This window comes from Bradyrhizobium lablabi, assembly GCF_001440475.1.
In the GTDB taxonomy this organism is placed as follows: Bacteria; Pseudomonadota; Alphaproteobacteria; order Rhizobiales; family Xanthobacteraceae; genus Bradyrhizobium; species Bradyrhizobium lablabi.
Genome location: NZ_LLYB01000090.1, coordinates 334 through 57,451 on the forward strand (window position 1 = coordinate 334; position 57,118 = coordinate 57,451).

Annotated in this window: 51 protein-coding genes and 1 pseudogene (1 of these 52 cut by a window edge); 33 read left to right on the forward strand and 19 right to left on the reverse strand. The window is 63.4% G+C overall.

What is annotated here, in order from left to right:
- Both CQ14_RS25920 and CQ14_RS25925 read right to left on the reverse strand, forming a co-directional pair.
- The coding region (locus CQ14_RS25920) for an ABC transporter transmembrane domain-containing protein (RefSeq protein ID WP_245320517.1) at positions 1–1,135 on the reverse strand (1,135 nt) is incomplete at its 3' end.
- Positions 1,136–1,263: 128 nt separating this feature from the next.
- The gene (locus tag CQ14_RS25925; protein WP_057860671.1) at positions 1,264–1,554 is read right to left on the reverse strand and encodes a hypothetical protein; all 291 of its coding nucleotides are present in this window, start codon (positions 1,552–1,554) and stop codon (positions 1,264–1,266) included.
- A gap of 250 nt (positions 1,555–1,804) precedes the next feature.
- On the opposite strand from CQ14_RS25925, the gene CQ14_RS25930 reads away from it, so the two are divergent.
- Positions 1,805–3,049, forward strand: a complete 1,245-nt coding sequence (locus CQ14_RS25930; protein WP_057860672.1) for an NAD(P)/FAD-dependent oxidoreductase — start codon at positions 1,805–1,807, stop codon at positions 3,047–3,049.
- A 15-nt stretch (positions 3,050–3,064) separates the two neighbouring features.
- On the opposite strand, the pseudogene CQ14_RS48350 reads toward CQ14_RS25930, so the two are convergent.
- Both CQ14_RS48350 and CQ14_RS25940 read right to left on the reverse strand, forming a co-directional pair.
- A pseudogene (locus CQ14_RS48350) lies at positions 3,065–3,169 on the reverse strand (PEPxxWA-CTERM sorting domain-containing protein); the annotation flags it as partial.
- Between the two features lie 445 nt (positions 3,170–3,614).
- Positions 3,615–4,454 carry a hypothetical protein gene (locus CQ14_RS25940; RefSeq protein ID WP_057860674.1) on the reverse strand — a complete coding sequence of 280 codons (840 nt, stop codon included), beginning with the start codon at positions 4,452–4,454 and terminating at the stop codon, positions 3,615–3,617.
- A 525-nt stretch (positions 4,455–4,979) separates the two neighbouring features.
- Here CQ14_RS25940 and CQ14_RS25945 point away from each other — a divergent pair.
- The 6 genes from CQ14_RS25945 (at position 4,980) to CQ14_RS25970 (ending at position 10,675) form a co-directional block, all read left to right on the forward strand.
- Positions 4,980–5,897 carry an ABC transporter permease gene (locus tag CQ14_RS25945; protein WP_057860772.1) on the forward strand — a complete coding sequence of 306 codons (918 nt, stop codon included), beginning with the start codon at positions 4,980–4,982 and terminating at the stop codon, positions 5,895–5,897.
- A complete protein-coding gene (locus CQ14_RS25950) occupies positions 5,894–6,775 on the forward strand; it encodes an ABC transporter permease (RefSeq protein WP_057860675.1) in 882 nt (293 codons plus the stop codon). The genes CQ14_RS25945 and CQ14_RS25950 overlap by 4 nt, the downstream gene beginning before the upstream one ends.
- Positions 6,772–7,749, forward strand: a complete 978-nt coding sequence (locus CQ14_RS25955) for an ABC transporter ATP-binding protein (protein ID WP_057860676.1) — start codon at positions 6,772–6,774, stop codon at positions 7,747–7,749. The genes CQ14_RS25950 and CQ14_RS25955 overlap by 4 nt, the downstream gene beginning before the upstream one ends.
- Positions 7,746–8,696, forward strand: coding sequence for an ABC transporter ATP-binding protein (locus CQ14_RS25960; protein WP_057860677.1), 951 nt, complete (start codon positions 7,746–7,748; stop codon positions 8,694–8,696). The genes CQ14_RS25955 and CQ14_RS25960 overlap by 4 nt, the downstream gene beginning before the upstream one ends.
- 46 nt (positions 8,697–8,742) lie before the next feature.
- On the forward strand, positions 8,743–10,272 hold the full coding sequence (locus CQ14_RS25965; RefSeq protein WP_063800424.1) for an ABC transporter substrate-binding protein: 1,530 nt from the start codon (positions 8,743–8,745) through the stop codon (positions 10,270–10,272).
- Between the two features lie 163 nt (positions 10,273–10,435).
- Positions 10,436–10,675: a PilZ domain-containing protein gene (locus tag CQ14_RS25970; RefSeq protein WP_057860773.1), complete on the forward strand. Its 240-nt coding sequence runs from the start codon at positions 10,436–10,438 to the stop codon at positions 10,673–10,675.
- Positions 10,676–10,691: 16 nt separating this feature from the next.
- Here CQ14_RS25970 and CQ14_RS25975 read toward each other — a convergent pair whose 3' ends face one another.
- Entirely contained in the window at positions 10,692–11,396 is a 705-nt protein-coding gene (locus CQ14_RS25975; RefSeq protein WP_057860679.1) for a glutathione S-transferase family protein, read from the reverse strand.
- 109 nt (positions 11,397–11,505) lie between these two features.
- On the opposite strand from CQ14_RS25975, the gene CQ14_RS25980 reads away from it, so the two are divergent.
- Entirely contained in the window at positions 11,506–11,859 is a 354-nt protein-coding gene (locus CQ14_RS25980; RefSeq protein WP_057860680.1) for a winged helix-turn-helix transcriptional regulator, read from the forward strand.
- Positions 11,860–11,892: 33 nt separating this feature from the next.
- Here the strand turns inward: CQ14_RS25980 and CQ14_RS25985 are convergent, their stop codons facing one another.
- Entirely contained in the window at positions 11,893–12,474 is a 582-nt protein-coding gene (locus CQ14_RS25985; RefSeq protein WP_057860681.1) for a CGNR zinc finger domain-containing protein, read from the reverse strand.
- Between the two features lie 111 nt (positions 12,475–12,585).
- On the opposite strand from CQ14_RS25985, the gene CQ14_RS25990 reads away from it, so the two are divergent.
- Positions 12,586–13,479, forward strand: a complete 894-nt coding sequence (locus tag CQ14_RS25990) for a haloalkane dehalogenase (protein WP_057860682.1) — start codon at positions 12,586–12,588, stop codon at positions 13,477–13,479.
- A 5-nt stretch (positions 13,480–13,484) separates the two neighbouring features.
- Complete coding sequence (locus tag CQ14_RS25995; protein ID WP_057860683.1) at positions 13,485–14,879, forward strand: amidase; 1,395 nt, start codon at positions 13,485–13,487, stop codon at positions 14,877–14,879.
- A 15-nt stretch (positions 14,880–14,894) separates the two neighbouring features.
- Here the strand turns inward: CQ14_RS25995 and CQ14_RS26000 are convergent, their stop codons facing one another.
- The gene (locus CQ14_RS26000; RefSeq protein ID WP_057860684.1) at positions 14,895–16,613 is read right to left on the reverse strand and encodes a winged helix-turn-helix domain-containing tetratricopeptide repeat protein; all 1,719 of its coding nucleotides are present in this window, start codon (positions 16,611–16,613) and stop codon (positions 14,895–14,897) included.
- Positions 16,614–16,846: 233 nt separating this feature from the next.
- Between CQ14_RS26000 and CQ14_RS26005 the strand changes: the two genes are divergently transcribed.
- A complete protein-coding gene (locus CQ14_RS26005) occupies positions 16,847–22,972 on the forward strand; it encodes an autotransporter-associated beta strand repeat-containing protein (RefSeq protein WP_156435416.1) in 6,126 nt (2,041 codons plus the stop codon).
- Positions 22,973–22,997: 25 nt separating this feature from the next.
- The gene (locus CQ14_RS26010) at positions 22,998–23,249 is read left to right on the forward strand and encodes a hypothetical protein (protein ID WP_057860686.1); all 252 of its coding nucleotides are present in this window, start codon (positions 22,998–23,000) and stop codon (positions 23,247–23,249) included.
- Positions 23,250–23,432: 183 nt separating this feature from the next.
- Here the strand turns inward: CQ14_RS26010 and CQ14_RS26015 are convergent, their stop codons facing one another.
- Together CQ14_RS26015 and CQ14_RS26020 are read right to left on the reverse strand one after the other, a co-directional pair.
- Positions 23,433–24,908 carry an amidase gene (locus CQ14_RS26015; RefSeq protein ID WP_057860687.1) on the reverse strand — a complete coding sequence of 492 codons (1,476 nt, stop codon included), beginning with the start codon at positions 24,906–24,908 and terminating at the stop codon, positions 23,433–23,435.
- Between the two features lie 70 nt (positions 24,909–24,978).
- The gene (locus CQ14_RS26020; RefSeq protein WP_057860688.1) at positions 24,979–25,947 is read right to left on the reverse strand and encodes a VOC family protein; all 969 of its coding nucleotides are present in this window, start codon (positions 25,945–25,947) and stop codon (positions 24,979–24,981) included.
- On the opposite strand from CQ14_RS26020, the gene CQ14_RS43880 reads away from it, so the two are divergent.
- Complete coding sequence (locus tag CQ14_RS43880; RefSeq protein WP_156435418.1) at positions 25,946–26,092, forward strand: hypothetical protein; 147 nt, start codon at positions 25,946–25,948, stop codon at positions 26,090–26,092. The two genes, CQ14_RS26020 and CQ14_RS43880, sit on opposite strands and share 2 nt — an antisense overlap.
- A gap of 2 nt (positions 26,093–26,094) precedes the next feature.
- Positions 26,095–26,379: a hypothetical protein gene (locus CQ14_RS26025; protein ID WP_057860774.1), complete on the forward strand. Its 285-nt coding sequence runs from the start codon at positions 26,095–26,097 to the stop codon at positions 26,377–26,379.
- A 60-nt stretch (positions 26,380–26,439) separates the two neighbouring features.
- Here CQ14_RS26025 and CQ14_RS26030 read toward each other — a convergent pair whose 3' ends face one another.
- Entirely contained in the window at positions 26,440–28,386 is a 1,947-nt protein-coding gene (locus tag CQ14_RS26030; protein ID WP_063800423.1) for an acyltransferase family protein, read from the reverse strand.
- 506 nt (positions 28,387–28,892) lie between these two features.
- Between CQ14_RS26030 and CQ14_RS26035 the strand changes: the two genes are divergently transcribed.
- Together CQ14_RS26035 and CQ14_RS26040 are read left to right on the forward strand one after the other, a co-directional pair.
- Positions 28,893–29,459, forward strand: a complete 567-nt coding sequence (locus tag CQ14_RS26035; RefSeq protein WP_057860690.1) for a thiamine pyrophosphate-binding protein — start codon at positions 28,893–28,895, stop codon at positions 29,457–29,459.
- Positions 29,456–30,055 (forward strand): thiamine pyrophosphate-dependent enzyme, encoded by a 600-nt coding sequence (locus CQ14_RS26040; RefSeq protein WP_057860691.1) that lies wholly within the window; start codon positions 29,456–29,458, stop codon positions 30,053–30,055. Before CQ14_RS26035 ends, CQ14_RS26040 begins: the two co-directional genes overlap by 4 nt.
- Positions 30,056–30,168: 113 nt before the next feature.
- On the opposite strand, the gene CQ14_RS26045 is transcribed toward CQ14_RS26040, so the two are convergent.
- On the reverse strand, positions 30,169–31,092 hold the full coding sequence (locus CQ14_RS26045) for a LysR family transcriptional regulator (RefSeq protein ID WP_057860692.1): 924 nt from the start codon (positions 31,090–31,092) through the stop codon (positions 30,169–30,171).
- 59 nt (positions 31,093–31,151) lie between these two features.
- Here CQ14_RS26045 and CQ14_RS26050 point away from each other — a divergent pair, with 59 nt between their 5' ends.
- Positions 31,152–32,384: a rhodanese-like domain-containing protein gene (locus tag CQ14_RS26050; RefSeq protein ID WP_057860775.1), complete on the forward strand. Its 1,233-nt coding sequence runs from the start codon at positions 31,152–31,154 to the stop codon at positions 32,382–32,384.
- A gap of 39 nt (positions 32,385–32,423) precedes the next feature.
- Here CQ14_RS26050 and CQ14_RS26055 read toward each other — a convergent pair whose 3' ends face one another.
- Positions 32,424–33,143, reverse strand: coding sequence for a DNA-3-methyladenine glycosylase I (locus CQ14_RS26055; protein ID WP_057860693.1), 720 nt, complete (start codon positions 33,141–33,143; stop codon positions 32,424–32,426).
- Positions 33,144–33,374: 231 nt separating this feature from the next.
- On the opposite strand from CQ14_RS26055, the gene CQ14_RS26060 reads away from it, so the two are divergent.
- Both CQ14_RS26060 and CQ14_RS26065 read left to right on the forward strand, forming a co-directional pair.
- A complete protein-coding gene (locus CQ14_RS26060; RefSeq protein WP_082650043.1) occupies positions 33,375–35,246 on the forward strand; it encodes a DEAD/DEAH box helicase in 1,872 nt (623 codons plus the stop codon).
- Positions 35,247–35,305: 59 nt separating this feature from the next.
- Positions 35,306–35,593, forward strand: coding sequence for a DUF1330 domain-containing protein (locus tag CQ14_RS26065; RefSeq protein WP_057860694.1), 288 nt, complete (start codon positions 35,306–35,308; stop codon positions 35,591–35,593).
- A gap of 151 nt (positions 35,594–35,744) precedes the next feature.
- Here the strand turns inward: CQ14_RS26065 and CQ14_RS43885 are convergent, their stop codons facing one another.
- Positions 35,745–36,053: a hypothetical protein gene (locus tag CQ14_RS43885; protein WP_156435421.1), complete on the reverse strand. Its 309-nt coding sequence runs from the start codon at positions 36,051–36,053 to the stop codon at positions 35,745–35,747.
- A gap of 434 nt (positions 36,054–36,487) precedes the next feature.
- Here CQ14_RS43885 and CQ14_RS26080 point away from each other — a divergent pair, with 434 nt between their 5' ends.
- The gene (locus CQ14_RS26080) at positions 36,488–37,744 is read left to right on the forward strand and encodes an aminopeptidase (RefSeq protein ID WP_057860697.1); all 1,257 of its coding nucleotides are present in this window, start codon (positions 36,488–36,490) and stop codon (positions 37,742–37,744) included.
- Here CQ14_RS26080 and CQ14_RS26085 read toward each other — a convergent pair whose 3' ends face one another.
- From CQ14_RS26085 to CQ14_RS26095, 3 genes are all read right to left on the reverse strand, one after another.
- Positions 37,745–38,797: an amidohydrolase family protein gene (locus CQ14_RS26085; RefSeq protein WP_057860698.1), complete on the reverse strand. Its 1,053-nt coding sequence runs from the start codon at positions 38,795–38,797 to the stop codon at positions 37,745–37,747.
- Positions 38,798–38,849: 52 nt separating this feature from the next.
- Positions 38,850–39,851, reverse strand: a complete 1,002-nt coding sequence (locus tag CQ14_RS26090; RefSeq protein WP_156435423.1) for an alpha/beta fold hydrolase — start codon at positions 39,849–39,851, stop codon at positions 38,850–38,852.
- A 129-nt stretch (positions 39,852–39,980) separates the two neighbouring features.
- Positions 39,981–40,796, reverse strand: coding sequence for an MBL fold metallo-hydrolase (locus tag CQ14_RS26095; protein WP_057860699.1), 816 nt, complete (start codon positions 40,794–40,796; stop codon positions 39,981–39,983).
- A 148-nt stretch (positions 40,797–40,944) separates the two neighbouring features.
- On the opposite strand from CQ14_RS26095, the gene CQ14_RS26100 reads away from it, so the two are divergent.
- The 3 genes from CQ14_RS26100 to CQ14_RS26110 all read left to right on the forward strand — a co-directional run bounded on the left by CQ14_RS26100 (position 40,945) and on the right by CQ14_RS26110 (position 43,774).
- Positions 40,945–41,883 carry an alpha/beta fold hydrolase gene (locus tag CQ14_RS26100; RefSeq protein ID WP_057860700.1) on the forward strand — a complete coding sequence of 313 codons (939 nt, stop codon included), beginning with the start codon at positions 40,945–40,947 and terminating at the stop codon, positions 41,881–41,883.
- Positions 41,884–42,021: 138 nt separating this feature from the next.
- Positions 42,022–42,696, forward strand: coding sequence for a hypothetical protein (locus CQ14_RS26105; RefSeq protein WP_156435425.1), 675 nt, complete (start codon positions 42,022–42,024; stop codon positions 42,694–42,696).
- 106 nt (positions 42,697–42,802) lie between these two features.
- The gene (locus CQ14_RS26110; RefSeq protein ID WP_057860702.1) at positions 42,803–43,774 is read left to right on the forward strand and encodes a Bug family tripartite tricarboxylate transporter substrate binding protein; all 972 of its coding nucleotides are present in this window, start codon (positions 42,803–42,805) and stop codon (positions 43,772–43,774) included.
- Positions 43,775–43,809: 35 nt separating this feature from the next.
- Here the strand turns inward: CQ14_RS26110 and CQ14_RS26115 are convergent, their stop codons facing one another.
- Entirely contained in the window at positions 43,810–44,721 is a 912-nt protein-coding gene (locus CQ14_RS26115) for a LysR family transcriptional regulator (RefSeq protein WP_057860703.1), read from the reverse strand.
- A gap of 70 nt (positions 44,722–44,791) precedes the next feature.
- Between CQ14_RS26115 and CQ14_RS26120 the strand changes: the two genes are divergently transcribed.
- From CQ14_RS26120 to CQ14_RS26135, 4 genes are all read left to right on the forward strand, one after another.
- Positions 44,792–45,421 (forward strand): HAD-IA family hydrolase, encoded by a 630-nt coding sequence (locus CQ14_RS26120; RefSeq protein WP_057860704.1) that lies wholly within the window; start codon positions 44,792–44,794, stop codon positions 45,419–45,421.
- An 80-nt stretch (positions 45,422–45,501) separates the two neighbouring features.
- A complete protein-coding gene (locus tag CQ14_RS26125; protein ID WP_199805618.1) occupies positions 45,502–46,392 on the forward strand; it encodes a tripartite tricarboxylate transporter substrate-binding protein in 891 nt (296 codons plus the stop codon).
- Positions 46,393–46,394: 2 nt separating this feature from the next.
- A complete protein-coding gene (locus CQ14_RS26130) occupies positions 46,395–47,525 on the forward strand; it encodes a DSD1 family PLP-dependent enzyme (RefSeq protein ID WP_057860706.1) in 1,131 nt (376 codons plus the stop codon).
- Positions 47,515–47,907 carry a RidA family protein gene (locus tag CQ14_RS26135; protein WP_057860707.1) on the forward strand — a complete coding sequence of 131 codons (393 nt, stop codon included), beginning with the start codon at positions 47,515–47,517 and terminating at the stop codon, positions 47,905–47,907. Before CQ14_RS26130 ends, CQ14_RS26135 begins: the two co-directional genes overlap by 11 nt.
- Positions 47,908–48,023: 116 nt before the next feature.
- Here the strand turns inward: CQ14_RS26135 and CQ14_RS26140 are convergent, their stop codons facing one another.
- Together CQ14_RS26140 and CQ14_RS26145 are read right to left on the reverse strand one after the other, a co-directional pair.
- Positions 48,024–49,547, reverse strand: coding sequence for a hypothetical protein (locus CQ14_RS26140; protein ID WP_057860708.1), 1,524 nt, complete (start codon positions 49,545–49,547; stop codon positions 48,024–48,026).
- Complete coding sequence (locus CQ14_RS26145; protein ID WP_057860777.1) at positions 49,544–50,296, reverse strand: ABC transporter ATP-binding protein; 753 nt, start codon at positions 50,294–50,296, stop codon at positions 49,544–49,546. The genes CQ14_RS26140 and CQ14_RS26145 overlap by 4 nt, the downstream gene beginning before the upstream one ends.
- Positions 50,297–50,582: 286 nt before the next feature.
- Here CQ14_RS26145 and CQ14_RS26150 point away from each other — a divergent pair, with 286 nt between their 5' ends.
- The 6 genes from CQ14_RS26150 to CQ14_RS26175 all read left to right on the forward strand — a co-directional run.
- Positions 50,583–51,458, forward strand: coding sequence for a branched-chain amino acid ABC transporter permease (locus CQ14_RS26150; protein WP_057860778.1), 876 nt, complete (start codon positions 50,583–50,585; stop codon positions 51,456–51,458).
- Positions 51,458–52,609 (forward strand): branched-chain amino acid ABC transporter permease, encoded by a 1,152-nt coding sequence (locus CQ14_RS26155; RefSeq protein WP_057860709.1) that lies wholly within the window; start codon positions 51,458–51,460, stop codon positions 52,607–52,609. The genes CQ14_RS26150 and CQ14_RS26155 overlap by 1 nt, the downstream gene beginning before the upstream one ends.
- Positions 52,606–53,364 carry an ABC transporter ATP-binding protein gene (locus CQ14_RS26160; protein WP_057860710.1) on the forward strand — a complete coding sequence of 253 codons (759 nt, stop codon included), beginning with the start codon at positions 52,606–52,608 and terminating at the stop codon, positions 53,362–53,364. The genes CQ14_RS26155 and CQ14_RS26160 overlap by 4 nt, the downstream gene beginning before the upstream one ends.
- Positions 53,365–53,374: 10 nt before the next feature.
- Complete coding sequence (locus CQ14_RS26165) at positions 53,375–54,154, forward strand: ABC transporter ATP-binding protein (protein WP_057860711.1); 780 nt, start codon at positions 53,375–53,377, stop codon at positions 54,152–54,154.
- Positions 54,155–54,331: 177 nt separating this feature from the next.
- Entirely contained in the window at positions 54,332–56,170 is a 1,839-nt protein-coding gene (locus tag CQ14_RS26170) for an AMP-dependent synthetase/ligase (protein ID WP_057860712.1), read from the forward strand.
- Positions 56,171–56,259: 89 nt separating this feature from the next.
- Positions 56,260–57,118 carry the 5' portion of an ABC transporter substrate-binding protein gene (locus CQ14_RS26175; protein WP_057860713.1) on the forward strand. The gene runs 341 nt beyond the window's last position, so only the first 859 of its 1,200 coding nucleotides appear in the window; the start codon lies at positions 56,260–56,262; its stop codon lies off the right edge, out of view.

Below are 57,118 nucleotides of genomic sequence, written 5' to 3' on the forward strand. Positions count from 1 at the left end.
CGCTCGGGCCGACGATGCCGAGCGCCTGGCCGCCGCCGAGCTCGAATGTCAGGTCCCTGATGACAGGCTCCTTGCGCGTCGGCAGCAGGCAGCGCAGTTCGCGCACCTCGATCGTGTTGCGCGCCCGCGGCACGATGGTGTGCGGCGGCGTCAGATCGATGTCCCCGAGCAGCTCGCGCACTTCCGCATAGGCCTCGCGCGCGCCGATGAACTGCTTCCAGGTGCCGACCGCCTGTTCCACCGGAACCAGCGCCCGGCCCATCACAATGCTGGCCGCGAAGATCGTTGCCGGCGTGATGGCGTGGTCGATGGCAAGCCAGGCGCCGGTGCCGAGCATCAGCGATTGCAAGAGCAGGCGGAAGAAGCGGATCGAGGAGGTCATCACCGCGTTCTTGTCGCTGGCCTGCGCCTGTTGCAGCAGCATCGACGAGCGCTGGCTCTGCCAGTTGCGCTCCACCGCCGGCTGCATGCCCATCGCGCGGATGACGTCGGCATGGCGCAGGATGTTTTCGGTGAACACGTAGGACTGGTTGCCGGCGGCTTCCGCTTCCTTCATCGGCTCGCGGGTCATCACCTCGTTGAGGCCCGCAAGCCCGAGCAGCAGGATGGCGCCGATGGTCGCGACGACGCCGAGCAGGGGATGGATGAAGAACAGCAGCATCAGGTAGATCGGGATCCACGGCAGGTCGAACGCGAAATAGATGCCGGGGCCGGTCACAAAGGTGCGGAACTGATCGAGATTGCGCAATTGCTGCGCGCCACGCGATGCGCCGCGCTGCGCCGAGCGGACCACCAGCGCCTCGAACACGCGCGCCGACAATTCCATGTCGAGGCGGATGCCGCAGCGGATCAGGATGCAGGAGCGCACCGCGTCCAGCGCCGCCATGGTGAGCAGCGCGATGGCAAGGATCAGGGTTAGAAGGACGAGCGTGGAGACATTCTCGTTCAGCAGCACCCGGTTATAGACCTGCATCAGATAGAGCGGCGAACTCAGATAGAGCAGGTTGATGCCGCTGGAGAACAGCCCGGCCCACAGAAAGTGCGGCCACAGCGCGACCAGCGCCTGGCGAACGTCATCGATCCGGCGCCGTGGGGCTATGGATTCGTCGAGGGCGGTCAGCGTGCCCGTAGGCATCAGGCGATCACCTTAAGCGAGTTGATACAATGCTGCGCGATCGGCTCGTGCAGCGCAGGCCGTAAAGACGTGACGTGGGGATGCGCTCCCCACGCCGCGCGTTTTTTGAATGTCTGGCTTAGCCGGAGTTAGGCGAGGCCGTGGAGCAGGCCACCGACATCGAGATGGCCGACATCGCCGCTGGCACCGATCAGGGTCGGTGCGGAAACCGAAGTGTCGACACCGTCGAGCCCGGCAGAGAGATCGATGCTCGGGTTCGTCTCGATGACGGCGCCGAGATCGAGCGTGTGCGAGAGGTCCGCCGTGGCGCCGGCGCTGGCCGAAGCACTGCCGCCGGCAGTTGCGCCGCCAAGGACGCCGGTGGCGGTTCCGAGCAGGCCATCGACGGTACCAAGCAGGTTTCCGAGTAGTGCAGCCATGTAGTCAACTCCTATGAAGGTTGGCTGGAATGCGACGAACGTCGCGCTGCACAAAGCTTCGGGAGTCGAGAAAGGTTGCGGACTCACATGCGGCCATTTGGTGATCATTTGTTGGGAGGGGGAACTGGCGGGGTCGCGAACACGCGCGTCGTATGCCGCCATGCGCTGTGGCATCGTCACTGCATCGAAGCCGGGCATTGGCGTGCGGGCGATGATATGAAATGTTCCCGTGACAGTAATTGGAAAGTCGATGTCGGAACGAAATGCAGATGTCGTGGTGCTCGGCGCGGGCATCGTCGGCGTGTCAACAGCCTATGCCGCGCGGCAGCGCGGGATGTCGGTCGTCCTGATCGACCGGCGCGAGCCGGGCAGCGAAACCTCCTACGGCAATGCGGGCATCATCAGCAGCGGCTCGGTATCGCCGCTCAACAATCCGTCGCTGTGGAAGTCGCTGCCGAAATATCTGGGCAACCGCCATGCGGCATTGCGCTGGAATCCGCTCTGGGCGGTACGAAACGCGGGATGGGTCGCGCGTTTCCTGGCGAATTCGGCGACCTCACGGTTTGAGCCACGGGCGACCGCGCTGCATGGGCTGATCGGTGCATCGGCCAGGCTGCACCGGGAATGGATCGTGAAGGCGGGGGTGGGGCATCGGCTTCGCGAAACCGGCTGGCTCCGCGCGTGGCGCAGCGATGCGGTCGCGTCGGCGAAGCAGGAGCAGGCGATGCTGGCCGACTACGGCATCGCCAGCGAATTGCTCGACCGCCAGGCCATCTCCGCGCTCGAGCCTGACATCGTGCCCGTTTACAAAGTTGGTTTGCTGCATACAGAGACCGCCTCGGTCGATTCGCCGGGCGCCGTGGTCAAGGCCTATGCGCGGATGCTTGAGGGCGCCGGCGGCGAGGTCAGGCGGGCAGAGATCAAGGCGATTACTCCGGACGGCAATCGCTGGCGCGTGGTGCTGGCCAGTGGCGAGATTTCGGCGCGGCATGTGGTGGTTGCGCTCGGACCCTGGTCCGCGGACATCTTGCGGCCGCTTGGCTATCGCGTCCCGCTCGCCTTTGAACGCGGCTATCATCGCGAATTCAAGCCGAACCCGGCGCGTTCGTTGCGCCGTCCGGTCTACGACATCGACGGCGGCTTCATCATGACCCCGATGGAGCAGGGCATCCGCGTCACCTCGGGCGTCGAATTGACCGATCGCGATGCGCCGTCGTCCTTCGCCCAGCTTGACCAGGTCGTTCCGCTCGCACGCGGCGTCGCCGAATTCGGCGACGCCGTCGGCGAAGCATGGCGCGGCTCGCGGCCGACGCTGCCCGACAGTCTGCCGATGATCGGGCCAGCCCCGCGACATGCCGGGCTGTGGCTCGCGTTCGGCAACCAGCATATCGGTTTTACGACAGGTCCCGCGACCGGCGCCGCCATTGCGGCCATGATCAGCGGTGCGCCTTCGTCTTACGATGTCGCCCCGTTCGCGCCGGGGCGCTACATCTGAGCCGATGACGACCGATCACGCTGCGATCGAAGTCGCCTTCGGTTTCCGGCGGTAGGCGATGAAGCCAACGCCGGCGAAGCCGAGGATCATCATTGCCCAGGTGGAAGGCTCGGGAACGGCGCCCGTCACAAAATTCGAGCTGAAACTGTCGGCGTTCAGGCGGAGGTCTTTGAAGGTAATCGTGTTGAAGCTGCTGCCGGCATATTCCTCGAGCAGAAACACGTCGAGCGTGAGCTGCTGGTTGGTGAAGCCCGAAATCGTAAACGTGCCGCCGTTGGCGCCGGGAGCGTAGGTCAATGAGTTGATGCTGAGAAAATTATTGACGTGAACGTCGGCAGAACTGGCGAAATGAAACACATCGGAAAAACTGTTGCTCGCATTGTGCAGTTCCAACCCGGCTTCTCCGTCCGGGCGCGCGCCCATCTTGCCGCTGCGCTGATCGGCTTTCGAAGGGCACGGACGCCACGGCGGATTGCGGAACCACGCAGCATCCATTCGAGTCAGTTCGAACGGTCTTGATCTCGCCTACCGCGGGGACGCGCCAGGCTTTCCTGGTCCCGCCACTCTATCCTTGCGACAAACGCCGCTGGCGCAGCGTCGCAGCGCCAGCGGCGATCAGCATGAGGAAGCCGACAGCTCCGCTCACCCCGGCGATGACGAAGAACGGCCGCACCTCTGCGTCGGAGCTGAGGTCGAGCACGATCGGTGGCGACGCGATCGCGATGTTGTTCTTGCGGTAGTGCTCCCTGACGGCCCCCGGGAGACCATCACGCACCAGAACGCCCGATTGCGTTATCTGGAAGGCTGGCGTCCGCTGCGGAAGCGTCGGCATGCTGCTGCCACCGGGCGGTATATCGGCCGGCATGTTGGCCTTCATGAAATAGACGAGAGGCTGGCCCGGGCGCCAGGTCGGTGGCGTCAAAGGAGTGTAGCGGTCGAGCGTCGTCGTGCCGGCGGATTTACTTCCGAACTCGACGACGTATTCGGTTCGCGCGATGCCGGTGATTGTCACATGGGTTGATCGCGGCGTGTCCCCTTTCGACAGATCGAGGCTCTCGACCTCGAACGTCTCCGTCGACTTCGCATAGCCGTACCAGCCGGCCCCAACCGCGACCGCCAGGGCCACGACACCCAGAAGCGCGAAAATCGCGGGTGATCCGGCGCCCGAGCCGGCACTGCGCAATTGATCCTGCATGCCGGTAAGACTGATGAGCACGGCCGCGGGACTGAGCAGGACCAGAAGCGAAACGATCAGGGTGAGCTTCAATCCGTAGGAGCCGAAGTGCTCCAATTGCCACTCGGCGGCCAGCCGAAAGAGCCCGGAGTAAGAGTACCACTCGTAGAAAATATAAGCGCAGGCTGCCGCGAAGTAGAGCCAAATGACCCATTTCAGACCGGACTTCATCATTCCTCCAGTGCCAGCATCGGCCGCAAATACGCAACGCGACGCTCGGTCGGGATTGCGTCAATCCTGCGGTGCGGACTGAGACATATTTGGGACGTCACGGAATAAGACGGATGGCTTGCGTTTTTTCCTTGGAGGAGCCCGCGAAAATGTTCGGCTGCACCCGCCCGGCAGCATGAGGCTGAGCGTCCCAAGCAAGGCGCCAACACCAACTCGCATCGCTCGAAAAATGGGCGTCGGCCTTTCGAAAAGTCACGCCGGGGAGGGCGCCGAAGCCCTGCGACATCTTGGGCCAGCGGATACTGATGCCGAATTGGTCCGGGAATGGCCAAGTTCCTCAATCAAGAAGGGACGAGAGATTGCATTGCCCGTTGGCACACACATTGCAATCATCGCAAAGGTCTGTCGTCGGGCGGGAATTCGTTGCAATCGTCTCTTGCATGGGGCGACAGTTTGGTGACACTTGCGCGTGCTTCGCCGACCTGAGAATGCGCCTGCGCGCCGGTCGGCGCTGGAGTTTTGGGGATGTTGCGTTTGATTGCCCGCCGCCTTGCTCTCGGTGTGCTGGTCGCACTGACCGTGATGACGCTTGCATTCCTGTTGACGCGGCTGTCGGGCGATCTTGCGGTTTCGATCGCCGGCCCTTCGGCGACGCAGGCCGACGTCGAGATCGTGCGCAAGGCCTATGGCCTCGATCGCCCGCTCTATGTCCAGTTCTTCGCCTGGGTCGGCCGCGCCATGGTCGGCGATTTCGGCCAGAGCTATTTCTTCAAGGACAGCGTCGCCAACCTGATCCAGAAGCGCCTGCCGATCACGCTGACGCTTGGCCTCGTCGGCCTGAGCCTTGCCTTGATGATCTCGCTGCCGCTCGGCATTTTGGCGGCGCTGCGCGAAAACACCTGGATCGACCGCAGCGTCACCATGTTCACGATGGTCGGGCAGGCGATTCCTAGCTTCTGGCTGGCATTGATCCTGATGATCGTGCTCGGCCTGCAGCTCGGCGTGCTGCCGATCTCGGGCACCGGCACCTGGCAGCATTTCGTGATGCCGGGCATCGTGCTCGCCTTCACCGCTATCCCGGCACTGACGCGGCTGACCCGTTCCGGCATGATCGAGGCGATGGCCTCGGACTACATCCGCACTGCGCGCGCCAAAGGCCTGTCGCGGGCGCGCATCATCTTCAAGCACGCGCTGCGCAACGCCGCCATTCCCGTGGTGTCGATTGCGGCCGTGCAGCTCGGCTTCATGCTGGGCGGCTCGATCGTCATCGAAACCGTGTTCGCACTGCATGGCGTCGGTTATCTCGGGTGGGAGAGCATCGCCAAGAACGATTTCCCCGTGGTGCAGGCGGTGGTGCTGGTGCTGGCCGTATTCTATATCGGCCTCACGCTGCTGGCCGATATCCTCAATGCGCTGCTCGATCCGAGGCTCAGGACGGGATGAGCGAACCGATTGCCATTCAGGCGCCGCAGCCGTCCAGCATCGCCACCTCCCGCATCGGCACGGCGGGCTTTGCGATCGGCATCGCCATCGTCGCGATCGTCCTGTTCGCCGCGCTGTTCGGCAATGCGCTGGTGCCGGCGGATCCGTTCACCCAGGATCTCGGCAATCGTCTCAAGCCGCCGTTCTGGATGGAAGGCACCCAGGCGGGTCACCTGCTCGGCACCGACCAGCTCGGGCGGGACTATCTGGCGCGGCTGGTCTATGGCGCTCGCATTTCGCTGCTGATCGGCATCATGACGGTTATCACCTCGGGCCTGATCGGCATCACGCTCGGCGTGCTCGGCGGCTTCTTCGGCGGCCGCGTCGATGATTTCGTTTTGTTCGCGATCACCACGCGGTTGTCTATCCCGGTCGTGCTGGTCGCGCTTGCGGTGGTCGGGCTGATGGGGTCGGGCCTCGGGCTCGTCGTCGCCACCCTTGGCCTTCTGTTATGGGACCGCTTTGCCGTGGTCGCGCGCGCCACCACCATGCAGGTCCGCAACAACGACTATGTCAGCGCCGCCTGGTGCGCCGGCGCCTCGATGCCGCATATCCTGATCAAGGAGATTTTGCCGAACATCGCCAGCCATCTCGCCGTGGTGGCGACGCTGGAGATGGCGCTGGCGATTTTGCTGGAGGCTGCGCTGTCGTTCCTTGGGTTGGGTGTACCGCCGCCGCTGCCGTCCTGGGGCCTGATGATCGCCGAGGGCAAGGACTACATGTTTTTTTCGCCCTGGGTGATCATGATTCCCGGCGTCGCGCTGTTCATCCTGGTGCTCGGCATCAATCTGGTCGGTGATGGCCTGCGCAACCTGCTCGGCGCGGAGCGGCTCAGATGAGCACGCTTCTGGAAATCGAAGGGCTCGAGGTGACATTCGGTCGCACCGCCGCAGTGCGCGGCGCCTCGTTCCGGGTCGAGCGGGGCGAGACCCATTGCCTGGTCGGCGAATCCGGCTGCGGCAAATCGGTGAGCGCACTCGCGGTGATGAGCCTGCTCGCCCGCGGTGGCCAGCGTTCAGCGAAGAAGATGAGCTTTGCCGGCACCGATCTCACCTCGCTGTCGGACCGCGAGATGGCGCGCATCCGCGGCAACCGCATGGCGATGATCTTCCAGGAGCCAATGACCAGCCTCAATCCGGCCTTCACCATCGGCTCGCAGATGGCGGAGGTGATGACGCGCCACAAGGGCGGCTCGCGTGCGGCCGCGCTCGATCGCGCCGCCGAATTGATGGCCCGCGTCGGCATCACCGCGCCCGGCATGCGGCTCGGCCAGTTTCCGCACCAGCTCTCGGGCGGCCTGCGCCAGCGCGTGATGATCGCGATGGCGCTGATGTGCGATCCGGAACTCTTGATCGCCGACGAGCCGACCACCGCGCTCGATGTCACCGTGCAGGCGCAGATCCTGCGGCTGCTGGCCGGCCTCAAGCGCGAGCTTGGCCTCTCGATCCTGCTGATCACCCATGACCTCGGCATCGTCGCCCGCGTCGCCGATCATGTGTCCGTCATGTATGCCGGCGAGGTGGTCGAGCGCGCGCCGACCGCGGAATTGTTCCGCGCGCCGCAACACCCTTACACGCGCGGCCTGCTGTCGTGCGTGCCGGTGCCGGGCCGGGTGCAGCGCGATCGACCGCTCGGCTCGATCCCGGGCGTAGTGCCAGCGATCGGGGCGGGCTTTGCCGGCTGCGCATTCCGCTCGCGCTGCGGACATGCCGACGAGACATGCACGCGCGCGATACCGCGGCGGCAGGCGGGCGACGCGCATGATTATCTTTGCCGGCTCGAGCCGGACTGGGCGGAGCCGCAACCCGCATGACCGCCGCGATCGAGGTTCAGAATTTACGGTGCGAGTTTCGCGTGCGCACCGGCGTGATGTCGCAGGAAAAGCGCGTGATCGCGGTCGACAATGTCACATTCAGCGTGCCGGCCGGCAGCGTGCTCGGCGTCGTCGGCGAGTCCGGCTGCGGCAAATCAACGCTGGCGCGCCTGATCCTCGGGCTGCTCAAGCCGACGGCGGGCACCGTGCTGGTCGATGGCAGGAGCCTGTTCGATCTCGACCGCAAGGCGCGGGCGCGGCTGATCCAGCCGGTGTTCCAGGATCCGTTCGCGTCGCTCAATCCGCGCCGGCGCATCAAGGACATCGTGGCGCTGCCGCTGGCGGCGCAGGGCACGTTCTCTCGCGGCGAGATCGAGCGCCGCGTCGGCGGCATTCTGGAGCGTGTCGGTCTCTCGGCCGCGATGGGCGAACGCATGCCGGCGCAACTCTCCGGCGGACAGCGCCAGCGCGCGGCGATTGCCCGGGCGCTGGTGCTGGAGCCCCGGATCGTGATCTGCGACGAGCCGACCAGCGCGCTCGACGTATCGGTGCAGGCGCAGATCCTCAATCTGCTGGCCGATCTGCGCCGCGATCTCGGGCTGACCTACCTCTTCATCAGCCACAATCTCGCGGTCGTCGAGCATGTCGCGAGCGAGGTCGCGGTGATGTATCTCGGCCGCTTCGTCGAGCGCAACGAAACCGACGCGCTGTTTCGCACGCCGCGGCACCCCTACACCAAGGCGCTCTTGGAAAGCGTGCTGACGCCGGAGCCGGGCAAGGGCGTGCCGGATATCGGCCTCGGCGACACCATGCCCGATCCGTCCAATATTCCGCCGGGCTGCCGGTTCAACCCGCGCTGTCGCATCGCGGTCGAGCGCTGCCGGCATGAGACACCAACGCCCATGGTCCGGCCGCCCGCGGGGATGGTAGAATGTCATCTGGCATGAGGGGCGTGCTCACGCCGCCTGTAAACGGAAAATAATGGAGAGCGATATGCGCATGCAAAACAAGCTCCGTGCTGCAATTCTGGCGGCGGTTCTGTCGGGTGTCGGGGCGTTGCCGGCAGTGGCGCAGAAATCCGCCGATACGCTGCGCATCGTGATGCGCGACGCGCTGCCCAACATCGATCCCTTCTACAACAATCTGCGCACCGGCGTGGTGATGCACCATCAGGGCTGGGACGCGCTGGTCTATCGCAATCCGGACACCTTCAAGCTCGAGCCATTGCTCGCCACCGAGTGGAAGCTGCCGGACCCGACCACGATCGAGTTCACGTTGCGGCCCGGCGTCAAGTTTCACGACGGCAGCCCGCTCACCGCCGACGACGTCGTCTACACCATCAACCTCGTCGCCGATCCGGCGAGCCGCGTCTCGACGCCGTCGAACTACAACTGGATCGACAAGGCGGAGAAGACCGGCGACCTGTCGGTGCGCGTCACGCTGAAGCGGCCGAATCCCGCGGTGCTGGAATATTTCGCGCTGGTGCTGCCGATCTACCCCAAGGCCTACCGCGAGAAGGTCGGCGCGGAAGGCTACGCCAAGGCGCCGGTCGGCGCGGGTCCCTACAAGATCACCAAGGTCGAGCCGGGCGTCTCCATCGACTTCGAGCGGTTCGAGGATTACTGGGCCGGCAGCCCAAAGGGCAAGCCGGCGATCAAGAAGATGAGCGTGCGCTTCGTGCCTGACGCCGCGACCGAGATGACGGAATTGCTCGCCGGCCGCGCCGACTGGATCTGGAACATGAATCCGGACCAGCTCGAATCCGTGAACCGGATGCCGCACCTGCAGGCGGTGCGCAAGGAATCGATGCGGATCGGCTATCTCTCGCTCGACGCAGCCGGCCGCACCGGCGCCGACAATCCCTTGACCAAGCAGAAGGTGCGTCAGGCGATCTGGCACGCGATCGATCGCAAGGCGATCGCCGAGAAGCTCGTCACCGGTGGCAGCCGCGTCCCGGGCGCGCCGTGCTTCCCGTCGCAGTTCGGCTGCGATGCCGAAGCCGCGGTGGCCTACGACTACGATCCCGCCAAGGCAAAGAAGCTTCTCGCCGAGGCCGGCTATCCCGACGGCTTCGAGGTCGAGCTTGCAAGCTACGTGCTGCCGCAATGGGGATCATCGGTCCAGAACTATCTGCACGCGGTCGGCGTCCGCGCCAAGCTCAACCAGCTCCAGACCGCGGCGCTGATCCAGCGCGCCAAGGCCGGCGAACTCAGGATGTATCTCGGTAGCTGGGGCAGCTATTCGATCAACGACGTCTCGGCCATCATGCCCAACTTCTTCGACGGCGGCGCCGACGACTATGCCAGGGATCCCGAGGTGCAGAAGTCGCTGATCCAGGGCGGATCATCCATCAACCCGGAGATCCGCAAGGAGGCCTATTCGGCGGCGATCAAGAAGATCACCGAGCAGGCCTACTGGGCGCCGCTGCACACCTATGTGACGACTTACGGTCATTCCAAGCAGCTCGACTTCACGCCGTATCCGGACGAACTGCCGCGCTTCTATCTGGCGAAGTGGAAGTAGGACGGGCCGTCACTTGTGCGTTCGTCATATGCACTGCGCGGGGCATTAGCCCCGCGCCCGCGACCCGGCGCCCCGACATTCCGGAATATTTAATTTTTCGGCCGCATAGTCCGGTTTTTAATTGCTGTCTCCTTTGATGTTGATGTCCCGCGGAGTTTTCGCGATGGTCGAAACCCGGATTGCGCCACGTGTCCGTGTCATGAAGGCCGCCAAGATCGAGTATGGCGGCGACAAGTATGTCTGTACCGTTCGCGATATATCCACCACAGGCGCGGCGCTGGATTTTCCGGACCTGATCCGTATTCCCAATGAATTCACGTTGATCCTCCCTGAGGACGGATTGAAGCTGCCTTGCCATGTCGTTTGGCGCAGGGAGTACAGGGTTGGCGTCGCGTTCGACTAGCCTTGGCTTTGTGAGTTCAGTCGCCGAACCGCTCGATGACATCCGCGAGCGGAATATGCCCGGCACAGGCGCCTGTCCCCGAACCAATGTCTCCGCTCTCCAGCGCCGTTGCATAAATGACGGCAGGGTCGGCCTCGATGCGCCGGCGTAGGGCGGCGAGTTTTGGCCAGCGCGAGGGATCGGCGACCTGATGGAAGTCGAGCCATCGCGCGACGCCGATCAGAATGCCGTCGGCCAGCGTCGGGCGCTCGCCCATGAGAAAAGGGTGATCCCCGATCACGGCTTCGAGCTTGTCATGCCGCTCGATCACCCGGGCGGCGCCGAACTCACGCAGCGATGCCTGCAGTTGCGGGTTCGGTTTCGTCATCTCCATCGCGACCCAGAGCGGTGAGAAGGCTCCAGTGAAGCCGGTGTTAACAAAGGCCATCAGCTGGTGCATCCGGTCTGCTTCCGGCGAAAGCGGTTCGAAGCTGATGCGTCGCTCGCTGTCTCTTGCCTCGATCCAACCGGCGATCGCCATCGTCTCGGTCAGCGCGCGCCCTGCATCCGTAATCAAGACCGGCGTTTCATGCCGGGCATTGATCCGGGCATAGGAAGGATCGCGCATCTCGCCGAGCATATCGACCCGGCAGAGACGATAGGGTTTGCCGAGCCATTCGAGAGCGGCGACAAGCCCCATCGAGCTTCCGGCCGGGAAGCCATAAGTGAGAATCGGTTCCACTGGTTTGTTCTCCGTGATTTCTGTCGATCACGCTGCGCAGCGTGACTGGAAACTACCGATCGCGCCGCCCAAGTAAATGACGCACCTTTTTGTAACCACGAGTCATCGGATGAAAGATCTCGTCTCCCGCTGCCCGATCGAGGAAGTGATGCAGGTCATCAGCGGTCGCTGGCCCGGCCTCCTGATCTACTATCTGAAGCAGGGCACCAAACGCTTCAGCGACCTGCGCAGGGACAACCCCACCATCTCGCACAGGATGCTCACGCTGGAGCTTCGCAAGCTGGAGGACGCCGGCATTGTCGTGCGTACTGAATTCGAGGGATATCCGTTGCGCGTGGAATATGACCTGACGCCGGCGGGCCTCAAACTGGTGCCGCTGCTAGACGCCCTCGGTGACTGGTGGGATGCGACTGAAGCCGGTCGCAGTCAGGCCGGCACGTTGCCGGTGCAGGCCACCGAATAATCTGCGAGCAGTTGCCCCAGGCCGACAAAGCCATCAATCGCCGCGGCGCTGGCGGTCGCGATAGGCTCGGGTCTTCTCCCGGTTTCCGCATCGGTCCGATGAACACCAGCGGCGATTGCCCGGCTTGGAGCGGTCGTAGAAGACCCAGTGGCACTCGTCGGAACTGCATATCTTCATGCGTTCAAGCCTGCCGCTGTCGGACAGGCGCACGAGCTCGGCCAGCACGCCGCCAAGCCCGCTGCTCGCGCGCCGCACGACCGGCCGCAGATCGAGCGAACGCTTCCGGGAAGCCGTGACCGACAAGGGAAAGCGGGCGGCGGCGCGTTCAAGCTCGATGGCCGCCGCGCCCTGCTGCGCCGGCGATGAGCCCAGGAATTGTCTGAGGGCTGTGCGCAGCTCCAGCGCTTCGCGGTGCTCGGCGTGCGAAATCCTTGTGCCGGATTTTAGCAGGCCGCGCGTCTGCAGCCATTTTTCGAGCCGCGCCGGCGTCTCCAGCTCGTCACCGGGCTCATGCGCGACGCCCTGCTCGACATATCGGCGCTGGTCGACCGAGTTCACGAAATCGTACAGCAGCGCGATATCGCCCGGAACCGGGAATTTTTCCGAAAGTCTCATAACACCAGCATAATCTTTTTACTGGTTTCTGCAACCAGCACCTGTTAATTACGTTAGCCGGTGTCGAAGGCGGCAGGGGTTCCGCAAGCCTGAGCAGAGGAGAATTCCCAGATGACCCATTCCGCGATCTCGACCGAGGAGGTGTCCTACCGGAAGCGTGTGGCGGTGCTGGATACCAACATGGCTTACGTCGATGCCGGCGAAGGCGATCCGATCGTCTTCCTGCACGGCAATCCGACGCCGTCCTATCTGTGGCGCAACATCATCCCGTACCTGCTGCCCTATGGGCGCTGCCTGGCGCCGGACTATGTGGGCATGGGCAATTCCGGTCCTGCGCCTGATGGAAATTACCGGTTCGTCGATCATCGCCGCTATCTCGACGCCTGGTTCGAGGCGATGGGCTTGACGAAGAACGTGATCCTGGTCGTCCACGACTGGGGTTCGGCGCTGGGCTTCGATTGGGCCCGTCGCAATCCCGGGCGCGTGAAGGCGATCGCCTACATGGAGGGAATTGTGCGCCCCTTCGCGTCCTGGGATGAATGGCCCGCGGCGACGCGCGCCTTCTTCCAGGGGCAACGGACCGATCGCGGCGAGGATCTGATCCTCCGGCAGAATCTGTTCATCGAGTATCTGCTCCCGCTGCGGCGTATCCCCGAGGAGGCGATTGAGGTCTACCGGCGCCATTATCGCAATCCCGGTCTTTCGCGCATGCCGATGCTGGCCTGGACGCGCGATCTGCCGATCGCCGGCGAACCGGCAGATGTGGTAGCGATCGTCGACGACTACGCGCGATGGCTTGCCGCAAGCCCGATACCAAAACTTTTCATCGACGCCGAACCGGCCGGTTTTCTGATTGGCGCGCAGCGCGAGTTTTGCCGTGCCTGGCCCAACCAGCAGACGGTCATGATTCCGGGCGCGCACTTCCTGCAGGAGGAGGCGCCTGACGAGGTCGGCAGGGCGCTGGCTCGCTTTGTCGCGAATGTCCGCGCGGGAGCGATGGGCTGAGCGTCATGGAGCAGTTGCATTTCCTGGAGCTGACTGACCTGGCGGAGCTGATCCGGAGGCGCGAGATATCGCCTGTCGAGGCGACCCGTCAGCAACTCGACCGGATCGCAGCGCTGGACGGCACGCTCGCCAGTTACGCTGTCGTCACGGCCGAGCGCGCGATGGCGGAGGCGCAGGCGGCGGAAGCCGACATCGTCGCCGGTCGTTATCGCGGCCCGCTGCACGGCGTGCCGCTCGCCGTGAAGGACCTGTTCTGGACCAGCGATGCGCCGACCGCGGCGGGAACGACGATCCACAAGCGCTTCAGGCCAACCGAGGACGCCACCGCCGTGCGACGCCTTCGCGAGGCCGGCGTCGTGTTGCTCGGCAAGCTGCAGATGACGGAAGGCGCCTATTCCGATCATCACCCCGAGATCGTGCCGCCCCGCAATCCCTGGAACGCCGACTATTGGCCGGGCATCTCTTCAAGCGGACCGGGCGTGGCGGTGGCGGCCGGGCTTTGCTTCGGCGCACTCGCTTCCGACACCGGCGGCTCGATCCGCTGGCCGTCGGCGGCCAACGGCCTGACCGGCATCAAGCCGACATGGGGGCGGGTGAGCCGCCACGGCGTGTTCGATCTCGCACCGAGTCTCGATCATGTCGGACCGATGGCGCGCAGTGTCGCCGACGCCGCCGCGCTCCTGACCGCCGTCGCCGGTGCTGACCCGGCCGATCCCACCGCTTTGCAGGCGCCGGTGACGAATGTCGCGGCGATGGCGAAGCCGAGTGTCGATGGTCTCAGGATCGGCGTCGATCGGGAGTGGGGCCGCAGAGACGTCGATCCGCAGGTGCTTGCGGTTCTCGATGACGCGGAGCGCGTGATGTCCGCGCTGGGCGCCGAATTCGTCGAAGTCCAGGTGCCGGATGTTACCCAGGCCGTGGCCGATTGGGCTCCCAATTGCGCGGTGGAAGCCGCGGTCGCGCACAGGGCGACTTATCCCTCGCGCCGGGCGGAGTACGGCCCGGTGATGCGGATGGTTCTCGATACCGGACGCGCTCTGTCCGGCTTCGACTATCAGGACCTGCTGTTGCGGCGCATGACCTTCCGCGGCCGCATGCGCGCTCTGTTTGGAAAGATCGACCTGCTGCAGGTGCCGGCGCATCCGTTCGCACCGCTGTCGCTGAAGACCATGGGGACGATGGGCCTGCAGCCGGAACTGATCGCGAGGCTCCAGGCCTACACCGCGCCCTTCAACATGACGGGCCAGCCGACGCTGACCCTGCCGGGCGGGTTCAGCACCGATGGCTTGCCGATTGCCTTCCAGATGGTGGCCGCCGATCTCGGCGAGGCGACGCTGATCCGCGCTGGCATTGCGTTCCAGCGCGCGACGGACTGGCACCGTCGGCATCCGGCGCTGTAGTAGCGCCGGTCGGGCTCAGCTCGCCGGCAGGCCGGCCGCGACCATCAATTGCATGATGCGTTCGGTAGCTTCGATGTAGACCGGGCTGGAATTCTTCCTGGGCGTGGGGACGTTGTGATAGGTCGAGCCGGGCCGCAATTCGCGGCCCTTTTCCATCGCCGCTCTGGCTTCGTCAGTCTTCCCCAGTTGCTGATAGGCCGCCGCCAGCAGCATATGCGTGCGTCCGCTGGCGGATGTGATCGCGATCGACTTCAGCAGCCACGGCACCGCTTCCTCGGCGCGGCCCATCAGCATGTTGGCCCAGCCCGCGCCGATCTTCCAGGTCCAGCGCGACACCTGCGGCGTATCGAATCGGTCCGCCTGCATGAACGTCGCCAGCGCGTCTTCGAAGCGACCGGTTTGAACCTGCGCAAGGCCGACATGGTACAGCGCGATCCCGTTCCAGGGATCGAAGCTCAAGGCTTTCGCACAAGCCACGAGACTCGCGCGGAACTGGTTGGTGGCGTTGAGGAAGCGGCAATAGGCCTCGTTTGCCGGAATATAATTCGGCCTTGCGCGCAGCGTCTGCTGCAGCATCGCGTCGGTCCTGGTTTCCGCCGCCTCGCGTTCGGGTCCACTCAGCCACGCCATCTGCACGCCGCGCATCAGCAGTGCCGCGAGCGCGACCTGAACGTCGACATTGTCAGGATCTTCGGCCAGCGCTTTCTCCAGCATGGCCTGCGCCGCCTGAAAACGTTCCGGCGAGGTCTGGTTGATATGGGCAGTGGCCTGTTCGATCACGACATTGCTCTTCGAAGCCGATCGCGGGTCGGCATTCAGCAGTTCGTTGATGCGCAGCGCCAGGGCGTGACCGACACCCGCCGCGAGCCGGGACTGCTGCGTCTGCAGGTCCGTATCCGCAGGGCTGACCTGATATGACGCGGTCCACTTGACCTCGCCGGTTGCCGTCTCCGTCATGCGCGTCCGTATCGTCCAGGCCTGCTCGCTCTTCTGCAGTTCGCCCTTCACCACGAAGTCGGCCTTCGTTGTGGCCTGCTCCGGAATCAGGACGCGGATGTTTTCGATCTTCGCCAGCCCGTCGGTGAGGCGGCCGCTCACGTCGGCCGCCATCTGGGCGACGAGGGGATCGTTGCTCTCGTCCACAATCGGCATCACGGCGATGCTTGTCGGCCCGCGCGCAAAGATCAGACCGGGACGCAACATCCACACAGCGACTGCCGTGCACAGGATGGCGAGCGCCGCGACAGAAGCGAACGCGATGCGACGCCGGCTGAGGTCGAAAACCCGTTTCGCGGGTTCGCTGTTCATTACGACCGCCACCGTCGTGTCTGATGCGGCCGGCTCGGGCCGGCTGACGGGCGGAATTTCCGGCGCGGCCGGAGCGGCGACCTCGGTCACGCCGGCCTCGGTCACTTTGGCCCCTGTCACCTCGGGCCCCGTCACCTCGGCCTGGAACAGATAGCCGCGTCCCGAGATCACCCGGACCACCTGGCGCTTGTCGTCGCCGAGCGCGGTGCGGATTTCGCGGATGCACTGGAACAGGCTGTCCTCGCCGACATGGACGTTCGGCCAGGCGGCTTCCATCAACTGTTGCTTGCTCAGGACGTGGCCGGCATTCCCGGCGAGCAGCCGCAGTATCTCCAGCGTCTTGGGTCGGAGCTTGACCGTCTCGCCATCGGGCCGGCGCAACTCGGCGCGCTCAGAATCGAGCTCGAAACCAGAAAAGCGCAGCACGTCCCCTCCCACCGGCAACTGTCCCCATTTAGTCCCCGGATCGACCGAAAAAATGTGCCCAGACGCACAGGGACGCCGAATATCAGAAAAATTTCAGAATGTCTCAACAGCCGTTTCAGGACGTTCCCGGCGCGAAATGAGAGGAAAGGGGGAGTTGATGTGGGGGAGTCGTGCCGAACGGGGACTGCGATGCCGGACAGGCGCGCGCGGACCTCTGTCGGCCGGGGCAGAACATGTTCGGTACACGGTATTATTACGCCGCCACGCGCGGCACCGGCAGCAGGCGGCTGCGGGCCGCGCTATTGGCCACGACAGCGCTGGCGGCCGTGGGCACCCCGGCGGCGGCGCAAAACGCCACCTGGCTCGCCGCTCCCGGCAGCGGCGATTTCCTCACCGGCTCCAACTGGAGCACGGGAACGGTGCCATCAGGCACCGCTTCCTTCGGCGCGTCGAACACCACCAGCCTGTCGATTGCACCGACGGCCACCCCCACGACGACCATCGGCGGCCTGACCTTCAATGCGGGGGCGCCGGCCTACGACCTGACGATCAGCCAGTGGCTCGTGCTCAACGGCGCCGGGATCGTGGTCAACGGCGCAGGTGCCACCCTCACCACCGCCGGCACCAACGGCGTGCTCCAGTTCAGCAATTCGAGCAGCGCCGGCACCGCCACCATCAGCAACGGCGTGACCACGTACTTCCGCGACAGCAGCACGGCCGGCAGCGCGGCGATCACCAACATCGGCAGCATCGGCTTCGAAGGCACCAGTACGGCTGCCAACGCCACCATCGACAACGCTGGCCGTATCGATCTCTACCACAGCAGCACGACCGCCGATGCGACCATCACCAACCGCAATCTTCTGTTCTACTTCAGCAGCAGCTCAGCCGGCAGCTCGACCATCACCAATACCGGGAGCCTCGATTTTCGCGCAGACAGCACAGCCAGCAGCGCCACCATCGCCAATGCCAATTACATGTCCTTCGCTGGCAACAGCACGGCTGGCAATGCGACCATTACCAATCCCGGCGGCATCACCTTCACTGACAGCAGTACGGGGGGCGACGCGACCATTGCCAACACTGGCGGCATAACCATCACCAGCCTGGCCAGCGCCGGTAACGCCAACGTCACCAACACAGGCACTCTCGTCTTCGACTTCAACGGCTCGGCCGGTAACGCGACCATCGCCAACCAGTCTGTCATGGTCTTCTATCGCGACAGCACCGCCGGCGGCGCCGCCATCACCAATAGCTCGCAGCTCCGCTTTACCGACTCCAGCAGCGCCGGCGGCGCCGCCATCACCAACACCGCGACCCTCAGCTTTCAGTCCATCAGCTCAGCCGGCACCGCGGTCATCACCAACGCCGGCGGCGGCAGCATCACCTTCGATGACTTCAGTTGGGCCGACAGCGCGACCATCACCAACAACGGCAGCCTGAACTTTCGCGCCAGCAGCTCAGCCAGCAGCGCGACCATCGCCAACAACGGCAGCCTGCTCTTTCACGGCAACAGCAACGCCGGCAGTGCCGTCATCACCAACAATGCCGGCGGTGTCGTCGACTTCTCCGGTACGGTCGGAGCCGCCGGCAATAACAAGCTCACGGCCGGCTCGATCGCAGGCGCCGGCAACTACCTGCTGGGCGCCAACGAGCTCACGGTCGGCTCCAACAATCAAACGACCGAGGTGGGCGGCGCGATCTCCGGGAACGGTGGCTCACTGGTCAAGCTAGGCACCGGCACGCTGACGCTGTCGGGCGCGAACACGTATACGGGCGGCACCACGGTCAACGGCGGCACCCTCCAGCTTGGCACGGCGGGCAGCGCCGGCACGATTCTCGGTGCGGTCAACGTCGGTGCCGGAGGCGCACTCGAGCTCTTCAACACCAGCCTCAGCGGCATCACCAGCATCACGAATGCCGGCGTCACCACCTTCTACGGCAACCTGAATGCCAGCAGCACCAGCGTCACCAGCACCGGGACCCTGAACTTCAGAAACACGAGCAGCGCCGGCTGGCTCAACATCAATGCCGGCTCCGCCAATTTCTTCGACGGGAGCACGGCCGGCAACGCCACCATCACCAACAACCAGGCCGTCACTTTCCAGAACAGCAGTTCGGCCGCCAGCGCGACCATCACCAACAACAGCCTCCTCGAGTTCAAGGACACCGCAACCGGCGCCAGCGCGCAAATCACCAACAGCGACACCGTGAACTTCCGCGACGCCAGCACGGCCGGCGGCGCCACCATCACCAACTACCGCAGCCTGAACTTTCTTACCACCAGCTCCGCCGGTAGCGCCACCATCGGCAACTACGACCGCATCGATTTCTATGCCAACAGCACGGCCGGCAGCGCGACCTTCACCAATCCCGGCTATGTCCAGTTCAACGCCAACAGCACGGCCGGCAGTGCGACCTTCACCAACAGCGGCTTCGGCAGGACTGATTTCTACGACGCGTCCACCGCAGGCAATGCTCAAATCACTATCAACGACTCGGCGGCGGCGAACTTCAGGAATACCAGCACGGCGGGCAACGCAAGCATCACCGCCAATGCCGGATTCGTCCAGTTCTTCGGTGCCAGCTCCGCCGGCAGCGCAAACATCGCCGTCAATGGCCTGGTCTCCCTCAATTTCAACGATACGAGCTCCGCCGGCAGCGCCACGATCAACCTCAACGACCCTGGCGGCGGCATCAATTTCGGCAGCGCGAGTTCGGCCGGCACCGCCACGATCACCGTCAACGCGGGCAATCTCAACTTCTTCCAGACCAGCTCCCTTGGAAGCGCAACCCTCACGAACAACAATTATACCAAATTTCTGGACAGCAGCTCGGCCGGCAGCGCCAGCATCACGAACAACCGCTACATGGAGTTCACTGGCAACAGCACGGCCGGAAGCGCCGCGATCGTCAACAACAGCAACAACAGCTTCCTGTATTTCAACGGCAACGCCAGTGCCGGCAGCGCGACGATCACCAACAAGATCACGAACCAGATCTGGTTTGCCGACTACAGCACGGCCGGGACCGCCACGATCATCAACGGCGAATATTTGAAGTTCGACGGCCACTCCACAGCCGGCAGCGCGGCCATCATCACCGAGGGCAACGTCACTTTCGCGGGCACGGTCGGCCTCAACGGCGACAACAAGGTCAGTGCGGGCTCGATTGCGGGCACCGGAGGCATCTTCCTCGGGCTTAACGAACTCACGGTCGGCTCCAACAATCAGTCGACCGAGATGAGCGGCGTCATTGGAGACTACGGGAACTTCGGCGCAGGGTCGCTGGTCAAGATCGGCACCGGTACGCTCACGCTGTCAGGGTTCAACACCTATATCGGCGGCACGACCATCAACGGCGGCACGTTGCAGCTCGGCAGCGCCACCGGAACCGGCTCCGTTCTGGGCGCGGTCACGGTCGGAAGCGGTGCCACCTTCGACGTCGTCAATGCCGACACCAGCGGCCTCACCAGCATCAGCAACAGCGGAACGACAATCTTCCGCAACAATACCAGCGCAAGCAGCGCCGCGATCACCAATCCCAGCAATCTCTATTTCAGGGATAACGCTTCGGCCGGCAGCGCGATCGTCAGCAACACCGGCTTTCTCGAATTCAACAACGCCTCCACAGCCGGAAGCGCATCGATCACCACCACCGGCACGACGAACTTCAGAAACACCAGCACGGCCGGCAGCGCAACGCTCACCGTCAACGGCAATTTCGTCAACTTCTACAATACGAGCACGGCCGGCAGCGCCACGATCAACGTCGGGACTGCTAACCTCTGGTTCCGGGATACGAGCACGGCCGGCAACGCCACCATTGTCAATAACGGCGGTCTTCTCACCTTGAACAGCGCCACGCTGGGCAACGCCACCATCACCAATAACATGGGCCTCTTCCTGCAAGACAGCAGCACGGCCGGAAACGCGACGATCACCAATAACAACCGGATCTATTTTTATAACAGCTCGACGGCTGCAACCGCCACCATCGTCAACAATCACAGCCTGAATTTCTGGAGTGACTCCAGCGCCGGCACCGCGCGCATCACCAACGCCGCCGCAGGCACGCTCGAGATCGTCAACAGCGGCACGCTGGCCAACGCGACGGTCATCAACAGCGGTCAGATGAGTTTCTGGGGCGGCAACTTCGGCGACGTCCCCACAGCCGGTAACGCGACCATCACCAACAATGCCAGCGGCACGATCGAATTCCGCAACAGCGGCACCGCCGGCAGTGCAGCCATCATGAATAACGGTTGGATGCGGTTTACCAGCGCCTCCACGGCCGGAAGCGCCACCATCTTCAACAACAGCGGGCTGACCTTCGATACCAGCACCACGGCTGGTAGTGCCGCCATCGTCAACAGCGGCAACGTGCTGTTCGACGGCAACTCGACGCCCGGCAATGCGCAGCTCATCAACGCCGCGCCCGGCGCGGTCTTTGATCTCTCGATGACAACAGGCCCGAACGGCGACAACAGGCTCACCGCCGGCTCGCTCGCCGGCAGCGGGACCTTCCAGCTCGGCGGCAAGGAGCTGACGGTCGGCAGCAACAATCTGTCGACCAACGTCACCGGCGTGCTCGCCGACGGTGGATCCGGCGGCTACACCGGTGCCTCGCTCGTGAAGGTCGGCACCGGCAAGCTGACCCTGTCGGGCGTCAATACCTACACCGGCACGACGACGGTCGATGGCGGCACGCTGGCGGTGAACGGCTCGATCCTGTCGTCGAGCGGCGTCACCGTGAATGCGGGCGGCGCGCTCGGCGGCACCGGCATCGTTGGCAATACGACGATTGCAAGCGGCGGAGCGCTCGCGCCCGGCAATTCGATCGGCACTCTCACCGTCAGCGGCAATCTGGCCTTCACGACCGGCAGCTTCTACACGGTGGAGGTCTCTCCAACCTCCGCCGACCGCACCAACGTCACGGGCACCGCGACGCTCACCGGCGCCACCGTGCAGGCGGTTGCGCTGGTGCCTGCTCGCTTCAGGGCCGAGACCTATACCCTCCTGAACGCCAGTGGCGGATTTGGCGGCACGCAGTTCGCCGGCCTCGACGTCATCAACAGCTTCAGTCCGGGCGCGCGCAATCCGCACCTGACCTATGACGCCAACAACGTCTATCTCGTGCTCGATCCCGGCGAGATCATTTTGCCGTCGGGTACGAACGCCAACCAGGCCAGCGTTGCCGGCGGCATCAACCGCGCGGTGCTCGGCGGCACGACGCCGCCGGCGGCCTTTGACGTGCTGCTCAATCTCGATGGCACGCCGCTGAAGAATGCGCTGACGCAGATCTCGGGCGAGACGGCGACCGGTGCCCAGCAGAGCACGTTCAATGCGATGACCATGTTCATAGGGCAGATGACCGACCCGTTTATCGACGGGCGCGGCGACATGGGCGCTTCTGTTCAGGGCGCATCCTCGTATGCGGCCGACGGCGCGGCACGGCGCGCTGCCGTGGCGCGCGAGGCGTTTGCCGGGATCCCGCCTTCTGTGCCGACAAGCTTCGAGCAGCGCTGGAACGTCTGGGCCGCAGGTTTCGGTGGATCGCAGACATCATCCGGCAACACCGCACTTGGATCGAACGGCGTGACGAGCCGTCTGTTTGGGACCGCCGCCGGGGCCGATTACCGGTTCTCGGCACATACGCTCGCCGGCTTTGCGCTGGCCGGCGGCGGTACCAATTTTTCCGTCGCCAATGGTGGCACCGGACGATCGGACCTGTTCCAGGCCGGCGCGTTCGTGCGCCACCACAATGGCCCCGCCTATCTCTCCGCCGCTCTGGCCTATGGCTGGCAGGACGTCACCACCGACCGCACGGTGACAGTCGCGGGCATCGACAAGCTGCAGGCGCGCTTCAACGGCAGTACGTTTGCGGGCCGTGTCGAGGGTGGCTACCGCTTCGCAACGCCCTGGATGGGTGTCACGCCCTACGCCGCCGCGCAGGTCACGACATTCCAGCTTCCGGCCTATGCGGAAAGCGTGCTGTCCGGGGCTAATACGTTTGCGTTGAGCTATGGCGCGAAAACCGTCACCGCCACGCGCAGTGAACTGGGATTGCGTACCGACCGGTCATGGGCCGTCAACGACGCCATCCTGACACTGCGCGGCCGCGCCGCATGGGCGCACGATTTCAATCCCGACCGCGCCGTCGCGGCGACCTTCCAGACGCTGCCGGGGGCAAGCTTCGTGGTCGACGGCGCCGCGCAGGCCCGCGATGCGGCGCTCACCAGTGCGTCAGCCGAAGTGAAATGGCGCAACGGATTCGCGGTCGGCGCCACTTTCGAAGGCGAATTTTCCAACGTTACCCGCAGCTACTCCGGCAAAGGCGTCGTGCGCTATGTGTGGTAAATTTCACAAATGGACTGGAACTTTGATGCTAAAGTCAGTTTGCCCCGCCTACGACCCCGCCCTTGAAGAAGCCGATCAGCCCGCAGAGCAAGGTCCGAACAGCATGGACGATGTCCTGAACCTCGCCCAGGTCATGGCCGAATTGTCCTATCTCGCTCGTCTGGAGGAAAGACGCGAGACCAACGTGGCGAGCTTGAAGCGCCTGAAGGAAGCCCGCGACGCTCTCCTTGATAGAGGAGGGGAAGCCGCGGAGGGCCCGATCTCACGAAGTTCCTAGTGCAGGATCAGATTAGGTCGGACCGTGACGACGGATCATCTCGTGCCTCGGGCGCAGGCGGTGTGAGCGCTGCGAGCCGGGGGCCATTCTACTTTGCATGGGGTTGTTTTCGCGATTTTATGTCCGGGCCTATCATCGGGCGGCGCTTCGCGCCGACCCGTTGGCTCGCAATGACGGTTGAGATCAACCCTTCGTCACATGCACGCCGGGCTTCTCGCCCGCATTCCACTTGCCGTCGATCGCCCGCTCGATCTGCGCCGCGAGTTGCAACAGCAACCCGTCATTGGCCTGCTTGGCGATCGCCTGAATGCCGAGCGGCAGGCCGTGCTCGTGGGTGGCGAGCGGCAGCGAGATCGCGGGGATGCCGCAGAGATTGGCGAGCGGCGTAAAGGCAAAATTGCGCCAGAGATTGCCGAACCAGTCGAGCACATCTGGGTTGTCGCTGATGGTCAGATACTCCTTGGTGCCGACCTTCGGCGTCGGCAGCGCGGTGATCGGCGTCAGGATGATGTCCCAGTCCTCGAAGAACGCGCCGAAGCCGCGCGACGTCGTATTGAACACCGCCTGCATCCGCGCGCGGTCGGCATAGCTCGTGTGCCGGCCGTGCTCCCAGATCCGGATGTTGATCGGCTCGATCAGGTCTTCCGGCGGCCGCTCCAGCCCGCGCGCCGCCAGCATGTTGGAGATGACCACGGCAAAATTGCTGATGTAGCAGGTGGTCTGCGCCGCAAAGGCTTCACTGTAGTTCAGCTCAGGCAGGGCGTAGTCGACGTGATGGCCGAGGCCTTCGAGAAAGCGCCCGGCCTTTTGCAACTCGGCCGCGATATGCGGCGTCGCCTGGTAGTCACCCCATTTGTATGACAGTGCGATCTTCAGCCGGCCCGGATCGCGCGCGATCATCCGCGTATAGGGCTCGGGCGGAGACCAGAACGGCATGAACTCGCCCGGCGCCGGCCCGCGGCAGGCATCGACGTAGGCCGCGGTGTCGCGCACCGAGCGCGACTGGCAGCCCTGAATCGAAACCAGCCCGCTGAGATCGGACAACAGCGGCGACAGCGAGAACACGCCGCGCGAGACCTTCAGCCCGATATTGCCGTTGACGCCGGCTGGGATTCGAATAGAGCCGCCGCCGTCGGTCGCGTGCGCGATCGGCACCGCGCCAGCCGCGACCATCGCCGCACTACCGGCTGACGATCCGCAGGTGGTGTAGTCGGTATTCCAGGGATTGCGCGTGACATAGACGGCGGGATTCTCAGCCGAACTGCAGACGCCGAACTCCGGCGTGGTCGTGCGCCCGATCAGGTTAAGCCCGGCTCCGCGCATCTTCTTGGTCATGAACGTATCGGCCGTGGCGCGATTGCCGCGCATATAAAGCGAGCCCATTTCCTGCAGCCGGCCCTTCAGCGTCGGCCCCAGGTCCTTCATCAGGAACGGCAGCCCGGCGAAGGGACCATCGAGCGCGGTGCCGTCGGTTGCGGGATCGGCAATCGCGTCGTCGAACAATTCGACGACGCCGGACAGCGCGGGGTCGACCTTGGCAATGCCGGCGGTCGCCTGAGCCGCCAGTTCGGCTGCCGTCAGCTCGCCCTTCGCAACGCGCGTCGCCAGCGCAACGCCGTCATGTGCGGCCCATTCGTCCCAGCTCATCGGCAAGTTCATTTGGATTCATCCTTTCGGCGCAGCTTTGGCCCCAGCGCATGGGACGCCACGCTCTTTCGTTGTCGTGCTGTTAAACCTTGATCAGCCGCACCCTGGTGCCCCAGGGATCTGATGTCTCGATGCCATTGGTGATGGTCTCGACTGCTGCACCCGCCTGCCGCAGGCGCTGCTGCTGGGCTTCGAGAATTTGCTGTGCCTCGATCTCCAGCGAGAACCAGGCGAGGCCGGTAGCCGCGTCGTCTCGCGCTCCAGCCCCCGAACTTTGCCAGACGTTGATCGCGAGGTGATGATGATAGCGCCCCGAGGACAGGAACGCCGCGCCGGTCCGCTTGCGGGTCGGGGCGAAGCCGATGGTGCCGGCATAGAAACGGTCCGCCTGTTCGAGATCGCCGACGCGCAGATGCATGTGGCCGATGCGCAGGCCGTCGGGCGCCTTGGCATAGTTGGTCGTCTGCGTACCCGCGAGCCCCAGCAGGCCATCGATGTCGAGCTGGTCGGTTGCCATCGCTACCGTCCCGGCTTCCCACTTCCAGAGTTCGGGCGCGCGGTCGGCATAGACCTCGATGCCGTTGCCTTCGGGATCGTCGAGATAGACGGATTCGCTGACGAGGTGGTCGGCGAAGCCGGAGAGCGGGATCCGGTTTTTCGCTGCATGCACCAGCCAGCGCCCGAGGTCCTTGCGCGTCGGCATCAGGAACGCGGTGTGATAGAGGCCGGCCGCGTTGCGCTCCTCGCGTGCCGCGTTCTCGCGCCGCTGCAGATTGAGCAGCGGCACGCCGCCCGAGCCGAGTTGCGCGCCCGTCTCGGTGCGCGCCATGACGGTGAGCCCGATCGCATCGCGATAATAGTCGGCGACCTTGTCGAGGTCGCGCACGCGCAGCGTCACCATGCCGATCCGCATCGGCGTGCGGTTGGCGAAGGTCGGCCCGCCCGAGCCAGCCGTATTCCCCTCGGCCCGCGCCGCGGCCATGGCGGCCGCGCTCAGCGACGACGCGCCGGCAAGGTGAAGCAGCGTGCGGCGGGTCAGGTCGATGGTCATGAAATTTTCCTTCTCCGGCCAGTTCGCCGAAGCAAATTCTGCGCCGGTTTTTAATCCCGGCGCCGCCGCATCAGGGCTAACCGGAACCTTCGTTGCAGCAGAACGTTTTGCTCCGAGCAAGCTATTTTTCAGCCATTGGAGATGAAAATGAAGCGCGTCGCGGCAGCGATTCTCGCAGCGGTAATCGGAGTGAGTGCGGCGTCCGCCCAAACCACGGCGGCCTCGGGCACGAAGGAGGAGACAGCCTGTACGACCTCACCGTCCGCGGCGTCGGGACAGGGCGAGGAGAAGACATCGAACTCGCAGACCGTCGGCAAGAGCGCGGTGCTGCCCGACGCGGGCGGCGCGAACTCGGCTGCACCGACCGTGCAGAGCGGCGACAAGCCGCTGAAGGTATCGCCGGATTGCCCGCCGGATTCCAAGCCGAAGTAATGTGTTTCGGTTCGCCCGACGCGTTCGGCAGAGCCATCAGTATCACCGACAACGAACCAGCTATTCGCGCAAGATTTGTTCTTGGCAAAATTCAGGGCAGGGAAAGAGTTTTCTCCTTATGCCCTCGATCAGGAAGTTTGAACCGGTGTCCGATAGATGCACGTTATCGGTAATTATTACGTCGCTTGCCGATGGGCCAACGCGCGTCATGCACCCTTCCAAGTTGCACAGCATGTGCCAGGCCGAGATGTACTCCGTCCCGGCAGACTTGCTGAATGCTTCCATTCGTGCATCGCCCTCGGGGCCGGACACACCTGCGGCTATTCTGTCCGCGATTGTGTGCCGCAATCGGTAGAAATTCACCAGCGTATGGGGAAGCGTGCGCTTCCAAACCGGTACGGGTCCCAAAATGATGATTCGCTTGACGCTGAGGGCCTTTAGCTGATCGATTGTTTCCCGGAGTTTCCCGAGATCCTTAAGGCCGTCCCACCATGCGTGCAGCAGCACGATCTCGGGATGCGATGATTTTATCAAATCGAAAACAATTTGATTGGCTGCGTCACATCTGGCATCGGAGCCGGCCGCCAGGATGGGAGGGCATGCTGACGCCGTGAAGCGAGCCAGGCGAAACGGAACTGTTGCCTGAGCATTCTTCAATCCCGGGTAAAGCGCTGCAGCGGTGGAATCTCCCCATAGGTGAACGAGGGGCTTGTTGCCTTGCTCGATGCAACTCGAATTGAATTCAGAGCCGGGTACGTCCAGGAAGCACTTGTCACGGAACCCGGCGTTGCCGTGCGGCGCCAACTGCGCGATATCGCGAATTTCTGGCGGAAAGCGAAATCCAAAACCAGATGCCGTGGCTGTCACGATCCCCACCATGCCGACCGTGAGCAATCCGAACGCCAGTTTCGGTGTTGTATTTTTCTGCTGGCGAAGTGGAATTTCGACAAAACGAAACGTGAGCCATGAGAGGGCGATCGCAACGAGAACGGCAGCCCAAATCTCCACCGCGTTTGGATTTCCGTTCCGCACAATCCCGAGATAGGACAATAGCGGCCAGTGCCAGAGATACAGCGGATAGCTGATCAGTCCGATCAGGACCATCTGCGGGTTCGATAGAAAAGTCCTGTTCAACAGGGAATTTGGCGAGAGAATAATCAGCACGGCGCCAAGCACCGGTAACAACGCATAAACGCCCGGAAACAGGCTTTCCTTGCTGAGCGTTATCGCAGCAAAGATAATTGCTGCAGTGCCAATCGCTGCCAGCAGGTTCTCGAGTTGCGGAAAGCGCTGCTTTCCGTGCTCCAGGGCGTCGGTGTAGTTGGTGGCGAGAATGGCGCCGGCCAATAGCTCCCATGCTCTCGATATTGGCGAGTAAAAAGACCAATCCTTGTAGCCGAAGAAAATCAAGAGGCCGACGCCAAACGATGCTGTGGCGATGGCTCCCATCAAGGTTCGGTGCCACTTCAATCCGATAAGCAAGAGAGCCGGTGGCCAGAAGATGTAGAACTGTTCCTCGATGCCCAACGACCAAAGGTGCAGGAGGGGATTTTCGGTCGCGTCCGGAGCAAAATATCCGAGCTGCGTGAGCTGAAACAGATTGGATACGAACGCAACGCCGGCCGCAATGTTCTTCCCGAGCAGGGAAAAGCCCTCCGGCAGAAGAACAAACCAGCCGAACAGATAGGTGGCTGCCAAGACGACGATGAGCGCCGGAAATATCCGCCGAATTCGACGAGAGTAGAAATCCAGGAACGAAAAGGAATTGGTTTTGCTCTGCGAGAGAATGATGCGAGTGATCAGGAAGCCTGAGATAACGAAAAAAATGTCAACCCCGATAAATCCGCCGGGGACCAGCGAAGGCTCGGCGTGATATCCAACAACCAGCAGAATGGAGATAGCTCGCAGACCATCGATGTCGGGACGATAGGCGCCCATCTCGTTTGGATGTCCCGATCGCGCGATTGGCAATGTTGCTTCCTCCGTTTTCCCTGCGATGGCGAACATAGATGCCCTGCGCGAGTGTCGCGACTGTGTCTGTAAGGCGCCAAGAACGCGCAGGACAAGCTGTGGAGATGTTGCGCGGTCGAGGATGCCTCACGAACTTCACACAGTTACATGGAACTTCATATGGCTTTTTTCATCCGCTCGCGGCAAAGGCCGGGATGCTCCCAGAGGGAGCCAACGAAGATACAAACCTCGATCAAACATGTCGCGAGAGCGCTAAGCTCTGTCCACCCGTCATTGCGAGCGCAGCGAAGCAACCATCTATCCCGCACCGAGACGAGGATTGCTTCGCTACGCTCGCTATAACGTGGAAAGAGCAAACCGCGCTCTATATCCTCACGCTGAGGAGGCCGCGTCTCGAAGGACGAGGCCCGAGGGAGCAGCCCCACACCAGCCTTTCAATTTTGCGATAGAAGCCATGTCCACATTCAAATTCCTCAGATAGCCGCCGCGATCTATTGTCGGTTCAACCCAGGTCAGGAATCGCAGGAGGAAGCGGAACCCCGATGGCAGAAGCAGCGAAATCACGGAGCGAGGCCGCGCCGGCGCTCCCGACCTGGCCGGACGAGATCTACCGCGTGCTGAAGGACGCCGGCATTCGCCAAGTCGCCATGGTGCCGGACGCCGGCCATAGCCGTCTGATCCGCTCATTCGAGGCCGATCCGGAAACCCGTGTCGTCACGCTGACGACGGAGGAAGAGGGCGTGGCGATGCTGGCGGGCGCGTGGCTGGGCGGCGAACGCGGCGTTCTCTTGCTGCAGTCGAGCGGCGTCGGCAATTGCATCAACATGTTGTCGCTGCCGGTGATCTGCCACATGCCGCTGCTGATGATCGTCACCATGCGCGGCGACTGGGGCGAGTTCAACCCGTGGCAGATCCCGATGGGGCAGGGCACGCGGCCTTCGCTGGAGGCCATGGGCGTGATCGTGAACAAGGTGGATGAGCCGCATCTCGTCGCCTCCGCCGTGCAGGGCGCGGCGAACCTCGCCTTCAACACCTGGAAGCCGGTCGCGGTCCTGATTGGACAGCGCGTGCTCGGCGCTAAGAATTTCAAGGAGCTGGCCCGCAAATGAGCAATCCGAACGCACTTTTGCACCGTCGCGATGTCGTCAACGAATTGTTGCGCGACCGCGCCGATCTCCTCGTCATCGCCGGCCTCGGCGCGCCGAACTGGGACGTCTCGGCTGCCGGCGATCATCCGAACAATTTCCCGCTCTGGGGCGCGATGGGCGGCGCCTCCATGATCGGGCTCGGGCTGGCGTTGGCGCAGCCGAGACGCAAGGTGCTCGTCATCACCGGGGACGGCGAGATGCTGATGAATGTCGGCTCGCTCGCGTCAATCGCGGTGGAAGCGCCGAAGAACCTTACAATCGCCGTCCTCGACAATGAGCGGTTCGGCGAGACCGGTATGCAGAAGACCCCGACGGCTTCCGGCGTCGACCTCGCCGCCATCGCCACCGCCTGCGGCATTCGCACCTCGCGCATCGTCCGCACGATGGCGGAAGTTAGCGAGCTTCGCGATCTCGCGCATGAGGGCAGGGGAATGGCCTTCGCGCAGATCAAGATCAATCCCGAGGCGCTGGTGTTCGTGATGCCGCCGGCCGACGGCGTGATCCTGACGACGCGCTTCCGGCAATCGGTATTGGGAGACGAGGCGTTGTTTAATTGAGGGGCGTGCTGCCTGCACGAAGCCGTCATGCCCGGGAGCGCAGACAAGTGTACGTAGTCTGCGCAAGGCAGGCTACTATGACCGGCATGACGGAGAGAGTGTGCGGTGTGGCGCTACGCCGTCATATTGATCTTCCAGAACCCTTCCTTCGAAAGCTGCTGAATCTCTGATACGATCAGCGTCGCGATGGTCGTCGTCGCAATCGACGGTGGATGCGCGATCGGCGAAGCCAGGATCAGCTCGCGCGACACCGAAGGATTGACGGCGGCCATCTCCAGGCGCTTCGCCGCCACCTCCGTGCGTATGGCGGACGGCGGCAGCAGCGTGTAGCCGAGCCCTTCCTCCATCAGGCTGATCTGCGCGCGGTAGGAGTCCACCTCGATCATGGCATCGAGCTTCAGTTTTTCGCGCGCCAATGCCTTCTCCAGCAGCGCCCGCAGACCATGCGAGATGCTCGGCAAGATCAGCTTCTGCTTCGCCAGCCATTTGAGATCGACCTGCTTGCGCTTGTTCAAGCCGGATCCAGGCGGCCCGACGGCGACGATGTCTTCGCGGCCGATCGACTGGACTTGCAGATGGAGGTCGACGGCGGGGCCATAGATGATCGCGAGATCCATTTCGCCGCGGTGCAGCCATTCGACCAGATGCCCGCCGTAGCTCTCGACGATGCGCAGCGAGACGTCGGGAAACTCGTTGAGGACGCGGCGGGCAAATCGTCCGGACAACACCGCGCTGACCGTCGGCACCATGCCGAGGATGACTCGGCCCGACGGGTTGCCGTTGGCCGATTTGAGGTCATCGCTGACTTGCTCGATCTGGCGGATCAGGCCGGTGGTGCGGTCGAGCAGCATCCGGCCGGCGCTGGTGAGCAGCATGCCGCGGCCGTTGCGCACGAACAGATCGACCCGAAGCTCGTGCTCGAGCAGCTTGATGTGCCGGCTCAGCGCCGGCTGCGCGGCACGTAACCGGTCTGCGGCCTTGCTCAAGCTTCCGAGTTCGGCTACGGCCCGGAACGTCCGCAATTGTTTGAGATCCATCGCCTGCTCAGCATGCCCATGATGCCAGCGATCATATGCCGTTTTCGGAAATCCCGTCCATGACCGTATCCTCAGTCACCCCCTCGCAAGTCCGCACCGCGTTGCTGCTGCGCCAGGAAATTGCGCTGCTCGACGTTAGGCACGAAGCTACCTTCGCCACCGGCCATCCCCTGTTTGCCGCCAACATGGCGGCCGACCGCATCGCGTTGGAGGCCGAAGCGCGGCTGCCGCGCAAGGACGTGCCGATCGTGATCTACGACGCCGGCGAGGGCCTCGTGCCGCAAGCCGCGGAGCGCCTGAAAGCCCTGGGTTACAGCAATGTTCGCCAGCTCGAGGGTGGGCTGCAGGGCTGGAAGTTGGCGGGTTATGAGGTGTTCGAGGACGTCAATTCCTACGCCAAGGCCTTTGGCGAACTGGTCGAGTCGCGCCGCCACACGCCGTCGCTGGCCGCCGAGGAAGTCGGCGCGCTGATTGCGACCGGGGCCAACATCCAAATTCTCGACGTCCGGCGCTTCGATGAATACGCGACCATGAATATTCCCGGTTCCATCAGCGTGCCCGGCGCGGAACTGGTGCTGCGCGCCGGCCGCGCCGCACCCGATCCCGAGACCACCATCATCGTCAATTGCGCCGGCCGCACCCGCTCGATCATCGGCACCCAGTCGCTGATCAATGCCGGCGTCGCGAACAAGGTGATGGCACTGCGCAACGGAACGATCGGCTGGACGCTGGCAAAGCAGAATCTCGAGCATGGCTCCGGCCGCCGCGGCGAGATCGGCGCCATTGCAGGCGGCGAGACCAACGCGCGCGACGTCGCCTATCGTGCCGGCGTTCGACACATCCGCCTTGCGGAAATAGCGGCGCTGCAGGCGCAGGCCGACCGCACGTTGTACCGCTTCGACGTACGTTCGGAGGAGGAATACACCGCCGGCCACCTCGCAGGCTTTCGCCACTACGCCGGCGGACAGTTGGTGCAGGAGGTGGACATGGCAGCCCCGGTGCGCGGCGCCCGTATCGTGCTGACGGATGACAGAAGCGTCCGCGCCGACATGACCGCATCCTGGCTCGCGCAAATGGGCTGGGAAGTTTACGTGTTCGAAGGCGGCTATGACGGCGCGCTGGAAGTCGGCCCGCCGCTTGTCATCCCAAAGCCCGATCCGTCACACCGCTACCGTCGTCCCTATGAGGGCACTGACGTCAAAGAAAGCGCGATGCAGGCCTATCTCGACTGGGAATACGGCCTCGTCGAACAGCTCCGCCGCGACGCCACGCATGGATTCTTCGTCATATGATTCCACTAGTCGCGCCGTAGCTCGAAGAACGAAGGCGGATCAATCATCACCGCCCATCATGCTCTCGAGCTTCTCCGCCGTGTAATTCTCCCCGATCGAGAGCGCGCAGATCCGCGATATCTGCACGTAAGCAAGCCCCGTCTCTTCGGCCCACGCATTGAATTGCGCCTGCACCTTGGCGACGTCGCGCTTGGAAGTGACGGTCTCGGCGATGTCGAGCCCGGCATCGCGCAGGCACAGCACCACGTCTCTGGAGGTGACAAACCCGTCCCAGCCGAGAAAGCGCAGCATCATCTGCCCGGTATTGCCGCCGAGCCGGCTGCCGCGCTTGGCCAGTAGTTCCAGCAAGCCGGCCTCGTCGGAGGACGGCCAGTTGGCGAGGAATTTGCCGAAACTGCCGTGCTCCCTGGCGATATCCCTGACGAAGCTTGCATTGGCGCGCACCGACATGATCTTGGCGCCGTTGCGGACGATGCGCGTGTCCTTCATCAGATCGTCCCAGAACTCGTCCGGCTTCAGCGACAGCGGCCCGGGCTTGAAGCCGAGAAACGCCTTTTCGAAGCCCGGCCATTTGCTCTCGATCACGCTCCAGGCAAAGCCCGCGCAGAACACCCTTTTGGTCATTTCGGCGAGGATCCGGTCGTCACCGAGCTTCGCGAGCGCCTTCGGATCGGGCTTGGCCGGCAGCAGCTTGGCCAGCGCCTTCGGTCCGCCCTTGCGCTTCTCGGCGCGGGCGCGAATCGTCTTGAACGCAGTCACGGTGCACGGCCCCCTGGTGAAATCCCCCGAAACCATAGCCTAGAAGTGATCGGCTGACCTGCAAAGAATGGATGGCGTCTGAGGTCGATTTCGCCTAAAGCATCCCCACCTCATTCAAATCCGTCAGGCCGTGCGGCTGCGCGTCGTCAATGCGCAGCTTTAAGTCATTTCGGTTCGAGGCGCCCATTTCATATTTCCCGGCTGAGAACGCCCAGCAAGGTCTGACATCTCGTGACATTTCTGCCCACCTATCCGCCGCTCGCCCGAGCCCTGGCGGAACGCAATTTCGACCGCTTGACGCCGGTGCAGACGGCGGTGCTGGCCGACGATGCTGATGGCCGCGACCTGCTGGTTTCGGCGCAAACCGGCTCGGGCAAGACCGTTGCCTATGGCCTGGCGGTCGCCAGCAACCTGCTGGAAGGCGCCGAGCGGTTCGGGCCGGCCGCGGCTCCGCTGGCGCTGATCGTGGCGCCGACGCGCGAGCTGGCGCTTCAGGTGCATCGCGAGCTTGCCTGGCTTTATCAGCATGCGGGCGCCCGCGTGGTTTCCTGCGTCGGCGGCATGGACCCGCGCCGCGAGCAGCGCGAACTGGCGGTAGGCGCACATATCGTGGTCGGCACGCCGGGGCGGCTTTGCGATCATTTGCGGCGCGGCCGTCTCGACGTTTCCGAGCTAAAGGCCATAGTGCTCGACGAGGCCGATGAAATGCTCGATCTCGGTTTTCGCGAGGACATGGAATTCATCCTGCAGGCGACGCCCGAGGACCGCCGCACGCTGCTGTTCTCGGCGACCCTGCCGCCCGGCATCGTCGCGCTGGCGAAGGACTATCAGCAGGATGCCTTCCGCGTCGAAGTCGCGGGCGAGGAGGGCGGACACGCCGATATCGAGTACCGCGCCGTCCGGATCGCGGCCGGCGATGTCGAGCACGCCGTCGTCAATATTTTGCGCTACTTCGAATCGCCGGGCACGCTGGTGTTCTGCAACACGCGCGAGGCCGTGCGTCATCTGCAGGCGACGCTGCTGGAGCGCGGCTTCTCGGTGGTGGCGCTGTCGGGCGAATTGACCCAGAACGAGCGCACGCTGGCGCTGCAGGCGCTGCGCGACGGCCGGGCCCGGGTTTGCGTCGCGACCGACGTCGCCGCGCGCGGCATCGACCTGCCGAACCTCGACCTCGTCATCCATGCTGATCTGCCCAACGATCCCGAGGTCATGCAGCACCGTTCGGGGCGCACCGGGCGCGCTGGCCGCAAGGGGGTCAGCATATTGCTGGTGCCGCCGGCGCGGCGGCGGCGCGCGGACATGCTGCTCAAACTCGCGGGTATCGATGCGGTTTGGGGCCTGGCGCCGCAGCCGGATGAAATTCGCAAACTCGATCAGGAGCGTATGCTGCGGGATGATCTGTTCGCGGCGGAGACGACGCCCGACGATCTGATGCTGGCGCAGGCCCTGCTCGCCGAGCGATCGGCGGAAGACATTGCCGCCGCGCTGGCGCGGCTTTATCGCGCGCGGCTTCCCTCACCCGAGGACATCGTCGATCCCGGCGAGGATCGCGTCAAATCCCGTGCGGAGCGCGCGCGAGAGCGTGCAGATCGCGAAGCCGAACGGGGATCGAAGCCTGGCAAAGCTTCGGCGCGCCATCGCATGGCGGAGGACAGCGTCTGGTTCACCGCCGCGATCGGACGGCGGAAGAACGCCGAAGCGCGCTGGCTGCTGCCGATGCTGTGCCGCCGCGGCAGCATCAAGAAGGAAGACATCGGCGCCATCCGCATTCTCGATACCACCACCGAATTCGAGATTTCCGCGCGCGTCGCCAGCCGCTTTGCCGCGCGAATCCGCCGTCCCGACAAGGAAGACAGCATTCGCATCGAGGCACTCACGAGTGCCGCGCCGAACGAGGAAGTACGCGAGAAGGAATGGGGGTCAAAGCCGCACGGCAAACAGGCAAAGACCCCTGACAAGCCGTCGTTTGACAAGAAGGCGCATTACGATACCAAGAGGCGGGATCGAGGCGAGCACGCGCACGCGGCAAAGTCGCGGCATGAAAAGGAAGCGTCTGCGAAGCCCGTATTCGGAAAGAAGAAAAAGAAGAAATTTCGTGGCTGACCGGAGCGACATCAGCTGAAAGCGCCGTCGCTCACCTGCCGCGCAGATGAGGATCCACCATGAGCGTCTACATCATCGCCCAGTTGAAATTTACCCGCCGCGAACTCTACGATCGCTATCAATCGCGCTTCATGGGCGTGTTCAGGAAGTTCAAGGGCAAGCTCCTGGTGGCGGATGCGCACCCGATCGTGCTGGAAGGCGACTGGCCGCGCGACAAGGTCGTGATCATGGAATTCCCCGATGACGCCGCGGCCAGGGAATTTCAGAACTCGCCGGAATATCAGGAGATATCGGTCGACCGGAAGGCGGGCGCCGACGCCATCGTGCTGACGGTGAGAGGCTTGTAACCGCGCCGCCTCAAGCGCACCTCAAGCCTTCGTCAAGCTCCCTCACATCCATTTGTCTCGTGTAACGAAGCTGCTGTGAATTATTTCACAGCGCTTGTTCGCGCTTGCTGGCATTTTGCCGCCCGAACACGCACCGAACATGCGAAGGGCATCAGCGATGCGCATTCACTCCGGTGATGGCGAGACCAGACCACGTCCGAAGCGCAAGGGGCTGTTTGTGCGCATCCTCGAGGCATTTCACCGGTCGCGGCGCCGCGAAGCGATCCGGGTGTTGCGCCGCTACCGCCATTTGGCCGCCGGACAGGCGCAGGTTCGTCCTGCCAAGCCAGCGCCGGAATCCCGCCGGACCGAAAAGAGCAGCCGAAATGCCCACGGAAATAACGCGCCCGTCCACGCCGATCGCAAAACGCAGCGGAACGGCGGGACGCAGTTCGCATGACGTGACACCGACGAGCCTCATTGCGCTAGCCGTCACCGCCATTCTAGTGGCGGTTCTCCATGTCGCCGGAAGCGCCATGCTCGATCGTTCACAGGCGCATGCGCCGATGGCTGCGATGGACGACGAAGCGAAATGCCTGGAGGATACGCCGCCGCCGGCAAGGTCATTGCCATTTGACTAGCCGATTGTCGTGCGCGGCATGCCGAAGAATGACCAGCGCGGGCTGGTGCAGCCGTTCATCGCCATCATGCAGGTATTGGCTCAGCCTGCCGGCGCTGTTCGCCGGTTCCCTGCTCGGCATTGTTGCATTCCGGAACATCAACGAGATCGGGTTTCGCCGGACCATACTTGTGCTATTGCTGTTGTCAGGCGCTTCGCTCGCGTTGGCGTGATCGTGCGATCACGGCCGAAGGCGGCGAAGCCGAACAAATCCTTTAGCATTGGCCGAAAGAATCATGACCGCACTTCAGCGCAACGTTTCCGCCCCGATCGATCCCGTAAAACTCGACCGCCTCGCCGAAGTTGCGATCAAGGTCGGCTTGCAGTTGCGGCCGGGACAGGACCTGCTGGTGACCGCGCCTTCGGTCGCGCTGCCGCTGGTGCGCCGGATTGCCGAACATGCCTACAAGGCCGGCGCGGGCATCGTGACGCCGTTCCTGTCGGATGAGGCGATCACGCTGTCGCGCTATCGCCACGGCCACGACGCGAGCTTCGATCGCGCCGCCAACTGGCTTTATGAGGGCATGGCGAAGGCATTCACCGCCAACACCGCGCGCCTGGCCATCGTCGGCGACAATCCGATGCTGCTGTCGGGCGAGGATCCGGTGAAGGTGGCGCGCGCCAGCAAGGCCAATTCGATTGCCTATCAGCCGGCGCTGGAGAAGATCGTCAATTTCGACACCAACTGGAACATCATCGCCTATCCGAGCCCGTCCTGGGCGAAGCAGGTTTTCCCCGACGTCCCGGAGGATGTCGCGGTGGCAAAACTGGCGGATGCGATCTTTGCGGCATCCCGCGTCGATCAGGACGGCGCCGTCGCCGCATGGGAAAAGCACAACGCGGTGCTGCGCGAGCGGACCGAATGGCTGAACGGCCAGCGTTTCCACGCGCTGAAATATTCCGGACCCGGTACCGACCTGACCATTGGTCTTGCGGACGGCCATGAATGGGAAGGCGGCGCCTCGACCGCCAAGAACGGCATCACTTGCAACGCCAACATCCCGACCGAGGAAGTCTTCACGACGCCGCATTGCCGTCGCGTCAGCGGCCATGTCGTCTCGTCGAAGCCACTGTCCTACCAGGGTACACTGATCGACAACATCCAGGTGAAGTTCGAGGAAGGCCGCATCGTCGAGGCGAAGGCCTCGCGCGGCGAGGAGGTGCTGAAGAAGGTGCTCGACACCGACGAGGGCGCGGCGCGGCTCGGCGAGGTGGCGCTGGTGCCGCATTCCTCGCCGATCTCCAAGAGCGGGCTGCTGTTCTTCAACACGCTGTTCGACGAGAATGCCGCTTCGCACATCGCGCTCGGCCAGTGCTACTCGAAATGCTTTGTGAATGGCGACAAGCTGACACCGGAGCAGATCGCGGCCCAGGGCGGCAACAAGAGCCTCATTCACATCGACTGGATGATCGGCACGGCCGAGACCGACATCGACGGCGTCCACGCCGACGGACGCCGCGTCCCGGTCATGCGCAAGGGCGAGTGGGCGTGATCAGTCCAGCCTGAGCTTGTAGAAGTCCGTCGCTGTCTTGGAGAACAGCGCGGTCTTCTCGGCTTCGCTGTATTGCGCGGCCAGCCGCTTGAAGGCGTTGAAGATCACCTGATAGCTGCACTGGCCCTTATCCGGCGGAAAATTGCTCTCGAACATGCATCGATCGGGTCCAAAGGCCTCGATGCAGGTTTCGATATAGGGCCGCCATGCGGCCGCGGCTTCCTCGGATGACGGCGGCTTCGGGCGCTGGTGAAAATCATAGCCGAGCAGGCACATCGCAAGCCCGCCTAGCTTGACCACGACATTCGGGCATCGCGCGATTTCCTGGATCGAGGCTTTCCATTCCGGAAAGACCTCCTCGCGCCGTCCGGCAAAACGCCCGATGCCGACCGGACCGCCGCAATGATCGAGCACGATTTTTGTATCGGGGAAGGCGCGGGCGAGATCGGTGAGTTCGCCGATCTGCGGATGAAACAGCCAGGCGTCGAAGCTCAGGCCAAGTTGCGCGAGGCAGGCAAAGCCTTTGCGGAACGTGTTGTCGAGCAACAGCCCCTGCGGCCGGGTCGCATACATGCCGGCGACGTTGGGATCGGCATCCCATGCCGACGAGTGCCGGATGCCGCGGAAGCGGCCGTTGCCGGCGGCGATCTCCGCTTCGAGCACGGCTTTCGCGCCTTCGCCGAGCAGGAGATTGACGTGGCTGACGATGCCGGCGCAGATCGCAGCCTTGCCATAGCCGCCGCTCACCGCCATGGCAGCTACGCCATTGGCGAACTCGACCTCGCCGACCGGGCGAAACGCTTCGGGCCCCTGCGCGCGGTACATCGAGCGGCAATCAACATAGACAGTTGCGATGATGTTATGGCCGGAGGCGATGTCGGCGGCCATCTCCTCGATCATGTAGCGCAGGCCGCCGCGATCCCAGAGATGGTGATGCGGATCGACAATCGGGCGGGCGGGATCGATGATCTCCTCGGTGTGTTGCGCCAGCCAGCCTTCGCGCGGATCGGCATAGAGCCCGCTTCTGGAGGCGGGTGCAGTGCTTGCGGCCATAAGTTTCGCTCCTTTGATTTCTTGTTTGTTGGTAGCCGCTGCCGTGAACGCCTCAATCCGGCAGGCCGCGGATGAAATCGATGATGGCGGCGCTGACCTCGCCTGGGCGCTCCTGTTGGGTCCAGTGTCCGCAGCCGGGCAGAATTCGCACGTCGCGCAGCGTCGGAACGAACTGCCTGAGATTGGCGATATGCTGCTCGATGCCAGGGGGAGCGGCCATCACCATGTCGTGGTCGCCGGCGACAAAGAGCGCGGGGACCTTCACCGTGACGCCGGTAAACGCTGCCATCAGCTCCCAATTACGGTCGAGGTTGCGATAATAGTTGAGCGGGCCGCGGAAGCCGGTGCGTTTGAATTCGCCGGCATAGAAATCGATGTCAGCGTCGGTGAGCCACGCAGGCAATGTCGGCGGCAATACCGGTTCACGCAGCCAACTACCGTTGCGCGGCACCATGCCGGGCGTGCCTACTTTATCACCGCGGGCGACGGCCGCGCGAAACGCGGCGGCGCCTTCGCCTGATATACCGTAAAGCGAGCTCAGCACGGTGATCCGCGGATCCCGCTCCATCTCGGCCTCGGCTACGCCGGGCTCCTGGAAATACAACTGGTAGAATTGCGCGTCCGCGGTCTGCGGCATCATGCTGGTCGGGCGCGCCGGGCCGCGCGGCCGAAGCGGCATGCTGAGGCTTGCGACGGCGCGGAAGCGGTCGGGACGAAGCCGCGCCGCCTGCCAGGCGATCTGCGCGCCCCAGTCGTGGCCGACGATAACTGCCGTCGGCGCTTCGAGGGCATCGAGCAGCCCCACGAGGTCGCCGATCAGATGGAAGATCGTGTATTGATCGATGGCTTCCGGGCGGTCGCTCTTGCCGTAGCCGCGCATATCAGGCGCAACGGCGTGGAAGCCCGCTTCCGCCAGCGCGGCGATCTGATGCCGCCAGGAATACCAGGATTCAGGGAAACCGTGGCATAGCAGCACCGGGGGTCCGTTCCCCTGCTCGGTGATGTTGAGACGGATGCCATTGCTCTCGACCAGCCGCTGCGAAGGTGCGCTCAAGTTTCTCTCCCCGTGCCTATTGTTGTTCGTCATTGCGAGCGCAGCGAAGCAATCCATCTCTCTGCCTGCTGCACTATGGATTGCTTCGCTTCGCTCGCAATGACGGCCGCAGGCTTTCGCACTTACGTTTCACACCCCATCCAGAATAATCACCGTCGGCGTGCCCGGCAGCGTCTCGCGCGAAATCTTCAACGTCCGTTCGCTCCGCTGGTCGATCGTGAATTGCTGCCCGATCAGGCGCATGAATTCGTCGAGCGGGGTGGCGAAGCGGTGCATCGGCAGCACGATCGAGGAGCGCAGCCGCCGCGTGATCTCGGAGACGCCGTCGAGCGACATCGTATAGGTGCCGTCGATCGGCACCATCACGATGTCGAGCCGGCCGATCGCCGCGAAATGCGTCTCGTCAAGCTTGTGATGCAGATGCCCGAGATGGCCGATGCACAGGCCGGCTACCTCGAAGATGAAGATCGAGTTGCCGTCCTTGAGCATTGCGCCGGAGCCCTCGCCATAATAGCGGCGAATGTCGGTCGGCACGTTGCGGATATAGACATCGCCGACACGCGTCGAGACATGCGCCGCCTGTCCGTTCTCGCCCCAGCCATGCAGGACATGCGGAATCTTTGGATCGGGAAATAATGTGTAATGCGTCGAATGCGCGCGGTTCATGGTGACGACGTCGGGTAGCCGTCCGGTCCGGTAGGCGCCGTTGAAGTCGGTTCCGATCCGCACGCCGCCGGGCGTGTCGATGTAATAGGTGGAATGCCCGACGTAGGTGATCGCGACTTCCTCGGCCTTGGCGGCGGTGCGGCGAAGGCCGACCGGGGTCGCGCGCGGCGGCGCGTTCGCCATCGCCAGGCACTCGCTGCGCAGTGGTTGTTGCTGAGCGGCCGCCGGGACGATCAGCGAACCGAGGAGGGCGAGGGCAACGGCAAGTGATCGCAGCATGAGATGACCCATTCTCGCGGCAAAGGCGCGACACTGTATCGTCGAATTTTGCAGCCGTCATGATGACATTGGCGCACAGCTCTGCGCCGGAATTGCTTCATCGGCAGGCCGCCATGTCCTATGGTGAAACAAAACCAGGGAGGTCGCCGTGACCGAAAACGCCCCCGCTGCGCGCGCCCCGTCGTCGAAACGCCTCGAACCGTTGCGGCAGGTCGATGCTGGCCCGCTCAGCATCGCCTACTACGAGGCGGGTCCCGCCAATGGACCGGCCGTGATGCTGATGCACGGCTTTCCCTACGACATTCATTCCTATGTCGACGTCGCGCCGCAACTGGCCGCCGAGGGCTGCCGCGTCATCGTTCCCTATGTGCGCGGCTACGGTCCCACCCGGTTTCGCGATGCCACGACGCCGCGCTCGGGTGAGCAAGCGGCGATCGGCTCGGACATGATGGCGCTGATGGATGCACTTGGCATCCGCCGCGCGGTGTTCGCGGGCTATGACTGGGGCGGCCGCGCAGCCTGCGTCGGCGCGGCACTATGGCCGGAGCGTTGCATCGGGCTTGTCAGCGTCAATTCCTATCTGATCCAGGATATCGCCAACGCGATGGTACCGATGCGTCCCGAACGCGAGGTGGCGCTGTGGTATCAGTATTACTTCCAGCTTGAGCGCGGCCGCGCCGGGCTTGCCGCCAACCGGCGCGAGATCGCGAAAATCCTGTGGGCGCAATGGTCACCTAACTGGGCATTCGACGATGCCTGTTTCGAGCGGACGGCCGTCGCGTACGACAATCCCGATTACGTCGATGTCGCGATCCACAGCTATCGCCATCGCTTTGGTCAGGCCGAGGGCGATCCGCAGTATGCCGACATCCAGCGCCGGCTGGCTGCGTTGCCTGTTATCATGGTGCCATCAATCACGCTCGACGGCGCTGGCGACGGCGTCATTGCGGCCACCGACGGCACGGCCAGCGCGCCGAAATTCACCAGCCGCCGCGACCATCGCGTGCTCGCGGGCATCGGACACAATCTGCCACAGGAAGCGCCGGAGGATTTTGCGGCGGCAGTGATGGAGTTGATCAAAGTTTAGGCGATGTCCGATACTGTCGACCGTCGCCGCCGTCTGCTTCTCGGTGCAGCCTCGTCGGGAATCGCGGGCAGCGATGCTTGCCCGAAAGTGGGACGCTGCCTATTCTCGCCATAGTCCACGGACCTCAGGGGGCACGGCGTGATCCGCAAGGCAAGTTTGACAGCACTCGTGGCTGTGTCGCTGCTGGGTGCCATCAATGGATTCGCCGTAGCACAGCCTGTCAGTGGCGGACTTTGCCGGCCCGTTCAGGAACGGACGGCGGAAATCGGATGCTGGATACTGGGACATATTTCCGTCGGACAATTCACCACGCCGGCGGCCGCCTGGTATCTGCACACGTTTAAAGACCGGGCGAGCGCGGAGGCGAACAAGGGGCCACGCGGGATCGTCATTGAAGCCTTCAGCAAGGTTTGGCTCTTCACGGCCGAAGAGACGGGATGGAGGGGGCCTGGCGGAGGCGAACTGCACCTTGCGATTGGCCCGCTGCCCGTCGCATCCGCTACCGACTATTCGGCCCAGTTCATGGAAGCCGTGTTCATACCGGGAATGGCGTCGGCCGCGCATGTGCATAGCGGGCCGGAGGCATTCTATACGCTCGAAGGCGAGACCTGTCTGGAAACGCCGGCGGGCGTGCAAGTCAGTCAGGGCGGCGGCCCGCCCGTCATCATTCCCGATGGGCCGATGCACCTGACGGCGACCGGAACCGCGCTTCGCCGCGGCTTCGTTCTCATCTTGCATCGGACCGGACAACCCGCGACGACGCGCATCCACGACTGGGTGCCGAAGCAGCTTTGCAAGGCGCGCTCACCTTAAGGAAAAGCGCAGGTCGACTTTGCCGCATGGCAAGCCGTTCCGAAAACCGTCATCTTCGCCGCGCAAGTCCTCTTCAGAAGGACAAAATTTTACGGGGCGGAATTCCATGGCAAAGCGTCACGTCTTGCTTGCGATCGTCTTCGCATCCTTCGCTCTTGTCGCACCAGCCCCGGCCGAGGAATTTCCGAACCGTCCGATCACCTGGGTCGTGCCGTTCGCGCCAGGCGGCATCACCGACACGACATCGCGCATCGTCGCCGAGGAAATGTCGAAAACGCTCGGCCAGTCTGTCGTGATCGACAATCGCGGCGGGGCGGGCGGAACGGTCGGCACCGAACAGGTGGCGCGCGCCAAACCCGATGGCTACACGATGATCTATGGCACGCAGGCCACGATGGCGGCTAACGTCTCGCTGCGCAAGAACCTGTCCTACGATCCGCTGGCGAGTTTTGTGCCGGTGCACCTGGTCGGAGAAAGCCCGAATCTCTTCGTCGCCTTTGCCGGCGCGCCGTATAATTCGGTGCCGGAGTTCATCGCCTATGCCAAACAAAATCCGGGCAAGGTGTCCTTCAGTTCGGCGGGTGTCGGCACTGCGACGCATCTGGTCGCCGAACTGTTCAAGACGGTTGCCGGCATCGAGATGCTGCATGTGCCCTACAAGGGCAGCGCACCGGCCTTGAACGATCTGATCGCAGGGCGCATCGATGTGATGTTCGATTACCCGGTTTCCGTCGGCCCGCATGTTGAGGCCGGCAAGTTGAAGGTGCTGGCGACGACCGCACCGGAACGCCTGCGTGCATCCCCGAACGTGCCAACGATGGTCGAGCTCGGCATGAAGGAGATGACGACCCAGAGCTGGTCGGGCCTCATGGTGCCGGCGGGAACGCCCGCGCCCATCGTCGACCGGCTGGCGGAAGCCGCGCATGCGGCGCTGACATCCGAGCGCGTGCGCACGCATTTCGAAAAATTCGGTACCCGCCCGATGATGCTGCAGAAGGCCGAGATGATCCCGTTCATCGAGAAGGAGATCAAGCGCTGGGGTGACGTAATCGAGCGGGCCGGGCTGGAGAAGCAGTAGGTTCCGTGCGGTCCGAGTAGCGGTTGGTCACACTGTCAAATACTTCGCCAAGGCGGCTTCGGTTGAAAGCGGGTCTTCAGGCTTTCAACAAAATGCGAAACACGAGCTGACACCCCGCGACGCGTTGGCACCAAAGCCAGAATGTCGGCCCCTTCGAACTCATATTCAACAAACAGCCGCCGCAGTTCGCCGCGTTTGACGGATGGTGCCACGTCCCATTCAGACCTGAGAGCGATGCCCAGCCCCGCGACGGCCCACTCGCGAACAACCTCGCCATTGTTGCTCGTGAGTGCCGGACTTATTCGAAGCGCCTCCGATCGCCGGGATGATGTGCGGCTGCTTTTGTAGCGCCACAGCGTGACGTCCTCTTCGCTTTCGCGAACGGAGAGACAGGCATGCTGCGCCAGCTCTCGAGGGTGTGACGGCGTTCCGCATCGTCGAAGATAGCTGGGACTGGCGCATACCCAGCGCGCGTTGCGGGCAAGAAGATGAGCAACCCACGAGGAATCCCGGACTGTTCCAATATGGATGACGACGTCAGCCTCGACATTGCTGTTCCAGGGCGTTTCGGAAAGATCCAGCGTCGCACGCACTTGCGGGTGGTCGCGGATGAATGCCGCCATGACGGGCGCGACATGGATCCTGCCGAAACCAAACGGCGCGACAACCCGCAAGGGGCCGGCAAATGCGCCACCGCTGAGACTGTCCGCCAGCCCATCGACACGCGCCAACAGCGACTGGGCTTCATGGACAAGTTGTTCGCCTTCCGGCGTGAAGCGCAGCCCCCGGGAGTTGCGAACGACAAGGTTGACCCCGAGAACGGCCTCCAGCTTTTTCAATCGCATGGAAAGCGCCGGCGGCGTGACATCGAGCGCCCTCGCCGCCGCGCTTAGCGAGCCGGTTCGGCTCAGGGCCACCACGAACCGCAGATCCTCAAGCGCGATCATTCAATTTTCCTGAAGGGAAGAGGTAGTCATACTTAAACACAACTGATCACTGGGGTGATAGAGGTTTGGCATGACCATGCCACGCGCCGTTCTTTTCGATCTTCTCACCGCGCTCCTCGATTCCTGGAGCGTCTGGAATGCCTCCGCCGGATCCGAAGCATCGGGCCGGGCCTGGAGGGCCGAGTATCTCCGCCTGACATATGGTTGCGGGAGTTATGTCCCGTATGAGGATCTGGTCCGCCAGGCTGCGCGCGCGACCGGTCTCGCTTCGTCGGTGGCAGACGCCCTCGAAGCAAATTGGCAAACCCTACCGGTCTGGAGCGGCGCGCAGGCTGCGCTCGACCGGTTGGCCGGACGAACGCACCTGGCAGTCGTTACCAATTGCTCGACGCGCCTTGGACGAATGGCCGCTGCCCGTCTCCGCACGCAATGGGATGTCGTGATTACCGCGGAGGAGGCCGGCTTCTATAAGCCTGACACCCGCCCCTATCGTCTGGCCCTGGACAGGCTGGGCGTGTCGGCCGCGGACGCAGCGTTTATCGCAGGCTCCGGCTACGACCTCATCGGCACCTCCGCTGTCGGACTGCGCACCTACTGGCACAATCGCGTGGGCCTGGCGCGCCCCGATGGCGCACCCGTAGCCGAGAAAGAGTCTGCGAACCTCGATGATCTCATTCCGTGGCTGGAGCATTTTTCATGATATCTCGCGCGTTGGCGGCCTTGCTCGCGATCGCATTGAACATCTCAGCGGCAACGGCTCAGGGGTTTCCCGAGAGGCAGTTGACGCTGATCGTTCCGTTTCCCGCCGGGGGCCCGAGCGATGCGCTTGGCCGGGCAGTGGCTCAGGCCATGGCTGCCCACTTGAAGCAATCCGTCATCGTGGAAAATATCGGCGGCGCCAGCGGCACCATCGGCCTGACCAAGTTGCTAAAGGCGCCTGCGGATGGATACTCGCTCGGCTTTGGCACCATCGGCACACATGTCGCGAATGTCGCGCTCTTCAAGCGCCTGCCTTACGACCCTGTCGCCGACTTCGAGCCTGTGGGCCTCGCTGGGATGGCCTCCACGCTTCTTGTCGCAAAGTTGGACTTGCCGGCATCCAATCTGCAAGACTTCGTCACCTATGCCCGTGCCAACCGCGAGAAACTCACCTACGGCAGCGCCGGCGTCGGATCGATTTCGCATTATGCCTGCGTTCTGCTGCTGTCGAACCTGAAACTGAACATCACTCATGTTCCATATCGCGGCGTTGCCCCGGCGATGAACGATCTCATGGGTGGTCACGTGGACTTCATGTGCGACCAGACCACCACCGCGCTACCCCAAGTGCTTGGCGGAACGGTCAAGGCAATCGCAGCGCTGAGTGATCAGCCTCTTCAGCAGGCGCCTCAAGTGTCCACTGCCGCTGCGGCCGGCTATCCGGGTGTGAACCTCCGCTCCTGGAACGCGATCTTCGTGCGGAAGGGAACGCCCGCGCCGGTGCGTCAAAAGTTAAATGACGCCTTGCGTGCAGCACTCGCCGACCCGGACGTCATGCGGCAAATGACGGCAGTTGGTGTCGAGCTGCCACGGGGAGCGGATCTCGAGCCCGGCGCCGTCAGTGCGATGATCGCTCAAGGCCTGGAGCGCGACGTGCCAGTGCTGCGCGCCAAGGGCGAATATCTGGACTAAGCATGACATCTCTCTCGGATATCGAAACGCCCGCTGCCGTCGTCGACGTCGTGCGCACGCAGCGTAATATCGCCCGCATGCAGGACCGGATGAACGCCTTGGGCGTCAGTTTCCGTCCCCACGTCAAGACGACCAAATGCGTCGCCGTTGCCGACAGGCAGCGCGCCGCGGGCGCGAACGGCATCACCGTCTCGACCCTGCGCGAAGCCGAGGAGTTTTTTGCCGCGGGCTACGACGACATTCTCTACGCGGTCTGTATCGCTCCGCACAGGCTCAGCCGGGCCCAAAGACTGCGTGATCAGGGTTGCCGTCTCAAAATTCTGGTCGACTCGGTCGAGGCTGCGCAAGCCGTCGTCGAGGCGCAGTCGCATCGCGATCCTTTCGAAGTCCTGATCGAGGTCGACACTGACGGGCACCGCTCGGGAGTGGGCCCAGAGGATGAGCGTCTCATCGAGATCGGTCGCATTCTTCACACCGGCGGCGCTACACTTTGCGGCGTTCTGACTCATGCCGGAAACTCCTATGAACTCGACGATCCCGAGGCCTTGGCGCGCTTGGCCGAGCAGGAGCGTGCCTTGAGCGTGCGCGCGGCCGAACGGCTTCGTGCTGCCGGCCTTCCCTGCCCGGTAGTGAGCGTCGGATCGACCCCGACAGCGCTGTCCGCCGGTGCCTTGGACGGTGTCACGGAAGTGCGCTGCGGCGTGTATGTGTTCTTCGATCTGTTCATGACGAATGTCGGCGTCTGCACGATCGACGATGTTGCCCTTTCCGTGCTGACGACCGTGGTCGGCCACCAGTCGGAAAAAGGCTGGATCATCGTCGATGCCGGATGGATGGCGATGAGCCGAGACCGCGGCACTGCTCGTCAGCGCCATGATTACGGATACGGGATCGCATGCGACTTAGGGGGGCGGCCGCTCAAGGAAGACCTGGTCATGATCGCGGCAAATCAGGAACACGGGATCCTCGCCGCGACGAACGGACGTCTCGTCTCCCTAGAAAATCGCTTTCCGATCGGCACACGACTTCGAATACTCCCGAATCATGCCTGCGCAACCGGAGCGCAATTCTCCGAATATCAGGCAGCCGCGGACAACGGCATCGAAACATGGCGGAGGTTTAATGGCTGGTGACATTGACTACCTGGAACCTCAGGGAATGGCGGCTCCTGGTGGGCACTACAGTCATGCTGTGAGAGCCGGTGCTTTTGTTTTTGTGTCTGGACAATTGCCGATCTCCGCCAGTGGTGCGAGGCTTGCTGACAGGGACTTTCAGACCCAAGTGCGTCAGGCATTAGCCAATCTCGCGACGGCCTTGGAGGCGGCAAACAGCGCTGTCGACAAGCTCATTCATGTTCGCGTCTACGTCACGGACATCAATGACTGGCCGGACTTCGACAAACTCTATTCCGAATGGATCGGCGTCGTCCGACCGGCCCGCGCGGTCGTTCCCGTCCCGACGTTGCACTACGGCTTTCGTGTCGAGATCGAAGCAGTGGCGGGCATAGCTCAATAAAAGCGAGATCAGCGCGCTACCTCGCCTGTAATGACCCGTTCGATATTGCGTTCGACCGGACTTATGCGAGGATTGTCACAGTTCGTCATGCCCGGCCATGACGACGGAGAGGGCGCTCAGTCCCGCCGCGGGCTGATCTTCCACGTTGCGGCGAGGATGACGACGGTTAGCGCACCGCTGATCACCGCCGCAACCGGGATCGTGACGGCGAGCGCGGCGGTCGCGGCCCAGCCGATCGAGCAGAAGGCTTCGGCGAAGGTCGCCAGCCGCGACGAGGTCTGGCGGCGGCGGAAGTGGCTGCGTTTGGCCTGCACGCGGAACCAGAGCTGGATCGCGGCGGCGGAGACGGTGGCGACGATGACGCCGAGCGCGGTGACGATCGCCTGCGTCATTGAGGCAAACGCAAGTGCGGCGAGCAGCGGCGCGAAGATGAAGCCGATTGCGATCAGCACCACCTCGATCTTGGCGCGGATCACGCGTGAGGGCGGCAGCGGTGCGGTCGCGACCAGGTCGGCAGCGTCCTCGCCTGATATCGTCAGCCAGGCGAGACCGCCGGCAAGCTGGCCCGCCGCCATTACGATCACGGGCGTGATCAGCACGATCGCAGCCGAGCTTTCGGAAAAGCTTCGCCACAGCATCAGGGCCGGCGGCACCAGATACAATAATTGCATCAGGCTCTGCGACAGCAGCCACGGATCGCGCCGCAGCAGCAGAAATTCCTTGGTGCGCAGCGCCTGTTGGCGCGAGCCGCCGCGAAACGCCGTTGCGCGCGGGCCGCGACGGACAGACCGTGCGGTTGCGGCGACACTGACGACGGTCTCGGCAAAATTTGGCGAGAAGGTCGCCATCACGGCGCCGAGCAGCAGCAGCCCGCCGGCCACCAGCCACGACAATACCATGCCGTCGCCGATTGCGCCGCGTGCGGGCCACCACAGCGGGCTGTCGAGATCAGGTGCATAGGCGGAAACCGCATCTGATGTCAGCACCGCAAAGCGGGACAATGTGCCGTAGGAAAGGATGGCTGCGACCTGAAGCGCGATGACGAAGCCGGCGCCGATGATGGCTGCCACGATCTGCGCGACGAGGCGGGTGCGGCTCGGGCCGATCAGCCTGAACAGCAGCACCGTGATCGCGATCGCAACGGCTGCGGCTGAAAGGCCGATGGCGATGACGACGCCGAACGCCGCGAGCCAGCGCGCGCCGCCGCCGATCACGAGAACGTCGACAAAGGGCGTCGACAGCAACAGCGCCATCCCGATGACCGACAGCGCGATTGCTGCGATCCGGATCGAGAACACGTTGGCGAGGTTGGCCGGAGACGACATGATGAGGTCGAGATCGGCGCGGGCGTAGAATACCCGGGTCACCGATTCGATCGCCTGCGACAGCATCAACGCCCAGGCGAGAAAGATGGTGGCAGTGATGACGATCAGCTCAGGCTTGTCGAGCGGGGCCTCCAGATCGGCGAAACGGCCGATCACCGCGTAGGCCGGCAGGTGCATGACGGCGGCAAACACGATCAAGGCGATGATCGCGCGCTTCCGTTTTCCTCGCCTGCCGGCGATCATCGCCAGCCATTCGCGCCAGGCCAGCCGGATTTCGTGCCGGGCAAACCAGGTGAGCGCTGTGGCCGAACTCATGCGGCTGCCGCCTCGGCATCGACGAGGGCGATGAACATGTCTTCGAGGCTGGTGTCGCCGCGGCCGTTCTGCTGGCGCAGTTCGGTGAGTGTGCCTTCGGCGACCAGCCGGCCTGCGGCGATGACGCCGATCCGGTCCGCCATCCGCTCGGCGACTTCGAGAATATGCGTCGTCATGATCACGGTGCAGCCGGAGCGCACGCGCTCCTGCAGCAATCCCTTGACGTGACGCGCCGACAGCGCATCGAGCCCGGTCAGCGGCTCGTCCAGGATGATCAGCCGGGGATCGTGTACCAGCGCACCGGCCAGCGCTACCTTCTGGCGCATGCCCTTGGAAAATCCCTCGCAGCGCTCGTGCTGATGCGGCTCCAGCCCGAGCGACGCCAGAAGCTGATGTGCGGAGGTTTCGGAAACCGTGGGATCGACACCCCAGAGGCCGGCGACGAATCCGAGATATTCCAGCGGCGTCAGCTTGTCGTAGATCATCGGCTCGTCGGAAACCCAGGCCATGATCTGCTTGGCGGCGACGGGATCGGCGAGCGCATCGATGCCCAGAATGGCGACGGAGCCGGCGTCGGGCTTGAGCAGGCCGGCGACCATGCGCAACGTCGTGGTCTTGCCGGCGCCGTTGGGGCCGAGCAGGGCATAGAACTCGCCGGTGCGAATAGTGAGGTCGAGCGCGTCGACCGCCGGGCGGTCAAAACGCTTCGTTAACCCTCGCACCTCGAGCGCCGATACATCCGCCTTCATGATTTCAGCACGATCCAGTTGTTCGTCGCGGACCATGAACCGAAGAACTTTCGGCGCGGTGAATCTGGTGCACCAAATCGCGCCAAACCCCGCAACTTCCCGGGCTGCGGCATTTCTCCGCAATTGTTAACGGCGCAGCACGCAGCGCTTTGTTGACAGCGCTCGACGCTTTGGGCTCAATGCAGCGGGACATGTGCGGCTGCTTCGTGGAATACCACGCAGCGTGTAGACACAAGATGCGGAAGAGGCGATCGACAGAATCGCCCGGCATCTGGGGAGGGAAATGATGCTGGACTTCGTTCAGCAGCTGGTGAGTGGCATCGCGCTCGGCTGCGTTTATGGCCTGATCGCGCTCGGTTTCGTGCTCGTTTACAAGGCAACCGAGGTCGTCAATTTCGCCCAGGGCGATTTGATGATGCTGGGCGGGTTCTTCGCCTTCACGTTCATCGGCATGCTTGGCCTCAACTACTGGCTTGGATTCGCTGGCGCGGTGGCGGCCATGGCGGCATTCGGCATGCTGGCGGAGCGCGTCGTCGTGCGTCCGATCCTCGGCTATCCGCAATTTTCCATCATTATGGCGACGATCGGGCTCGGATACTTCCTGCGCTCGGTGGTCGGCATGATCTGGGGCACCGACGATTTCAAGATCGAGACGCCGTTCAGCGAAGGCGTGCTGCGAATCGGTTCGCTGGTGCTGGCCTACGACAAGCTGTCGGTGATCGCAGCCACCATCATCCTTTGCGCGCTGCTGTATCTGTTCTTCAATCGCACCACGCTCGGCACGGCGATGCGCGCCAGCTCCGAGAACATGCTGGCTGCCTACTACATGGGCATTCCGGTCAAGCGCGTGGTGTCGATCGTGTGGGCGATCTCTGCGGCGGTTGCGACCGCCGCCGGCGTGCTGCTGGCGCCGATCACCTTCATTCATTCCAATGTCGGTCTGGTGCTGGGCCTGAAGGCGTTTCCCGCCGCAGTGCTCGGCGGCTTCGGCTCTATCCCCGGCGCCGTGGTCGGCGGCGTCTTGATCGGCGTGATCGAGAGCATGGCGGGCTTCTATCTGCCGCAAGGCTGGAAAGACGTCGCGCCCTACATCGTTCTTCTGGTGGTGCTGCTGCTCAAACCGGAAGGCCTGTTCGGTGTTCATACGCGGAAGAAGGTCTGATGCGATTTCTCTTCAAAACGGACTACGAAGACGACATCAAGCTGTTTCCGCACAGCGGCTACTACGTTTCCTACGGTATCCTGCTGGCGTTTCTCCTGATCGCGCCGTTCGTGCTGTCGAGCTACCTGGTCAGCCAGCTGGTGTTCGTCTGCATCTACGCTACCGTCGGCGTGGGCTTGATGATCCTCACCGGTTTCACCGGTCAGGCCTCGCTCGGCCATGCCGCGTTTCTGGCGATCGGGGCCTACACGGCGGCCTATCTGCAGCAATATAACGTGCCGTTTCCGGTCTACTTCCTGGCCGGCGGCCTGCTGACCGGCGTGGTCGGCGCGCTGGTCGGATTTCCGGCGTTGCGGCTGACGGGCATCTACCTCGTCATCGCGACGATCTCCTTTGCCTTCATCGTCGAGGAAGTGCTGGCGCGCTGGGAAAGCGTGACCCACGGCAACGAGGGCATGCGGGTCAAGACGCTGAGCCTGTTCGGGCAGGCGGTGCCGCAAAACGGCCCGACCTTCTACTATCTCTGCCTTGCCGTCCTGGTCCTCACCATCGTCGGCACGCTCAATCTATTGCGCTCGCCGACGGGACGCGCCTTCGTCGCGATCCGCGACAGCGAAACCGCGGCGCGCAGCATGGGCGTCAACGTCTCGCTCTACAAGGTGAAGTCGTTTGCGATCAGCGCTGGTATCACCGGCCTCGCCGGCGTGCTGTTCGCGCACAAGCTCTCCTTCATCTCGCCGGAGATGTTCACGCTGCAGCTCTCGATCGAGTTCATCATCGTGATCCTGATCGGCGGCACCTTCAGCCTGCACGGCGCGGTGCTCGGCGCGATCTTCCTGGTCATGATCGATCCGTTCCTGACCTATTTGAAGGACGACATGCCCGGTATCATCGCAGGGCTGGCCGCAACCTTCGGCGCCGACAGCATAACGGCCAACAAAATTCACGCCAACGCCGCCGCGATTGCCTCGGCCAACGGTCTCAAGGGCGCGATCTACGGCGTGATCATCGTGCTGTTCGTGCTGTTCGAGCCGCTCGGCCTCTACGGCCGCTGGCTGAAGATCAAACTCTTCTTCCAGCTCTTCCCGCTCTACAAGCGCGCCACCTTCAAGCGTCAGAAGATCTATGTGAAATCGGAGCGGAACCGATGAGCTATTTCCGTGCAGAAAACCTGTCCCTGCATTTCGGCGGCCTCAAGGCGGTCGATTCCGTCAGCTTCGCGGTGGAGAAGGGCGAGATCCTCTCGATCATCGGCCCCAACGGCGCCGGCAAGAGCTCGATCTTCAACCTGATCTCGCGGATCTACCCGCCGACCTCAGGCAAGATCTTCTTCGAGGACCAGGACATCACCGAGCAGCCGGCCTATGAGATCGCAGGCCTCGGCATCGCCCGCACTTTTCAGAACATCGAGTTGTTCGAGAATGCGACCATGCTGAGCAACCTCCTGGTCGGCCGCCACCGTCACTCCTCGACGCAACTCTGGCAGGAATTGCTGTTCCTGCCGAGCGTGCGCGCCGGCGAAAAGGTTCATCGCCGCCGTGTCGAGCAGGTGATCGAATTCCTCGACCTCGAAGCCTATCGCGACAAGCTGATCTCGGGTCTGCCTTACGGCGTCCGCAAGGTGATTGAGCTGGCGCGCGCGCTGTGCTCGGAGCCGAAGCTGATCCTGCTTGACGAGCCGTCGTCGGGATTGAACGTCGAGGAGACCGAGGACATGTCGTTCTGGATCCGCGACATGAAGAGCGAGCTCGGCATCACGGTGCTGATGGTCGAGCACGACATGACGCTGGTCAATCGCGTCTCCGACCGCGTGATTGCGCTCAACTACGGCCGGGTGCTCGCCATGGGCTCGCCGTCCGAGGTGCAGCGCCATCCCGACGTCGTCGCGGCCTATCTCGGCGCATGAGGATGATGCCATGAGCGCTTCCGACATCATCCTCAAGCTCAGTAATATCGAGAGCTATTACGGGCCGATCATGGCCATCCGCGGCATCAGCCTGGAAGTGCCGCGCGGCCGCATCGTCACCCTGCTTGGCGCCAACGGCGCCGGCAAGACCACCGTGCTCAAGACCATCTCCGGCATTCTCGATCCCCAGAAGGGCTCGATCGAATTCCTGGGTCAAGCGATCCAGCGCATGGAGGCCGACAAGATCGTGCGGCTGGGCTTGAGCCACGTGCCGGAGGGGCGCGAGGTGTTTCCGTTCCTGTCGGTGCGCGAGAACCTGATGATGGGCGCCTATCCGCGCAAGGATCGCGACGGCGTCGCCGAGGATCTCGACCGTGTCTACGGCTATTTCCCGCGGCTGAAGGAGCGCATCAACCAGCCCGCCGGGCAGCTTTCCGGCGGCGAGCAGCAGATGCTGGCGATCGGGCGGGCGCTGATGAACCGGCCGACGCTGCTGCTTCTGGACGAGCCGTCGCTCGGCCTGTCGCCGATCCTGGTCAAGGAGATCTTTACCATCATCAAGCGCGTCAACGAGGAGCAGGGGATGTCCATCCTCCTGGTCGAGCAGAACGCCAAGGTGGCGTTGGAGACGGCGCATTACGGCTACGTGCTGGAGATCGGCCGTGTCGTGATGAACGACACCTGCGAGCGGCTGATGAATTCAAAGGACATCCAGGAATTCTATCTCGGCGCCAAGGAAGAGGGCGCCCGCGGCGAACGGCGCTGGAAAAAGAAGAAAACCTGGCGCTAGAGCATGATCCGGAAAAGTGGACACCGGTTTTCCGGCAAGATCATGCTCAAGTTCAAAGATGTCGCAGTTAAGACCTTGGCGTTGCGAAGGAATTCGAGCTAAATTCGAGCGCTGCCTCGAAAGACAAGACCGGCTCAAGACCGGCGGTCGAGGCAGGCGACAGAGGGAGGAAGACGCATGGCCAGACCGGCAGTGCTGACGGTCGCCGACACGATCGCGAGGAGCTTTCTGAAGTCCGTGGAGCAGCGCGGCGACCGGCCCGCAATCCGCGAAAAGAAGTTCGGCATCTGGCAGCCCACCAGTTGGCGCGAGTGGCTGCAGATCTCAAAGGATATCGCCTTCGGCCTGCATGCGTCCGGCTTCCGGCCCGGCGACGTTGCTTCGATCATCGCCAACGCGGTGCCGGAATGGGTCTATGCCGACATGGGCATCCTGTGCGCCGGCGGCGTTTCTTCCGGCATTTATCCGACCGACTCCTCGGCGCAGGTCGAATATCTGATCAACGATTCCTCGACCAAGGTGATCTTCGCCGAAGACGAAGAGCAACTCGACAAGATCCTGGCCTGCCGTTCGCGCTGCCCGACGCTGCAGAAGATCGTGGTGTTCGACATGGAAGGCCTCCATGGCTTCAGCGACCCGATGGTGCTGTCGCTCGCCGAATTCATGGCGCTCGGGCGCAACCACGAGCAGGACAACGAGGCGCTGTGGGACGAGATGATCGGAAGCCGCTCGGCCGGCGATCTCGCCATTCTCGTCTATACTTCAGGCACCACCGGCCCACCCAAGGGCGCCATGCATTCCAACCGCAGCGTGACGCATCAGATGCGCCACGCCAACGACCTGTTTCCGTCGACCGATAATGAGGAGCGGCTGGTGTTCCTGCCGCTCTGCCACGTCGCCGAGCGGATCGGCGGCTACTACGTCTCGCTGGCGCTGGGATCGGTGATGAATTTCGCCGAGAGCCCGGAAACCGTGCCGGACAATCTGCGTGAGGTGCAGCCGACCGCTTTTCTCGCGGTGCCAAGGATCTGGGAAAAATTCTATTCCGGAATTACCATCGCGCTGAAGGACGCGACCACGTTCCAGAACTGGATGTACCGCAACGCGCTCGCGATCGGCAACCGGATGACCGAGTACAAGCTGCAGGGCGATACGCCGCCGCTGTCGCTGCGGCTCGCCAACCGCGCCGCCTATTGGCTGGTGTTCCGCAACATCCGCCGCATGCTCGGCCTCGACCGCTGCCGGCTGGCCTTCACCGGCGCGGCCCCGATCGCACCGGACCTGATCCGCTGGTATCTCGCGCTCGGCCTCGACATGCGCGAGGTCTACGGGCAGACCGAGAATTGCGGCGTCGCCACCATCATGCCGCCCGACCGCATCAAGCTCGGCTCGGTCGGCAAGGCCGCGCCGTGGGGCGAAGTCATGATCTCACCGCAGGGTGAAATCCTGATCCGCGGCGATTTCCTGTTCATGGGTTACCTGAACCAGCCGGAAAAGACCGCCGAGACCATCGACACCAAGGGATGGCTGCACACCGGCGACGTCGGCTCGATCGACAATGAAGGCTTCGTCCGGATCACCGACCGCATGAAGGACATCATCATCACCTCGGGCGGCAAGAACATCACGCCATCGGAGATCGAGAACCAGCTGAAGTTCTCGCCCTACGTTTCCGATGCCGTGGTCATCGGCGACAAGCGGCCGTATCTGACGTGTCTGGTCATGATCGACCAGGAGAATGTCGAGAAGTTCGCGCAGGATCACGACATCCCGTTCACCAATTACGCCAGCCTGTGCCGTGCGCAGGAAATCCAGGACCTGATCCAGCGTGAGATCGAGACTGTTAACGTCAACTTCGCACGCGTCGAAACCATCAAGAAGTTCTATCTGATCGAGCGCCAGCTTACGCCCGAGGACGAGGAGCTGACGCCGACCATGAAGCTGAAGCGCAGTTTTGTGAACAAGCGCTACGCGGCCGAAATCAACGCCATGTATGGCGAGCGGGCGGTGGCGTAGGCGGACATTGGGACAATATTTGAAAACGGCGAAGGACTGAGAAGGCCCCACCCTTCGCTCAACACGGGCCAAACGAAGAGGAGACTGTAATGTCGAAATCGTTGAAGGTGCTGGGCCTTGCGGTAAGCGCCCTTGCGCTGACCCAATTGCCGGCCGCAGCCCAGACCAAGGTCACCGATCAAGGCATCTCCGCCAGCGAGATCGTCGTCGGCACCCATCAGGATCTGTCCGGCCCGATCAAGGTCTGGGGCGTTCCGGTCTCCAACGGCCTGAAGATGGCGGCTGAGGAAATTAACGCCGCCGGCGGCATCCACGGCCGCAAGATCAAGCTGATCCTGGAGGACAGTGGCTACGATCCGAAGCGCGCCGTGCTGGCGTCGCAGAAGATGGTCGAGCGCGACAAGGTGTTCGCCATGGTTGGTCCGATGGGTTCGCCCACCGTGCTCGCCGCGCAGGACATCCTGTTCGATGCCGGCGTGCTGCAGCTGTTCCCGCTGACGGCGGCCGAATTCACCTTCAAGTTCGATCCGGCCAAGCCGCAGGAGCGGCTGAAGTTCAACAACCTCCTGCCTTACGTCGAGAGCACGCGCGCTGCCGTCAAATACATGCTGGAGACGAAGAACTTCAAGAAGCCCTGCATCATGTATCAGGACGACGAGTACGGAAAGAACGTGCTTGACGGCTTCACCCAGCAGGTCACCGCGATGAAGCTCCAGCCGGCGTCGGTCACGAGCTACAAGCGCGGCGCTTCCGACTTCAGCGCGCAGGTCGCCAAGATGAAATCCGACGGCTGCGACGTGGTCGTGCTCGGCACCGTGATCCGCGAAACCATCGGCGCGATGGGCGAAGCCAAGAAGCTCGGCTGGGACGTCACCTTCCTCGGCGCCACGCCGACCAACGTGCTGGAAGTGCCGGCGCTCGGCAAAGAAGCGGTCGAGGGCCTCTATG

Coding starts and splice junctions, on each gene's coding strand:
- CQ14_RS25925 (WP_057860671.1), bottom strand. CDS start 1,554: ATGGCTGCACTACTCGGAAACCTGCTTGGTACCGTCGATGGCCTGCTC.
- CQ14_RS25930 (WP_057860672.1), top strand. CDS start 1,805: ATGTCGGAACGAAATGCAGATGTCGTGGTGCTCGGCGCGGGCATCGTC.
- CQ14_RS25940 (WP_057860674.1), bottom strand. CDS start 4,454: ATGAAGTCCGGTCTGAAATGGGTCATTTGGCTCTACTTCGCGGCAGCC.
- CQ14_RS25945 (WP_057860772.1), top strand. CDS start 4,980: ATGTTGCGTTTGATTGCCCGCCGCCTTGCTCTCGGTGTGCTGGTCGCA.
- CQ14_RS25950 (WP_057860675.1), top strand. CDS start 5,894: ATGAGCGAACCGATTGCCATTCAGGCGCCGCAGCCGTCCAGCATCGCC.
- CQ14_RS25955 (WP_057860676.1), top strand. CDS start 6,772: ATGAGCACGCTTCTGGAAATCGAAGGGCTCGAGGTGACATTCGGTCGC.
- CQ14_RS25960 (WP_057860677.1), top strand. CDS start 7,746: ATGACCGCCGCGATCGAGGTTCAGAATTTACGGTGCGAGTTTCGCGTG.
- CQ14_RS25965 (WP_063800424.1), top strand. CDS start 8,743: ATGCGCATGCAAAACAAGCTCCGTGCTGCAATTCTGGCGGCGGTTCTG.
- CQ14_RS25970 (WP_057860773.1), top strand. CDS start 10,436: ATGGTCGAAACCCGGATTGCGCCACGTGTCCGTGTCATGAAGGCCGCC.
- CQ14_RS25980 (WP_057860680.1), top strand. CDS start 11,506: ATGAAAGATCTCGTCTCCCGCTGCCCGATCGAGGAAGTGATGCAGGTC.
- CQ14_RS25985 (WP_057860681.1), bottom strand. CDS start 12,474: ATGAGACTTTCGGAAAAATTCCCGGTTCCGGGCGATATCGCGCTGCTG.
- CQ14_RS25990 (WP_057860682.1), top strand. CDS start 12,586: ATGACCCATTCCGCGATCTCGACCGAGGAGGTGTCCTACCGGAAGCGT.
- CQ14_RS25995 (WP_057860683.1), top strand. CDS start 13,485: ATGGAGCAGTTGCATTTCCTGGAGCTGACTGACCTGGCGGAGCTGATC.
- CQ14_RS26005 (WP_156435416.1), top strand. CDS start 16,847: ATGTTCGGTACACGGTATTATTACGCCGCCACGCGCGGCACCGGCAGC.
- CQ14_RS26010 (WP_057860686.1), top strand. CDS start 22,998: ATGCTAAAGTCAGTTTGCCCCGCCTACGACCCCGCCCTTGAAGAAGCC.
- CQ14_RS26015 (WP_057860687.1), bottom strand. CDS start 24,908: ATGAACTTGCCGATGAGCTGGGACGAATGGGCCGCACATGACGGCGTT.
- CQ14_RS43880 (WP_156435418.1), top strand. CDS start 25,946: ATGAAATTTTCCTTCTCCGGCCAGTTCGCCGAAGCAAATTCTGCGCCG.
- CQ14_RS26020 (WP_057860688.1), bottom strand. CDS start 25,947: ATGACCATCGACCTGACCCGCCGCACGCTGCTTCACCTTGCCGGCGCG.
- CQ14_RS26025 (WP_057860774.1), top strand. CDS start 26,095: ATGAAGCGCGTCGCGGCAGCGATTCTCGCAGCGGTAATCGGAGTGAGT.
- CQ14_RS26030 (WP_063800423.1), bottom strand. CDS start 28,386: ATGTTCGCCATCGCAGGGAAAACGGAGGAAGCAACATTGCCAATCGCG.
- CQ14_RS26035 (WP_057860690.1), top strand. CDS start 28,893: ATGGCAGAAGCAGCGAAATCACGGAGCGAGGCCGCGCCGGCGCTCCCG.
- CQ14_RS26040 (WP_057860691.1), top strand. CDS start 29,456: ATGAGCAATCCGAACGCACTTTTGCACCGTCGCGATGTCGTCAACGAA.
- CQ14_RS26045 (WP_057860692.1), bottom strand. CDS start 31,092: ATGGATCTCAAACAATTGCGGACGTTCCGGGCCGTAGCCGAACTCGGA.
- CQ14_RS26050 (WP_057860775.1), top strand. CDS start 31,152: ATGACCGTATCCTCAGTCACCCCCTCGCAAGTCCGCACCGCGTTGCTG.
- CQ14_RS26065 (WP_057860694.1), top strand. CDS start 35,306: ATGAGCGTCTACATCATCGCCCAGTTGAAATTTACCCGCCGCGAACTC.
- CQ14_RS43885 (WP_156435421.1), bottom strand. CDS start 36,053: ATGAGGCTCGTCGGTGTCACGTCATGCGAACTGCGTCCCGCCGTTCCG.
- CQ14_RS26080 (WP_057860697.1), top strand. CDS start 36,488: ATGACCGCACTTCAGCGCAACGTTTCCGCCCCGATCGATCCCGTAAAA.
- CQ14_RS26085 (WP_057860698.1), bottom strand. CDS start 38,797: ATGGCCGCAAGCACTGCACCCGCCTCCAGAAGCGGGCTCTATGCCGAT.
- CQ14_RS26095 (WP_057860699.1), bottom strand. CDS start 40,796: ATGCTGCGATCACTTGCCGTTGCCCTCGCCCTCCTCGGTTCGCTGATC.
- CQ14_RS26110 (WP_057860702.1), top strand. CDS start 42,803: ATGGCAAAGCGTCACGTCTTGCTTGCGATCGTCTTCGCATCCTTCGCT.
- CQ14_RS26115 (WP_057860703.1), bottom strand. CDS start 44,721: ATGATCGCGCTTGAGGATCTGCGGTTCGTGGTGGCCCTGAGCCGAACC.
- CQ14_RS26120 (WP_057860704.1), top strand. CDS start 44,792: ATGACCATGCCACGCGCCGTTCTTTTCGATCTTCTCACCGCGCTCCTC.
- CQ14_RS26130 (WP_057860706.1), top strand. CDS start 46,395: ATGACATCTCTCTCGGATATCGAAACGCCCGCTGCCGTCGTCGACGTC.
- CQ14_RS26135 (WP_057860707.1), top strand. CDS start 47,515: ATGGCTGGTGACATTGACTACCTGGAACCTCAGGGAATGGCGGCTCCT.
- CQ14_RS26140 (WP_057860708.1), bottom strand. CDS start 49,547: ATGAGTTCGGCCACAGCGCTCACCTGGTTTGCCCGGCACGAAATCCGG.
- CQ14_RS26145 (WP_057860777.1), bottom strand. CDS start 50,296: ATGAAGGCGGATGTATCGGCGCTCGAGGTGCGAGGGTTAACGAAGCGT.
- CQ14_RS26150 (WP_057860778.1), top strand. CDS start 50,583: ATGCTGGACTTCGTTCAGCAGCTGGTGAGTGGCATCGCGCTCGGCTGC.
- CQ14_RS26155 (WP_057860709.1), top strand. CDS start 51,458: ATGCGATTTCTCTTCAAAACGGACTACGAAGACGACATCAAGCTGTTT.
- CQ14_RS26160 (WP_057860710.1), top strand. CDS start 52,606: ATGAGCTATTTCCGTGCAGAAAACCTGTCCCTGCATTTCGGCGGCCTC.
- CQ14_RS26165 (WP_057860711.1), top strand. CDS start 53,375: ATGAGCGCTTCCGACATCATCCTCAAGCTCAGTAATATCGAGAGCTAT.
- CQ14_RS26170 (WP_057860712.1), top strand. CDS start 54,332: ATGGCCAGACCGGCAGTGCTGACGGTCGCCGACACGATCGCGAGGAGC.